Below are 57463 nucleotides of genomic sequence, written 5' to 3' on the forward strand. Positions count from 1 at the left end.
GCACCACGGGCGCCTTGCCGGTCAGCGCGAGGCCGTCCTTGTAGTTCAGCGTCGACCATTCCACGCGGACCGTGACGTCGCCCTCCATCAGTTCGGCTTCGTCGAACTGCGTGAGCTGCGTGGTGGTGCCCTTATCGGCCTTGTCGATCCGGATTGCCTTGAATGTGGCCACGGCCTGAACTCCCTGACTGTTTGACCGGGATGTTTAGCCGATCAGGCAGGCTGCGCAACCGCTCGTGCGACCGGCTTCTCCACGATCGGTAAATTGATCAGCGCGGAGAGCACGCCGAACAGGATCGAGAGCCACCAGATCGGCGTGTAAGAACCAAACTTCTCGAACACGATGCCCCCTAACCAAACACCGAGGAAGCCGCCGACCTGATGGCTGACGAAGGCAAAGCCATAGAGCGTTGCAAGCCAGCGCGTGCCGAACATCAGCGCCACCAGCGACGAGGTCGGCGGCACCGTCGACAGCCAGGTCAGGCCGGAAACTGCGCCGAACGCGATCGCAGAGAACGGGGTGATCGGGAACGAGATGAAGGCGAGCGTCGTGAGCGCACGGGTGAAATAGATCGCCGACAGGATGTAGCGCTTCGGCAAGCTATTCTGGAGATAGCCGACGCTCAGCGATCCCATGATGTTGAACAGGCCGATCGCCGCGATCACCCAGCCGCCGGTTTGCGCCGAGATGCCGCGGTCGACCAGGAAGGCCGGCAGATGCACGGTGATGAAGGCGAGCTGGAATCCGCAGGTGAAGAAGCCGAGCACCAAGAGCACGTAGGAGCGATGGCCGAAAGCTTCGGCGAGCGCCTTGGTGATGGTCTGCTCGTCCGCGGGCGCGGTGCTGGCGCTGCTTGCAACCGGCGGCGTCGAGATCGCCAGCGCCAGCGGGATGATCAGCAGCATGAGGAAGCCGAACACGCTGAGCGCCTGCTGCCAGCCGAAATTGTCGATCAGTGCCACGCCAATGGGCGCGAACAGAAACTGGCCGAGCGAGCCCGCCGCAGTGCCGGCGCCGAGCGCAAGTCCGCGCTTCTCGGCCGGCAGGAGTTTCGTGAACGCCGACAGTACCAGATTGAACGAGCAGCCGGCGAGACCGAAGCCGACCATGACGCCCGCTCCGATATCCAGCGCCAGCGGCGTCGCGGAATAGCGCATCAAGAGGAGCCCGCCGGCATAGAGCAGCGCGCCGACGCACATCACGCGATAAAGGCCGAAGCGATCGGCGACTGCGCCGGCAAGTGGCTGGCCCAATCCCCACAACAGATTCTGCACGGCGATGGCGAGGCCGAACACATCGCGGCCCCAAGCGAATTCATGGCTCATCGGCTGCACGAAGAAGCCCAATGCCGAGCGCGGGCCGAAACCGAGCATGCCGATCGCACAACCGCAGAGGATGATCACGGCCGGCGTGCGCCAGTTGGAGGAACGTGAGGAAGGAGCGAGCTCGCCCGCTTGAATCGACATGGTGTTCCTCATTCGTCGGTTGGCGGCCCGCAGATCGGCGACCGCAAGGCAGCATTTAATGCAGTTGCATGGAAATCCCAAGCCAAAAATGATTGCGTTCCACGAGGGGCTCCCGCGGAAGCATTGCGTTTCATTGCGGCTCGTCCAGCGTGCAAAATACGACTTGACGGAAATGTGTGCGGCCGGACCTAGCGGTGCCATACAAGCCGTGTTATGTCGGATTTACTCAGATTGAGCATATTTAGGACGTCCTGAATTCCACCCGGCCCGTCGGCCGGATTTCTCAGGTCCCATATATACTCAAACTGAGCATATATAACTTTTGGGAGGCTTCGATGCCGATCGCTGCAATTTACGGCCCAGATGATTTTACCAATCGACCACCGGGCCAAGCCACCTCCACCTCGGTCATACCGACGCGAACCGCGCCCGCGCTGCCGAGACCTTCGCTGGAATGGACCAGCGAGGTCGAACGCGCCACGGCCCCGATCCACGCGCGCGTCAAGCATGTCATTCCGCCCATCGAGTGGCCGCTGATGGCGCCGACGATTCACGCGATCAACCAGCTCAAGCGTGCGCACAACGCGGTGATCCTCGCGCACAACTACCAGGCGCCGGAGATCTTTCACGGCGTTGCCGACATTGGCGGCGATTCGCTCCAGCTCGCCGTCGAGGCCACCAAGGTGAAGGCCGATGTGATCGTCCAATGCGGCGTGCACTTCATGGCGGAGACGTCGAAGCTGCTCAATCCCGAGAAGACGGTGCTGATCCCGGATAGCCGCGCCGGGTGCTCGCTCGCCGCCAGCATCACCGGCGCCGACGTGCGGCTCCTCCGCGAAAGATTTCCCGGCGTACCTGTCGTTGCCTACGTCAACACCTCCGCGGAGGTGAAGGCCGAGGTCGACATCTGCTGCACCTCGTCGAACGCGGTGCAGGTGGTGGAGAGCCTCGGCGCGCCGAGCGTGATCTTCCTGCCCGACCGCTATCTAGCGACCTATGTCGCCTCGAAGACCAATGTGAAGATCATCGCCTGGAAGGGCGCCTGCGAGGTCCATGAGCGCTTCACCGGCGACGAGCTGCGCGCCTTCCGCGACGCCGATCCGTCGGTGCAGATCATCGCGCATCCCGAATGCCCCCCGGACGTGTTGGCGGAGGCCGACTTCACAGGTTCGACCGCGCACATGATCAACTGGGTGCGCGAGCGTCGGCCGAAGCGCCTGGTGATGATCACGGAATGCTCGATGGCCGACAACGTCCGCGCCGAGCTGCCCGACGTCGAGATGCTGCGTCCCTGCAATCTGTGCCCGCACATGAAGCGCATCACGCTCAGCAACATCCTGGAGAGCCTGCTGACGCTCGGTGAAGAGGTGACGATCGATCCGGCGCTTGCGCAGCGGGCGCGGCGCTCGGTCGAGCGGATGATCAATCTGAAGAATTGAGGGCAACATGACCGACAACATCCACAACCTCACCCGCTCCACCGACGACGTCGTCATCGTCGGCGGCGGACTTGCCGGGCTGTTCTGCGCCCTGAAGCTCGCCCCGCGGCCGGTGACGCTGATCTCGGCGGCACCGCTCGGACAGGGAGCATCGTCCGCATGGGCCCAGGGCGGCATCGCCGCCGCGGTGGCTGAAGGCGACAGTCCCGAAGCGCACGCGGCGGACACCATCGCGGTCGGCGGCGGCATCGTCGACCAGGCCATCGCGCTCGGAATCGCCCGCGAGGCGAGCCCCCGGATTCACGATCTGCTCGCCTATGGCGTGCCGTTCGATCGCGATCTCGAGGGCCGGCTTGCCGTGGGGCGGGAAGCCGCGCATTCCGCGCGCCGGATCGTCCATGTCCGCGGCGATGGCGCCGGCGCTGCGATCATCGCAGCGCTGAGCGAGGCCGTGCGCCGCACGCCGTCGATCCGTCTGATCGAGGGTTTTGTGGCCGAGGCGCTGCTGACCGAGGACGGTGCAGTCACCGGCGTGCAATTGCGCGAGGCCGGAAACTTCGCGGCGAGGCCAGTGATGATCGCCGCCCGTGCGGTCGTGCTTGCGACCGGCGGCATCGGCCATCTCTACGCCGTCACCACCAATCCGGCTGAGGCGAACGGATCAGGCCTTGCGATCGCCGCACGCGCCGGCGCCGTGATCGCCGATCCTGAATTCGTGCAGTTTCACCCGACCGCCATCATGGTCGGCCGCGATCCGGCGCCACTTGCGACTGAGGCGCTGCGCGGCGAAGGCGCGACGCTGATCAACAGCAGTGACGAACGGTTCATGACGGCGCTCCATCCGCTCGCCGAGCTCGCGCCGCGCGACATCGTGGCTCGCGGCGTGTTCGCCGAGATCGCATCGGGACGCGGCGCGTTCCTCGATGCACGGCAGGCACTGGGCGCGCGCTTCGCCGACAAATTCCCGACGGTGCATGCGAGCTGCGTTGCCGCCGGCATCGATCCGGCGACGCAGGCCATCCCAATCGCCCCCGCCGTGCACTATCACATGGGGGGCATCGCAGTCGACGCGCTCGGCCGCAGCTCGATGGACGGGCTCTGGGCCGCAGGCGAAGTGTCGTCCACCGGCGCGCACGGCGCCAACCGGCTCGCGTCGAACTCGCTGCTTGAGGCCGTGGTCTATGCCGCACGGATCGCCGAGGACATTGCCGGTCAGGCGATCCCCTCGCCTACCCGCCTGCCTGAGGCGCTGATAACGCCGCGTAGCGGCGCGCCAGATGCGGGCGCCGTGAAGCGGCTGCGGACGATAATGAGCGCGAATGTCGGCGTAATCCGCGAGCGCGACGGACTTGCGGACGCCGTCCGCAGTTTTGCTGCGCTCGAGCACACGGCCACCAGCATCGCGGTCCGCAACATGGCGACATCGGCCCTGCTCGTTGCTGTCGCGGCCTGGAGCCGGCGCGAAAGCCGCGGGGCGCATTTCCGCTCCGACCATCCTGCGGAGGTCCCTGCCCTGACGCAGCGAACCATGACGACACTCGCCGAAGCGCACGACATCGCGGACGGCCTCACCGAGCGTCCAACGCCGCGCGTGGCGCAAACCATGATCGCCTGAAGGAAAGACCATGATCACCCCCAGCTCCCTGCTCTATCCCGACGCCTTCCTCTCTCCGCTTGCGATCGACGAGGCCGTGCATCGCGCGCTCGACGAGGACCTCGGCCGCGCCGGCGACATCACCTCGCGCGCGACTATTCCGGAAGCAACCAGCGCGCAAGCCGTCCTCGTCGCGCGCCAGTCCGGCGTCATCGCGGGCCTGCCGCTCGCGCTGGCGACGCTGCAAAAGCTCTCGCCCGACATCGAGGTGCGCGCGCATGTCCGCGACGCCGCGCGCGTAACCCGCGGCCAGCAAGTACTGACGATCTCGGGCCCTGCGCGTGCCATTCTCACCGCGGAGCGGTCCGCGTTGAATTTCGTCGGAAGGTTGTCCGGGGTCGCCACGCTGACGGCCGACCATGTCGCGCGCACCGAAGGCACCAAAATGCGCATCTGCTGCACGCGCAAGACCACGCCGGGATTGCGGGCGCTGGAGAAGTACGCGGTGCGTTGCGGCGGCGGCTTCAACCACCGTTTCGGCCTGGATGATGCGATCCTGATCAAGGACAATCATATCGCGGTCGCCGGCGGGATACGTGCCGTGCTGGAGCGCGCCCGCGCCCATGCCGGCCATCTCGTCAAGATCGAGATCGAGGTGGATACGCTGACGCAGCTGCGCGAGGTGCTCGACACAGGACTTGCCGACGCCGTGCTGCTCGACAATATGGATATCGCGGCCTTGCGCGAGGCCGTCAGGATGACGGAAGGCCGCCTGAAGCTGGAAGCCTCCGGCGGAGTGACGCTGGACTCGATCCCCGCCATCGCGGCCACCGGCGTCGACTACGCCTCCTCAGGCGCGCTGACACACTCGGCGCCGAATTTCGACTGTGCGCTGGATATCGATGTCTAAGCGGCTACCGCCGCTCGGTCACGCCCATCTCGGCGGAGCTCTTCGCCTCCTGGACCAGCTCGGCCGAGAGCGCGGCGGTCTGCGCGGGCGTGCCCCAGCTGGGCTCCTCAGCTCCATCGCCCCAGTTGCGCGGCCGGTAGAAGGTGTGCACGCCGAACTTGTACATCTTCTTCATCTCGGACACCCAGGAGGGGCGCACCCAATAGGCATGATAGTGCGTGGACTTGCCGACCTCGGGCAACCAGATCTGGCCGTCGAGCATCGCCTTCGAGATCTTCTTGGCGCGCTCCCACATCTCGGGCTCGCGGATCACGTCGGGATTGTTGTCGCAGGCGAAGGTGAACTGGCAGGCGAAGTGACGGTATTTGTTCTGATAGACCACGCCGCAGACCGTATCAGGATATTTGCCGGAGAAGACGCGGTTCATCACCACTTGCGCGACAGCGATCTGGCCGCGGACGGCCTCGCCACGGGATTCGAAATAGACGGCTTCGGCGAGGCACTTTTCGGACTTCGCGCGTGACTTGTCGTCGAGCGCGAGACGCTCCGCCGGCGATTTGGCGCGCTGGTTGTCGGCGTTGACCTCGCCCTTCGGCGCGACGCTCTCGCCGCTTTCGGTCGCGTTACCGACGTCCTCGTTCGGCGGCGACAGCGAGGCCAGCTTCATGTCGGGATCTGGCATCACGATCAACGGCTCCGCGCCGGGCTGCCAGCTTTCGATGCTCTCGACGGGACCGCCGAGCGAGGAGCTGCCGAAGAACAGGCTCGAGGTTTTCACGCTGAAAGGATCGCGCGGCGGGGTCGCGACCGTTGCCTGCTTCGGCGCATTGACCGGCTGCGCTGCGAACGGCAGCGCGACGTCGTCGGCCTTCGGATTGGCGTACTGCGTCAGCGGCGGCGCGCGCATGGCCTCCTGGAGCTCGGGATCCAGCGCTGCCGCGGACTCCGGCGACATCGCTTGCGGCTGTGGGACAGGCCGCTCAGCGGTCTTGGCGCCGAACACAGAGCTGTTCGAAGTCGCAGGATTCTCCTGCGCGGGCGCGGCAGCCGGCGCGGCCGTCTCGGGTGCCAGCGCGGGCGTCACGATGGCGAGACGGTCGCCCTTCAGCGCGCGATCGACCTTGGGAAAATCGGAGGCCTGATAGCGCGCCGGCGCCTGGAGCGCCGGGTTGCGCGGGATCGAGCCGGTGACGTCGCGGCCATCGAGGCTCGCGAGGCGAACCATTGCGCTCTGCGGCGCGGACGTCCCGATCGGGCGCGAGAAACTGTAGGTGGCGAGCTGAATGGACGAGGCCGCAGAGAAGACCTGCTTCTGCCAGCGCTCGGCGACGCCGGGCTGACGCGCCAGCAGCGAGCCTATGTCCTGATAGCCGATCTCTCGCGGCATCAGCGCGAAGACCAGGAGACCGATTCCGAAGGACGCGAACCGCGCGCCCTTCGGATGGTTACGCAACACTGACATCGATACGCTCACGCTACGCTTACGCCAGTCTCCGATCGAACTCAGTACATCCGTGCAATTCGATCTTTATCGTCAGTATCCAATTTAGGTTGCCGGGGCGTTAATCAGCGTTGCGCACGGAGCACACTCAAGCGATGTCGGGTGTTTTCACGGAGCGATGAGGCGCGGTGGTAAATGCGGGCTGATCTGAAGCGGTAAACAATCGGTCAATGCGAATGGTGAAGGAACTCTTGCTGATAGATTTTGCGCGCACGTATCATTACGGGACGTCGTAAGCTTCCTCCGTCGTCATTGCGAGCGCAGCGAAGCAATCCAGAGCCTTTCCGCGTAGACAGTCTGGATTGCTTCGTCGCAAGCGCTCCTCGCAACGACGAGCCGATCGAACATCGCCCCAAAATGAAAAGAGGCGGAGCCCAGCCCCGCCTCTCTCGCATCTCGTATGTCGCCCCGCCTTAAGCCTGGCTCGCAATCTCCTTGCCCAGCGCAGCCTGGGCCGCGGCGAGCCGCGCGATCGGCACGCGGTAGGGCGAGCACGACACGTAGTTGAGACCGACGTTGTGGCAGAATGCGACGGAGGCCGGGTCGCCGCCGTGCTCGCCGCAGATGCCGACCTTGAGCGACGCGCGCGTCTTGCGTCCGCGGGCGACACCGATCTTGACGAGCTCGCCGACGCCTTCCTGGTCGAGCGAGATGAAGGGATCGACCGCAAGGATGCCCTTCGCCACGTAGGGACCGAGGAAGCTTGCGGCGTCGTCGCGGCTGATGCCGTAGGTCGTCTGCGTCAGGTCGTTGGTGCCGAACGAGAAGAACTCGGCGCTCTCGGCGATCTCGCCGGCGAGCAGGCAGGCGCGCGGCAGCTCGATCATGGTGCCGACCTGATAGGCGAGCTTGGTATTCGTCTCGCGCATCACGGCCTTTGCGGTGGTGTCGATCCGGGCCTTGACCAGATCGAGCTCGGCCTTGGTCGCGATCAGCGGCACCATCACCTCGAGGCCGACGGCCTTGCCGGTGCGCCTCTCGGCCTCGACCGCAGCTTCGAAGATCGCCCGCGCCTGCATCTCGGCGATTTCGGGATAGGCGATCGCGATGCGGCAGCCGCGGAAGCCGAGCATCGGGTTGAACTCCGACAGCTCGCGCGCACGGTCGGCCAGGCGCCGCGGATCGGTGTTCATGGCGCGCGCCACTTCCTCGACCTCGGCATGGGTGTGCGGCAGGAACTCGTGCAGCGGCGGATCGAGCAGACGGATCGTGACGGGCAGGCCCTTCATGATCTCGAACAACTCGACGAAGTCGGCGCGCTGCATCGGCAGCAGCTTGGCAAGCGCGGCCCGGCGCGACTGCTCGTCCTCGGAGAGGATCATCTCGCGCACCGTGCGGATGCGCGTCTCCTCGAAGAACATGTGCTCGGTGCGGCAGAGGCCGATGCCTTCGGCACCGAACTTGATCGCGGTGCGGGCGTCGTCAGGCGTGTCGCCGTTGACACGGACGCCGATCTTGCGGACCTGGTCGGCCCAGTTCATCAGCGTGCCGAATTCGCCTGACAGTTCCGGCTCGATCATCGGCATGCGGCCGGCCAGCACCTGGCCGAGCGAGCCGTCGATGGTGATGACGTCGCCGGCCTTGAAGGTGCGCGAGCCGATGCTCATGGTACCGCGGCCGTAATCGACGCGGATGGTGCCGCAGCCCGAGACGCAGGGCTTGCCCATGCCGCGGGCAACCACGGCGGCGTGCGACGTCATGCCGCCACGGGTCGTCAGGATGCCTTCGGCGGCGTGCATGCCGTGGATGTCTTCGGGGCTGGTCTCGATGCGGACCAGGATGACCTTGCGGCCGTCGCCCTGGAGCTTGGCCGCTTCGTCCGACGAGAACACGATCTCGCCCGAGGCAGCACCCGGGGACGCCGGCAGGCCGGTCGCGATCACGTCGCGCTTGGCGTTGGGATCGATGGTCGGATGCAGCAGCTGGTCGAGCGAAGCCGGATCGATGCGAGTAACCGCTTCCTTCTTCGAGATCAGGCCTTCATTGGCGAGCTCGACAGCGATGCGCAGCGCCGCCTTGGCGGTGCGCTTGCCGCCACGGGTCTGCAGCATCCAGAGCTTGCCGCGCTCGACGGTGAACTCCATGTCCTGCATGTCGCGGTAATGCTTTTCGAGCTGCGTGTAGATTCGCGTCAGCTCCTTGAAGGCTTCCGGCATCGCCGATTCCATCGACGCCTTGTCGGAGCCAGATTCCTTCCGCGCATCCTCGGTGATGTCCTGCGGCGTACGGATGCCCGCCACCACGTCCTCGCCCTGCGCGTTGATCAGGAACTCGCCGTAGAGCTTGCTCTCGCCGGTCGAGGGATTGCGGGTGAAGGCAACGCCGGTCGCCGAGGTCTCGCCCATGTTGCCGAACACCATGGCCTGCACATTGACCGCGGTGCCCCAGGATTCCGGAATGTCGTGCAGCTTGCGGTAGGTCACCGCGCGCGCGTTCATCCAGGACGAAAACACCGCGCCGACCGCACCCCAGAGCTGGTCGTGCGGATCCTGCGGAAACTCCTTGCCGGTCTCGCGCGCGACCGCGTCCTTGTACTTGCCGACCAGCTCGATCCAGTCTTCGGCGGTGAGGTCGGTGTCGAGCGTGTAGCCCTGGCTGTCCTTGAAGGTGTCGAGGATTTCCTCGAAATGATGGTGCTCGAAACCGAGCACCACGTCGGAATACATGGTGATGAAGCGGCGATAGCTGTCATAGGCGAAGCGGCGGTCGCCCGACAGCTCCGACAGCGCTTCCACGGTCAGGTCGTTGAGACCGAGATTCAGCACCGTGTCCATCATGCCCGGCATCGAGGCGCGCGCGCCCGAGCGCACCGAGACCAGCAGCGGGTTCTTGGTGTCGCCGAACACCTTGCCGGTCAACTTGCCGACATAGTCCAGCGCCTTTTCAACCTGCGGCTTCAGCTCCTTCGGATACGTCTTGTCGTGCTCGTAGAAGTAAGTGCAGACCGAGGTTGGGATGGTGAAGCCGGGAGGCACCGGCAGACCGAGATTGGCCATCTCGGCGAGGTTGGCGCCCTTGCCCCCGAGCAGGTCGCGCATCTGCGAACGGCCCTCGGCCTTGCCGTCACCGAACGTGAAGACCCACTTGCCGGCCGGAACCTTGGCCGCAACGCTCTTGGCGGCAACCTTCGGCGCCGTCGGCTTGGCTGCGGCTTTTGCCGCCGGCTTGGCAGCAGCCTTCGCAGCGGTCTTCACGGCAGTCTTGACTGCAGTCTTGGCGACCGGCTTCGGGACGCTCTTCACGGCGCTCTTGGGGAGCGCCTTGCGGGCCGCCGGCGCGGCTTTCGCCTTGGCGGAGAGCTTTGATTTCGCTGCAGTTTTATTAGGCTTCGAGGCGGCTTTGGCCATAGCTTGCACACAACCTGCGAGAGGGACGGGAAATTGCGGGCCTTACACCATTTTGGGCGGGCCCGCGCAAGTCAGAGTTCCGGAAAATCAAGGCCTAGAGATGGAGCCACTTCAATAAGCCGAGCCCGATCGCGCCGTTGATGATGAGGAAAATCGCCACGATCAGGTTCAGCAGGCGCGGCATGATCAAAATGAGCACGCCCGCAAGCAACGACAGAAGCGGCGAGATGTGGGCGACAGTGATGTGCATGAATTTTCTTTCCGAGCGTTGGGACGAATCGCGGCCGGATCATACCGGACCCGGTTCCGCGGGTAGAGACGCGCTGCGGCGCCCTGAGTTCCGGGTTTCGCGAAAACTGCCCGAAATTGCCGCGTATGCGGCAGGGCTTTTTCCGGAACATCGCGCGCGGCGCAGCATTGGCAACCGGTCGCGCCATTGGCGCTTCCGTCAGACGACGCCGCAAAAATACGTCGAAGGAGTTGCCCATGCGGAACAGGATTCTTGCCCTTGCAGCGCTCGCGGCCGCGATCGGCTCGCCCGTCGCAGCGCAGGCGCAAACCGGGATCACGGTGGGACGCGCGCCGGCCGTGGTCGATAGCGGCCCCACAATCACCGTCGAACAGCGGCCGGCCTTCCGGGAGTATGTCGTCGAGCAACGTGTGCCGGCCTTCAGCATTCCAGATCGCGTCGTGGTCGGTGCCACCTTACCTGAGACCGGCATCACCTATTATGACGTGCCGCAACGTTTCGGCGCGACGACCTACCGCTACACCGTCGTGAACGGCGAGACCGTGCTGGTCGAGCCGCGCTCGCGGCGCATCGTCGAGGTGATGGATTAGTTCGACTCGATGTCCGGCGCGCCGATCGAGACGTGGCGCGAGCAGTGTAATCGGACATCAGGCCCCGCCCGGTCTTCCCCCCGCCGGGCGGGGCATTTTTATTGTCATTCCGGGGCGCGCCACTTGGCGCGAGCCCCGGAATAACACTGTGTTTGCCGCGTGACCCCGCCCTCAATCCTGGATCTTCGAGAAATCCGCCACCGCGCGCGTGGCGCTGCGGATCTCATTGAGCAGCTTCAGCCGGTTCTCGCGCACCTTCGCATCGTCGTCGTTGACGCGAACCTTGTCGAAGAACGCATCGACCGGCGGACGCAGCTTCGCCATCGCGCTCATCGCGGCGGCAAAGTCTTCCCTGGCGACGGCAGCGCCGGCTTCCGCCTTCACCTCGCCGATCGCCTTCGCGAGCGCCTTCTCCTCGTCGAGGCTGTAGAGAGACGAATCCGGCGCACCGTCGAATGTGCGCTTGTCCTTCTTCTCCTCGATCGAGAGGATGTTGCTGGCGCGCTTGGTGCCGGCGAGCAGATTCTTGCCGTCGTCAGAGTCGAGGAATTTGCCCAGCGCCTCGACGCGGCGGACGATCATCAGCAGATCGTCCTGGCCGCCGAGCGCGAATACGGCGTCGACCAGATCGTGCCGCGCGCCCTGCTCGCGGAGCTGGACTTTCAGGCGATCCGCGAAGAAGGCGAGCAGATCGCTCGGCAGCTTCTGCGCGTCCGCAGGCTTCACCGACAAGCCGGCAAGAGCGGACGCAGCCACCTTCATCAGTGACAAGCGCAGAGCGTTCTCGGCGATCAGGCGAATCACGCCAAGCGCTGCGCGACGCAACGCATATGGGTCCTTCGATCCCGTCGGCTTCTCGTCGATGGCCCAGAAGCCAACGAGCGTATCGAGCTTGTCCGCGAGCGCGACGGCAACGCTGACCGGATCGGTCGGCACGCGATCGGTCGGGCCTTGCGGCTTATAGTGTTCTTCGCAGGCGGCGGCCACAGAGGCGTCCTCGCCCTGGGCCAGCGCGTAGTACTTGCCCATCAGGCCCTGCACTTCAGGGAATTCGCCGACGACTTCGGTCAGCAAATCCGCCTTGGCGAGATGCGCGGCGCGCGTTGCCTTCGCGACATCAGCGCCCACCAGCGCCGCGATCTCCGCGGCCAAACGCTCTATGCGCTTGATCCGCGCGGCCTGCGTCCCGAGCTTCTCGTGGAACACGATCTGCTCGAACTTCGGCAGACGATCCTCGAGCCTGGTCTTCAGGTCGGTCTCATAGAAGAACTTCGCATCGCTGAGGCGCGCGCGGATCACGCGCTCGTTGCCGCCGATGATGGTCTTGCCGCCGTCGGTCGCCTCGATGTTGGCGACCAGGATGAACTTGCTCGCGAGCTTGCCCGTCTTGGGGTCACGCACCACGAAGCATTTCTGGTTGTTGCGGATGGTGGCGCGGATCACCTCGTCGGGCGTCTTCAGGAACTCAGGCTCGAACGATCCCATCAGGACGACCGGCCATTCGACGAGGCCCGAGACCTCGTCGAGCAGGTTCTGGTCCTCGACGAGGTCAAAGCCCTGCGCAAACGCAAGTTGCCTGGCGTCGGTGAGGATCGCGTCTTTGCGGCGCTCGGGGTCGAGCACGACCTTGGCGTCGAGCAGTTTTGCCTCATAGTCCTCGAAGCGGCGCACCTGAATCGCGGCCGGCGCGAGGAAGCGATGGCCGTACGTGGTCTGGCCGCTCTCGATGCCGTCGACGGAAAACTTTACGACATCGGGCTCTTCCGTTTCGAGGCCGAAGGTCGCGGTGATCGCGTGCAGCGGACGCACCCAGCTCAGCGACCCGGGTTTTCCCGAGCGCGCGCCCCAACGCATCGATTTCGGCCAGGGGAAGGTTCTGACGATAACGGGCAGGATTTCCGCGAGCACGTCGATTGCGTCGCGGCCGGGCTTCTCGATCAAGCCGATGTAGAAATCACCCTTGGGGTCGCGCTGAATCTTGGCTTCATCGAGCGACTTCAGACCCGTTGCCTTCAGAAAGCCCTGCACGGCCGCATCGGGCGCGCCGACTTTCGGGCCGCGACGTTCGGTCTTGAGGTCGGACTGGCGCGCCGGGATGCCGTGCACGGTGAGCGCGAGGCGGCGCGGCGTCGCGAACGCTTTCGCGCCTTCATACACCAGGCCTTCGGCGACGAGCTTGTCGGTGACCAGACGACGAAGATCGTCGGCCGCCTTTCCTTGCATGCGCGCGGGGATTTCTTCCGAAAACAGTTCAAGCAAAAGATCGGGCATCAGGCCGCTCCGCCCGCTTCAGTGTGGATCCAGGCTTCGCCGCAGGCTTTGGCCAGTTCGCGCACCCGAAGAATGTAGCTCTGCCGCTCGGTGACCGAGATCACGCCGCGCGCGTCGAGCAGGTTGAAGACATGGCTTGCCTTGATGCACTGGTCATAGGCCGGCAGCGCCATCAGATGCGCCTCGCGCTTGCCATCCTTCCAACCGGCGTCGAGGTATTTCTTGCAGGCCGCTTCGGCCATCTTGAATTGCTCGAACAGCATCGCCGTGTCGGCGACTTCGAAATTGTGCTTCGAATATTCCCGCTCGGCCTGCAGGAAGACGTCGCCATAGGTAACCTTGGCATCGCCCTCGCGGCCGTTGAAATTGAGGTCATAGACCCGGTCGACACCCTGCACATACATCGCGAGGCGCTCGAGCCCGTAGGTGAGCTCGCCCGCAACAGGCGCGCATTCGAAGCCGGCGACCTGCTGAAAGTAAGTAAACTGGCTGACTTCCATGCCGTCGCACCAGCACTCCCAGCCGAGGCCCCAGGCGCCCAGCGTCGGGCTCTCCCAGTCGTCCTCGACGAAACGGATGTCGTGCACGGCGGAATCGATGCCGATCGCGGCGAGCGACTTCAGGTACAGCTCCTGAAGTTTCGGCGGCGACGGCTTCATGATCACCTGGAACTGGTAGTAGTGCTGCATCCGGTTCGGGTTCTCGCCGTAGCGGCCATCCTTGGGCCGGCGCGAGGGCTGCACATAGGCGGCGTTCCAGGGCTTCGGCCCGAGCGCGCGCAGCGTGGTCGCCGGATGGAAGGTGCCCGCGCCCATCTCCATGTCGTAGGGCTGCAGGATCACGCAGCCCTGCTCGGCCCAGAATCGCTGGAGCGCGAGGATAAAGCCCTGGAACGAGCGTTCCGGGCGCATATGGGCGGGCAATGAGGCGTCCATCGTCAGATCAGGCTCTCGCGGGGGGGTTTTGAATCGCGCGGGACCGTATCGACGGCGGGGGTGGGAATCAAGGCAAAGGGGGGCGAAAATGGCCGTCATTCCGGGGCGCCCGCAGGGCGAGCCCGGAATCCATTGTGCCTTTCGCTCCGTGGTTCGATGGATTCCGGGTTCTCGCTTCGCGAGCCCCGGAATGACACTTGAGCGGACGGACCCTACCCCGGCCTATAGGCTCCGGTCACGGGGTCCCGCTTCAGCGTCTGGACGGTCCCCGTAGAGGCGGCTTCAGCGACGCGCGACAGGCGCATCTCCTCCAGCTCCTCGTTGATCCTGATGGCGGTCTTGTAGGCCCAGCGGACCACGGCAAGCCCACCCAGGACGCCCGCGAATGCGACGAACGGCGGCATCGGTCGATCCTTGTTCAATGCTCAACCCCCACACGCATATTCGCGCACTCCGGGCCGCGCCGCAATTGGCCCGGCTCCCGGCATCCTTGGGACCAAATGGCGCGGGTGGCCCCCGCCTAGAACCCGAATTTCGCCCAAATCGCCCGCGTCTCGACGGCCGAGATCACCTCATCCGGCAGCCCAGCCATTGATTCCATGGCCGAAAGCTGGCCCGCGCCGGGCGATTTCCGCCCAAGCAGGCTGGAGAGCAGCCCGGTCGGCTGCGCGATCACAGGGGTGAGAACCTTGTCGCCAAAGCGGGCACGAAGAGTTGAGCGGAGATCGCCGATGCCGTCGGCGAGCCCCAGCGCGACCGAGGTTTCGCCGGCCCAGTACTCGCCGGTGAACAGCGTGTCGTCGGCCCCCTTCAACCTGGCGCCGCGGCTCTCCTTCACCAGCGCGATGAAGATCTGGTGGATCTCGCGCTGAAGCGCCTTCAGCTTGGCGACGTCGTCGGGGTTCTCAGGCAGGAACGGATCGAGCATCGCCTTGTGTGCGCCGGCCGTGTAGAGACGCCGCTCGATGCCGAGCCGCTTGATCGCCTCCTGAAAGCCGAAGCTGCCGCCGACCACGCCGATGGAGCCCAGGATCGAAGACGGATCGCAGAAGATCTCGTCGCCGGCGCAGGCGATCATGTAACCGCCCGAGGCCGCGACGTCCTCGACGAACACCAGCACGGGCAGCTTCTTCTCCGCCGCAAGCTGCCTGATGCGCAAGAAAATCTGGCGCGACTGCACCGGCGAGCCGCCGGGCGAATTGATCACCAGCGCCACCGCCTTGGCATTGCGCATGGAGAACGCCCGCTCCAGCACCCGCGCGACGGCTGCGAGCGTCATGCCCGGACGCAGCGGCGTCACCGCACCGATAACGCCTGACAGCCGCACCACCGGCACCACCGCCGCGCCTGGCCGTAAGCGCGCCGGCAGATATTGCAGGAGCTTGTCGGCAAGGCCGGAATTTTCGCGATCGTTCAATTGTTCGGCCATGGCCTTACCTCTGGTTAACCATTCTTTATCACGCGACTGTCATTGAAGGTGCCTGGAACGTGTTTTGCAGAATGCCCGTTGGCAAGCTGCAATAAGGCAGCGGAGGAAGCGACATGAAGGTCTATCTGCTGTTGATGCTGATCGGCGCGCTTTTCACGGCGATTCGCTTCACGTCCCCGCAAGAACAGCAGTCGGAATCGCTGCCCCAGTAAGCCGTCACGGCTCTGCCAGCGGCAAGACCGCTCTCCCCTCCAGAATATTCCTCACCTCATTTTTAGGCGCACGTGACTCATCATTGAGCATGAGGCCCGGCAGCAACCGCGTCGGCGCCCGGCCACCCTTGGCGGCGCGCACCAGCACACGGATCGCCGGCCTTCCCGCTTCGCCATGAACCGGCAGGATCGAGACGCTGCCGAAGCCGCGTGACAGCGCTGCCAAAACGTCAGCAACCCCATCCGCGCGCCAGATCAAGGTCAGCACACCATTCGATCGAAGGAGCCGCCGCGCTGCATGCACCCACGCATTCAGCGTCTCCTCCGTCGCGACATGCGCGGCATGACGCGACTCGTCTGGCGAGCCGCGATGCCTGAGGGCATCGTTGAAGGGCGGATTCATCAACACGCAGTCCGCACTGTCGGGCATGAGCCCATGTGCGGCAAAAGCCTGCGCATCCGCGGTGACATCGAGCACAATCACGTCCGCGGCAATCGCATTCGCAGCCGCATTGCCACGCGCGAGGTCCGCCAGTTCCGGATCGATCTCGACGAGGCAGAGGTCGATCCCGGCGACACGCCGGGCCAGCGCCAGGCCGGCCGTGCCGACGCCGGCACCCAGATCGACCACCCGATCGCCTTCGCGGGCCTCCGTCGCAGCGGCAAGCAGGATCGCGTCGTGGCCAGCGCGGTGGCCGGATCGCTTCTGCCTCAGGAGCAACTGGCCGCCGAGAAAGGCGTCCTCGGTGATATCGGTGACGACGTCAATCATCGCCGCGCAGTTCGTGGCTGAGCCCGGCCTCGGTCAGGAGCGCCCTCGCCTCGACGGCGTCGTCCTCATGGACCAGGATCCGGCGCGGCAGGACACCGAGCGAGCCTTCGATGATGCTCATGTTCTGGTCCAGCACCAGATGGTGGATGTTGGCGCCGTCGAGCAGCGCGCCGATCGCCGACACCAGCACGATATCATTGGTCCGAACCAGTTCACGCAAACGAGCCTCCTGCCTGAAAGGGGTTAAGCGGCAAATGTCAATGGTTCCGCAGCACTTGCCGCGTCCGCCTCCAGTTTCTATTGTCTTTCCATCAGAATAGCCCCTTCGGGGCAAATATTGGAGACCGGCGTGGCCGTCATCGTACCTTTCGAAACCCCCGGCGCGTCGATCGAAGAGCTGGTTGGCCTTGTCGCCCCTGACATGGAGCGCGTCAACGCCACGATCCTGTCGCGGACCGGTTCGGACGTGACCATGATCCCGGAGGTCGCCAACCACCTGATCTCCTCGGGCGGCAAGCGGCTGCGGCCGATGCTGACGCTGGCCATGGCCAACCTCGCCGGCTACACCGGCGACGGCCATATCAAGCTCGCCGCCTCCGTCGAGTTCATGCATACCGCCACGCTGCTTCACGACGACGTCGTCGACGAGAGCGAGATGCGCCGCGGCAAGCTGTCGGCGCGCATGCTCTGGGGCAACGAGGCGAGCGTGCTGGTTGGCGATTTCCTGCTGGGGCAGGCCTTCCGCATGATGGTCGAGGTCGGCTCGCTGCGCGCGCTCGACATCCTCTCGGCGGCCGCCGCCACCATCGCCGAGGGCGAGGTGATGCAGCTGGCCGCCGCCAAGAACACCGCGACAACCGAGGACGAATATCTCGCCGTGATCCGCGGCAAGACCGCCGAGCTATTCGCCGCCGCCTGCGAGGTCGGCCCTGTGATCGCCAACCGTCCGAAGGCGGAACAGACCGCCTGCCGCTCGGTCGGCATGAATCTCGGCATCGCGTTCCAGCTCGTCGACGACGTGCTCGACTATGGCGGCAAGAGCGCCAAGCTCGGCAAGAACACCGGTGACGATTTCCGCGAGGGCAAGATCACCCTCCCCGTCGTGCTCGCCTTCCGCCGCGGCAACGACACCGAGCGTGCCTTCTGGATCAAGGCGCTCGAACGCGGCGAGATCGGCGACACCGATCTCGATCACGCCATCGGCCTGATGAACAAGCACCGCGCGCTGGAAGACACGCTGAGCCGCGCCCAGCACTACGGTGCCATGGCGGTCGATGCACTGGCGCTGTTCCCGTCCTCGCCGATGAAGAGCGCGCTGGAGCAGGTGGTGGCGTTCTGTCTGGCACGGTCGCACTAGGCGCCAGCCCACCTCGCTTCCGCACAGCGATTGACCCAGCAAACTTGTACATACCGCTCCCTCCGCGTCATTGCGAGCGCAGCGAAGCAATCCAGATTCCCTCGGCGGAAATAGTCTGGACTGCTTCGCTGCGCTCGCAATGACGGAGCAACAGGCGCGAACAGCGCTCTCCAACTTTCATCTCCAATCTCACCACATTTTCTGCAACGTCGCGCTCCTTCGATTTACAACTCGTCGTAACTTGCATTTTGCAAGTCACTGCCCTACCTTCCCTGCCATGCAGCCAAAGTCCCCGTCCATCCAGGAATGCCCGGTCGGGCGCGCCGTCGAAACGGTCGGCGAGTGGTGGAGCATCCTGATCCTGCGGGATGCGTTTCAGGGTTCGACCCGCTTCGACGAATTCGAGCGCAATCTCGGCATCGCGCCGAATATCCTGTCGAGGCGCCTCGCACATCTGACCAAGACCGGCATGTTCGTCCGCCGCCGCTATCAGGAGCGGCCGCCGCGCTACGAATATGTGCTGACGGACAAGGCGCGGGATTTCTTCCCCGTGATCGTGGCGCTGCTCGCCTGGGGCAACAAGCATCTCGCCCCGAAGGGCGAATCCATCTTGCTGGCGAGCCGGAACGATGCTCGTCCGTTGGATCCGGTGGTAGTCGATGCCGCCGACAGACAGCCGATCACGCTCGCCAATACGATCGCCATTCCCGGGCCGCGCGCGAGCCGCGGGATGCGGGCTCGGCTCGCTTCGCTCAAGGCCATGAACCCGGCGGTCGCGCCGACTGGAGACTGAGATGCGTCGTATCGTCGTGACGGGTATGGGCGCGGTGTCGCCGCTCGGCTGCGGTGTCGAGATATCCTGGCGGCGGCTGCTCGCCGGTCAAAGCGGGCTGCGACCGCTGCCGGAATGGGCGCAGGTCCTGCCGGCGCGCATTGCCGGCCTGGTGCCCGACAAGGCGGACGACGCCGAGGGGGGCTTCGATCCCGCGCAAGCCGCCGCGCCAAAAGACCAGCGCAAGATGGACCGCTTCATTCTGTTCGCCCTGCTCGCCACCGCGGAGGCTGTCGCGCAGGCCAAATGGACGCCGCAGGAGGCTCACGCGCAGGAACGGACGGCGACGATCATCGCCTCCGGCGTCGGCGGCTTCCCCGCAATGGCGGAGGCGGTGCGCATCACGGAGCAGCGCGGCGCGCGCCGGCTGTCGCCGTTCACCATCCCCTCGTTCCTCGCCAACCTCACCGCCGGCCACGTCTCGATCAAATACGGCTACAAGGGCGCGCTGGGCACGCCAGTCACTGCGTGTGCCGCCGGCGTGCAGGCCATCGGCGATGCCGCGCGCATGATCCGCGCGGGCGAGGCCGATGTCGCCATCTGTGGCGGCGCCGAGGCCTGCATCGACATCGTCAGCCTCGGCGGCTTCGCGGCGGCGCGTGCGCTGTCGAGCTCTTTCAACGACGCGCCTGCCCGTGCTTCACGCCCGTTCGATCGCGACCGCGACGGTTTTGTCATGGGTGAAGGCGCCGGCATTCTGGTCGTCGAAGAGCTGGAGCACGCGCTGGCGCGCGGCGCCACGCCGATCGCCGAGGTTGTCGGCTACGGCACCACGGCGGACGCCTATCACATGACATCGGGTCCGCCGGATGGCGAGGGCGCACGCCGCGCCATGGAGATCGCGCTCCGCCAGGCGAGACTTGCCCCCGCCGAAATACAGCATCTGAATGCGCATGCGACCTCGACCCCGGCCGGCGACGAGAGCGAACTCGGCGCGATTCGTGCGCTGTTCGGCCGCAACCGCGGCATTGCTGTCAGCGCAACCAAGTCGGCCACCGGCCATCTGCTCGGTGCCGCTGGCGGGCTGGAGGCGATCTTCACCGTGCTCGCCCTACGCGACCAGATCGCGCCGCCGACGCTCAATCTCGAGAACCCCGACGCGAACGCCGACGGCATCGACATCGTCGCAGGCGGTGCGCGGTCGATGCCGATGCGCTACGCCATCTCCAACGGCTTCGGTTTCGGCGGGGTCAACGCCAGCGTGATCTTCCGCCGCATGGGCTGAACGAGATGGCTTTGCAATCGTGGCGCGCTGCGCTACGAAAACAGCATGCTTGAAACCAATCTCTGGCTGTTCCTGGCTGCCGCCGTTGTCATCGCCGCCGTTCCCGGCCCCGGCATTTTCTATGTCGCGGCACGAACGCTTTCGGCGGGCCGCGCCAGTGGTTTTGCGTCGACCGCAGGTACGGCGCTCGGCGGCCTGGTTCATGTCGTGGCAGGCAGCCTCGGCATCTCCGCGATCATCCTCGCCAGCGCCGAGCTGTTTGCTGCCGTGAAATTCATTGGTGCGCTGTATCTGCTCTGGCTCGGCGTCAAGACCTTTCGCGGCGCCGGCCGCGCGCTGACGCTGGAGAGCGAGGGCGTCGGCGACAAGCGGGCGTTCCGTGACGGCGTGCTGGTCGAGGCACTGAATCCGAAGACCGCGGCGTTCTTCCTCGCCTTCATCCCGCAATTCCTTGATCCCTCGGCGTCTCATCCCGCGCTGCAATTCATCGTGCTCGGCACGATCTCGGTGACGATGAACACGCTTGCCGATGTCGTCGTCGTGCTGATGGCGTCCGCAACGCGCAGGCATTTGACCGGACGGCCGCACCTGATGCGGCGCCTCACCCAGGGCTCCGGCGTGTTCATCGCCGGTCTTGGCCTGTCGCTCGCACTGGCGCGGCGGCCGGTAAATGGATAGCCACGATGCTCGTTCCGCAAAGTCGCTATTACGAGTCTCACGGACTACGGCTGCATTATGCCGATTGGGGCAACGAAGGTGCGCCGCCTCTCATGCTGGTCCATGGCGGCCGCGATCATTGCCGGAGCTGGGACGCCATTGCCCGCCCGCTGCGTCAGCATTTTCATGTGATCGCGCCCGACCTGCGCGGCCACGGCGATTCCGACTGGACCCGCGGCGGCAGCTACGCGCTGACGGAGTATGTCTACGACCTCATCCAGCTCGTCCGCGCCATCGCAGCGCCTCAAGTGACGCTCATCGGCCATTCGATGGGCGGCATGGTAAGCCTGATCTTTTCGGGGGCATTCCCCGAGCTGGTCTCGAAGCTCGTCGTGCTCGACGGTGTGACGATGTTGCCCGATGCGCCCAAGCCGCCGACGCACGAGCGCATCAGCAAATGGGTGAGCCAGCTCGACAGGCTGCACGATCGCACGCCGCGCCGCTATTCGACCCTGGAAGATGCGGCCGCGCAGATGGTGCTTCACAACAAGCGGCTGTCACGCGAGCTCGCGCAGCATCTTGCGACCCATGGCGCGCGCCGGAACGAGGACGGCACCTATAGCTGGAAATTCGATCCCTACCAGCGCGCCTCGGCGCCGCACCGGCTCTGGCCGGACGATCACGTCGCGCTGTGGTCGCGGATCGCCTGCCCGACGCTACTGAACGCCGGCGAAAGTTTTCTCGCCGGCGCGCGCTCGGCGGGACTGGAGCGCTATTTCCAGCAGGCGCGCGTCGAGACCATCGCCGGGGCCGGACACTGGCTGCAACACGACAAGCCGGATGAGGTGCTGGGCGAGATCCGACGGTTTCTGGGGCTGGAGAGCATCGACTAGCTCCGCTGCCGTAGGGTGGGCAAAGCGTAGCGTGCCCACCGGCTGTCACGATCGGCGAAAGATCGCGGGCACGGCGCTTGCGCGCCTTTGCCCACCCTACAGGACCGTCGGCGAAAAAATACCTAGCTCAACGTTCCCGCATGCACCCACCAGCCGGGGTGATCCCTGTGGATCTTCTCGGCGGCGGCGTGCGCGTCGCTCGGCGCGCCATAAATCGCGAAGCAGGTCGCACCCGAGCCGGACATGCGTGCGAGCTTGACACCGGCGGAAGAGCGCAAGGCTTCCAGCACATCACCGATCACCGGCTCGATGCGCAGCGCGGGGGCTTCGAGGTCATTGGCGACGGTTTCGAGAACCTCGACCCAATCGGCAATCGATCCGCCCTCGCCCGGCCAGGCCGGAGCTCCGAGGACCGAAGTGGCCCCGACCAGCAATTCGCCATTGCGCAGGCCCAGCGCCTGGAACACGTCCTTGGTCGCGACCGGCACGCGCGGATTGACCATCACGCAGGGCATGCTCGGCAAGGCCAGCGGCAGCAGCTGCTCGCCGACGCCAGTCATGTCGCAGGCGCGCGAAAGCAGGCACACCGGCACGTCGGCGCCGGTCGCGAGCGCGACTTGCTGGAGCCTGGGATCATCGAGCGGAAGATCGTTGAGACGCGCCAGCAGCCGCAGCGCCGCAGCGGCATCGGCCGAGCCGCCGCCGATCCCGGCTGCGACCGGCAAAACCTTGTCGAGCGCGAAAGCGCCGAGCTTCAAGTTCGGCACGGCGTCCGCCAACAGCTTGGCGGTTTTGAACACGAGATTGTCCGAGGCCTCGCCGCAAGCCGCCGCAAGCGGCCCCGTGGTCGCAAGCCTGAGCTCGCTACCCGGCTCCAGGGTGAGCCGGTCGGCACAGTCGGCAAACGCGACCACGCTTTCGAGATCATGATAGCCGTCGGCGCGACGGCCGACCACGCGAAGGCTTAAGTTGACCTTCGCGCGCCCTTCTTCAACCAACGCCGGCATTGGCGATGCCCCCTCAACGCAACCTTAACCGCCCTTGTCGTCGTCTTTCTTCTTGTCCGCCTGCGCGGCCGAAGAGTTCGAGCTATCGTCGGTGAGGCCGTTCGCGATCTTGGCCTCGATCTTCGGAAGCTCCTCCGGCTCGGGCTTGAGATCACGGGCATGCGCCCACTGGAATTTGGCTTCCAGGGTACGGCCGACGCGCCAATAGGCGTCGCCGAGATGGTCGTTGATGGTGGGATCTTCGGGCTTGAGGTCGATGGCGCGCTCGAGATTCTTCACCGCCTCTTCGTAGTTGCCGATGCGGTAATAGGCCCAGCCGAGCGAGTCGACGATGTAGCCGTCGTCGGGACGCTGCTCGACGGCACGCTTGATCATCTTCATGCCTTCGTCGAGATTCACGCCCTGGTCGATCCAGGAATAGCCGAGATAGTTCAGGACGTGCGGCTGGTCGGGCTGGAGCTCGAGCGCCTTCTTCATGTCGGCCTCGGCCTTCGCCCATTGCTTGGAGCGCTCCTCGCAGATGCCGCGATAATAGTACCAGACGCTGTTGGCCTTGTCGTTGCCGGCAAGCAGCACGTCGATGCCCTGCGAATAGGTCGCCCCGCAGTCGCCGAACTTCTTGCGGCCGCGCTCGATATTGCCGAGCGCCATGATGGCTTCGAGATCCTTGGGATCCTCCGATGTCACGCCCTTGAGGATCTTGATCGCCTCGTCGGTGCGATCGGCGGAGTCCAGATCGATGGCGAGCTGGATCTGCGCGTTGCGCTTCAATGGCGAGCTCGACGGCACGCGCTCATAGATCTTGATCGCCATCTGCGGACGCTTCACGGATTCATAGAGGTCGGCGAGCGAGAGCAAGGCCAGGGGATGAGTGGGCTGGAGATAGAGCGCGAGCTGGAGATAGACCAGCGCAAGATCCTCGCCGCCGCGGCGGGTCAGCGTGGCGCCGATGCCGTAAAGCGCCTCGGCCGCGCCGGCCTGCGCGGAATCGACCAGCGGCGGCAGCTTCTTGCCCGCCTTGGTCTCACGCAGACCTTCCACGATCAGCGGATGACGGGCGAGCTTCTTGTCGAATGCTTCGTAGATCGCGGTTGCCGAGGCGGCGTCCTTGTTGCGCGACAGCCAGCGTGCATAGGCCTCGGTGACGCGCAGCATGGAATCGTCGAGCTTGTAGGCGCGCTCGAAGCGGGCGCCCGCGTCCTTCTCCTTGCCGGCGTTCTCGAGGATCATGCCGGCGTGCAGGTCCTTGAACAACGGATACCATTCCGGGCCTGCGAGCTTGTCGATGGTCGCAACCGCACCCTTGGCGTCGCCCGCGCCATAGGCGGCCCAGCCGGACAGCAGCGTCGCGACGAGATCGGTAATCGGTCCGCGGACCGACTGGTTGATGTTGCTCTGCGCGCTCGGATACTTCTTCAGCTTCAGATCATGCACGCCGACCACCAGGCGAGCGACGCGATTGGTCTTGTCGATGGTGAGAATCCGCTCGGCGAGCTTGACCGCTTCGTCGATGTCGCCGTCGTCGACCGACGAAATGAAGGCGCGATCGAGCAGTTCGTTGTTCTTGGGATCGGTCCGCAGCGCGGAGCGGTAGAACGCGGCAGCCGAGGTCGCATCCCGCTCGACGCTGGCGTGACGGGCGGCAAGATAGCTGCCGGCGCTGGTGAGCGACTTCAGATCGTTCCGGGTCGGAAACTGCGCCGCCGTGTCGGCCGGATGATCCGGTGTCTGCGCCAGCACCGCGCTGGGGACCGCCACGATTGCGGAGCCGGCAAGAGCGATGGCAGCAGCAGTCCAGCGGTTGAAACGATTTGAGAACATCAGGGCTCGCCTTGAGTTGGTGGTGCCTGGGTTTGGAGCAAAGGCCGTCTCGCACGCGAACGCGGCCGGCGACATCGGGACCCGGAACCGTCGGTCCGGACAATGCCGCTTTTGGCGCTTCACCGCAAGGATTCGGACCGGGCGATCCCCTCCGCACGCCCCAAATCGGCCAAGTCACCGTTCAAGTGACCGTCGAGAGGCCCCAAGACGCCGCTACTATGGCCTTATCGTGACCGAGGGGCACCCGCAGGACTCCCGTTCTCACGCGAACGTGCGCTACATCACGCTTCGGAGCCATTTGGCGCCCTTGCGCGCCTACATCGCTTCGTAGTTCGGCCCGCCGCCCCCTTCCGGAGGAACCCAGGTGATGTTGCCGTTGGGATCCTTCACGTCGCAGGTTTTGCAATGGACGCAGTTCTGCGCGTTGATCTGGAAGCGCGGGCTGCCGCCCTCCTCAACCCATTCGTAAACGCCGGCCGGGCAATAGCGATTCGAAGGGCCGGCGAAGACGTCGTGCTCCGACGTCTTCTGGAGGTTCATGTCGGTAACCTTCAGGTGGACCGGCTGATCCTCCTCATGGTTGGTGTTGGACAGGAACACCGAGGAGAGCTTGTCGAACGAGATCTTGCCGTCGGGCTTCGGATAGGCCTTTGGTGCGTGGCTCTTGGCCGGATCGAGCGTCGCGCGATCCGGCTTGGCGTGCGACTGAGTGCCGAACAGCGAGGCACCGAACAGCGTGTTGCACCACATGTCGAAGATGCCGAGCCCGGCCCCGATGAAGGTGCCAAACTTCGACAAGAGCGGCTTGGCGTTGCGGACCGGATAGAGGTCCTTGCCCACGACGGAATCGCGCCAGGCGTTCTCGTATTCGACGAGTTCGTCATTGGCGCGATCGGCGGCGAGCGCAGCTGCGACATGCTCTGCGGCCAGCATGCCGGTGCCCATCGCATTGTGCACGCCCTTGATCCGCGGCACGTTGACGAACCCCGCCGCGCAGCCGATCAGCGCGCCGCCGGGGAAGCTCAGCCGCGGCACCGATTGATAGCCGCCTTCGGTGATCGCACGCGCGCCGTAAGCGAGCCGCTTGCCGCCTTCGAGCGTCGCACGCACTGCGGGATGGTTCTTGACGCGCTGGAATTCGTCGAACGGCGAAAGATACGGATCGTTGTAGTTGAGGTGGACGACGAAGCCGATCGAGACCAGGTTTTCGTCATAGTGATAGAAGAACAGGCCACCGCCGGTATCGTTCTTGAGCGGCCAGCCGACCGCGTGCTGGACCAGTCCCTTCTGGTGCTTGGCGGGATCGATCTGCCAGACTTCCTTGAGGCCGATGCCGAACTTCGGCGGTTCGCTCTTGGCGTCGAGCGCGAACTTGTTGATGAGCTGCTTGCTCAGGCTGCCGCGCGCGCCTTCGGCAAACAGCGTGTACTTGCCGAGCAACTCCATGCCGCGGGTGAAGGAGTCCTTCGGCTTGCCGTCGCGGCCGACGCCCATGTCGCCGGTGGCGATGCCCTTGACCTTGCCCTTCTCGTCATAGAGCACTTCGGCGGCGGCAAAGCCCGGATAGATCTCGACGCCGAGCGCCTCGGCCTTGCGCGCGAGCCAGCGGCAGACATTGCCGAGCGAACCGATATAGCAGTGATGGTTGTCCATCAGCGGCGGCATGATGAAGTTCGGCAGCTTGATCGCGCTGGTCTCGGTGAACCAGAAGAAGCGGTCGTCCTTCACCTGCGTCTTCAGCGGGCAATCGGAATCCTCGCGCCAGTCCGGGATCAGCTTGTCGAGCCCGGCCGGGTCGATCACGGCGCCGGAGAGAATATGCGCACCGACCTCGGAGCCCTTCTCCACGACGACGACGTTGAGATCGGCGTTGATCTGCTTCAGCCGGATCGCGGCGGCCAGGCCCGAGGGACCGGCGCCGACGATAACGACGTCGAATTCCATGGATTCGCGCGGGGGAAGTTCTTCGGTGCTCATCTGATCTCAGCCCTTGAGACGGTTCCTCGTCATTTGCGCCCCCTTGTTTCCGATTTTTCCGGGTAGGACAACCACGGAAATGCGTTCCGCTGGGATGCAAGGCGCCTTAAGATGAACTAATAGTCTGACTTTCCGATGATCCCCGAGCCCGCACCCACTGTCCGAGAGCTTCTCGCCTTCTATCTGGAGGCCGGTGTCGACTGCGCGCTCGCCGAGGAACCGATCGACCGCCTGGCGGAATTAGACGCCCCGCCGCCGGCACCTCGCGTAGCGCCGGTCGAGGCACCGCGCCCTGTCGCCGCGCCTGCGGTGATCCGTGGCGAGGCCGCTCCGGCCCCCGACGTCGCGATTGCCTCGGCACGCGAGGCCGCGCGCACCGCGCCTACGCTCGAGGCGCTTCGCGAACTCATGCAGAACTTCGAAGGCTGCGCGCTGAAACACACCGCGACGCGGCTGGTGTTCGCGGACGGCAATCCGCAGGCGCGCATCATGTTCGTCGGCGAGGCGCCCGGCCGCGACGAGGACATCGAGGGGCTGCCTTTCGTCGGGCGCAGCGGAAAGCTGCTCGACCTGATGATTGGTGCGATCGGGCTCAATCGTACCACGGCCTACATCACCAACGTCATCCCTTGGCGGCCGCCGGGCAATCGCACGCCGACGCCGCAGGAGACACAAATCTGCCTGCCGTTCATCCAGCGCCATATCGAATTGGTGAATCCCGACGTGCTGGTAACGCTCGGCAATCCCTCGACGCAGACGCTGCTGTCCACCCGCGAAGGCATCATGCGCACGCGCGGCCGCTGGTTCGACTACGAGACCGGCCAACGCACCATCCGCGCACTGCCGACGTTCCACCCGGCCTATCTCTTGCGTTCGCCGTCCTACAAGCGTCTGGCCTGGCAGGATCTGCGGGCGATCGCGAGGGCATTGGCGGGGGCGTGAGGCGGCGGAAATCTCTCTCCCGGTCATTGCGAGCGCAGCGAAGCAATCCAGAATCCCTCCGCTGAGACAGTGTGGATCGCTTCATCGCAAGGGCTCCTCGCAATGACTGCGGAGACAGTTCGCTAAGTCCCCTTTGGCCGCACGATCGCCCAGCCGATGCGCAATAATCCCTGGCGCCCCGTCACCAGCCATTCGAAGGCGCGCGGCACTTCCGGCACAATGCCGGGAAAGCGCGCGAGGATTTCGGGGGGCGGAGTCCCGGCGGTATCAGAGGCACGCCAGACCACCACGCCGCCGCTCTCGCCGAATTTGGCCTGTGACATCCACGGCGTGCGTCCAGGATCAGCATCGATGAACAGATGCGGCCGGCCGGAATGCAGCGCGATCAGGCTCGCGAGCTGGGTTTCGCCGGCGACCGCGCGCAGGCGATGGTTGGTGCGGCGGGCAAAGCTCTCGTCGAAGAAATCCGAGATCGCGCGCGCCGGCATCGAGGTCGCGATCTCGCCGGCACCCGTCCAGGGCAAGAACAGCACGGCCAGCACGACGCCGATGGCGGGTGCGACGATGGCCGCAAGCCACACGGTCCGCAGCATCCGTGCCCGACGCATCGCGATGAGATCGCCTGATACGACAACCATGGCAAGGCCCGACATGAGCAGCAGGACGCCCGGGCCGCCGATGACGGCGTCGAATCCGAACACGCCTGATATCAGGACCGCCCCGAGCGCAGGCGCCAGCGCAAAGAAATAGACGAAGTTGCGCGCGAGCGGCTCGACCGGCGGCCGGTAGATGATCGGCGCCTCCTCGCCCTTGCCGGCGAACAGGGGCGTGTTGAGGAAACTCAGCACCGGAACCGCCACGGCTCCGAGCGCAAGCCCACCGAACAGCCAGGCGGCGTGGATCGCGCGCGCGCTGAGGTTGGCAAATTGCGGCAGCGCCGGCAGCACGAGGGTCTCGGCGCGCATCAGCCAGACGGCATAAGGCAGCGCCAGCACGGCGACGACGATGAGCGCGAACAGCGGATCGAGCGCGCGCAAGGTCCGGCGGCCGCCCGCGGTCGCGAGCGCGAAGATGACAAGCAGCGCGAGCAGGTAGATCGCGGCCGGCGTGGTCAGGAGCAAGAGGCCTGCTTCGATCGACCAGGCGAACCAGGCATTGCCGCGGCGCTGTCCGATGATCTGCCAGGAATGCAGCAGCAACAGCGTCCAGAGCGGCCGCGCCAGCACCAGGGGACCAAAATCGAGCGCGGACGAGGAGAAGGCCAGCACCGTCATGGTCAAGAGCACGGCGAGCACCGCCTGCTGCGTGCCCACCACCGCGCGCGCCAAGTGGTAGAGCGCGACAAAGGTCGCGATCTCGCAGAGCTCAGCGAGCACGTAGACGCCGAACATGTGGCCGCCCGCGGCGCGATAGGCGATGTCGGCGAGCCAGATCGAGAGCGGCGGGCCGAGATCAGTGCCGACCTGATATTCCCGGCCGAAGGCCAGCAGGGTCGCAAGGCTGCCGGGCGGGCTGCGATAGAACAACAGAGCGACCAGCAGCCACATCGCTGCCTGGAGCAGCACAGCGATCCAGACGATCAGCCGCGGCCGGGCGCGAATGAGCTCGATGACCAGGGAGGTAAACCGCATGCAACGCCCGAAAGATGCAGCCAACCCGTCCAGCCGGCCCTATTCGCTCAAGACTATTTTGATAAAGCGCGCTGCGCGTCGTGGCAACGACCGTCTGCGCTAGAGACCTGCTGAAACATTGATTTCAACGCTCGTCTCCGCCTGCACTTCGAGTTCGGCGGGCTCGAACAGATCGCGCACCGGTTCGACCGTCCAGGGCATATGCTTGGCGCGGGCGGCAGCGACCGGGGCGAAGAAGCTGCGGTGATGGATTGTGGGGCCGAGGCGGTTGAGCGCGTCGAGATGCTCCGGGACGCCATAGCCCTTGTGCTGCTCGAAGCCGTAGCCCGGGCAGTCCTGCGCCAGCGCGCACATCAGCCGGTCGCGCGTCACCTTGGCGACGATGGACGCGGCGGCGATCGACAGGACGATGCCGTCACCGCCGATCACGGCCTCGCAGTCGCAAGGCGTGTCGAGCCGATCGCGGCCGTCGACGAAGACATGGCGGGGCGCTTCGGGCAGCGCGAGCACCGCGCGCTTCAACGCCCACAGCGAGGCGCGCAGGATGTTGTCGCGGTCGATGCGCGCGGGCGAAGCGATGGCGACCGAGACCTGGGCGGTGGCGCAGATCTTGTCGAACAGCTTTTCGCGTTCTTCCGCCGTCAGCCGTTTCGAATCATCGATGCCGCGCGGGATGCGGTCGGGATCGAGAATCACCGCGGCCGCCACCACCGGGCCGGCCAGCGGCCCGCGGCCGGCCTCGTCGCAGCCCGCGATCGGCCAGACGCCGCGCTTGATCAGCGCGCGCTCGCGGCGGAAGCTCGCCTTGGCCGGCGCGGCCTTCCTGGCAACGTCCTTCTCCAGCGCGTCCTTGGCCGGCTTCTTGGCGGATTTGTCCCGAATCATGGCCGGGATCGTGCGCAAGCCGCCCGGCCAGCGCAACCGGGAACCCCACGCAATTCCCGTTATTCATCAGCGTCAGTCCGCCAGATGCACCCGCCTGTCGTCGCCGACTTCGATGCCGGGCGCGACCACGACCTCCCAGGGATGGCCGTCGGGATCGGCGAAATAGCCGGAATAGCCGCCGTAATCGGTCTCATGCGCGGACTTGAGCAGGATGGCGCCTTTGCTGAGCGCAAACATCAGCACCGCATCGACCTCCTCGCGCGAGGCGCAGTTCCACGCCAGCGTGACGCCGCGGAAGGTCGTGGGCCTCGGCTTGTGAGGCAGCCTGGCATCGGCAGCGAGCTGGTCCCAGTGAAACAGGGCAAGCAGCGGACCGCCGGTGTCGTAGAACGCGACGGCCTCGCCTGTCGCCTTCAGCCGGCGTGAAAAGCCGAGCGCGTCGTAAAAGGCGATGCTGGTGCGGATGTCGCTGACGCCGAGCGTGATCACCGTCAGTCGCGGCACCGGGGCCGGTAGTTCCTTACTCATCGCACGCCTCGCGGGACCTCGTCTGTCAGAACAGGCTGAGCTGCTCGCCGTTCTGCTTCGGTCGCACAAAGTGATCCGTTGTCAGCTTCGAGCGGCGCTTGTTGAGACCGAGCCTGTCGCAGGCGATCTCGAAGCGGCGGCCGATGGTCCAGGCCATCGGTCCGGTGCCCTTCATCCGCTCACCCCATTTCGAATCGTAATCGCGACCGCCGCGCATGTCGCGGATCAGCGTGAAAACGTGGCGGTAGCGGTCCGGATAGTTCGCCATCAGCCATTCGCGGAAGAGATCGCGCACCTCGAGCGGCAGCCGCAGCAGCACGTAGGACGCTTCCTTGACGCCGGCATGCGCGGCCGCATCGAGAATGCGCTCGATCTCGGAATCGTTCAGCGCGGGGATCACGGGCGCGACCATCACGGTGGTCGGAATGCCGGCCTCCGAGAGCTGCTTCAGCGCCTCCAGTCGCTTCGGCGGCGTCGAGGCCCTCGGCTCCATGGTCCGCGCCAGCTTCGGATCGAGCGAGGTCACCGAAATCGCGACCTTGGCAAGGTTGCGCCTGGCCATCGCTGCGAGAATGTCGATGTCTCGTGTGACCAGCGCGGATTTGGTGACGATGCCGACGGGATGGCCGGTGCGCTCCAGCACCTCCAGAATGCCGCGCATGATTTTACGCTCGCGCTCGATCGGCTGATAGGGATCGGTGTTGGTGCCGATCGCGATCATCCGCGGCTCATAGCCTGATGCCGCGAGCTCCTTCTCGAGCAGAACAGGCGCCTCGGGCTTCACGAACAGCTTTGCCTCGAAGTCGAGCCCCGGCGACAGGCCGAGATAGGCGTGCGTCGGCCGCGCGAAGCAATAGACGCAGCCGTGCTCGCAGCCGCGATAGGGATTGATCGAGCGATCGAAGCCGATGTCGGGGGAATCGTTGCGGGTAATCACCTTGCGCGACGTATCGACACCGACACTGGTCTTGAACGGCGGCAGTTCCTCAAGGCTCTGCCAACCGTCATCGAAGGCGACGCGCGCCTCGGCCTCATAACGGCCACTGGCATTGGACTGGGCGCCCCGCCCTCGCCGGCGTGCGCGGTCGATGGCGACACCAAGTTCTGTAAAATCGGCGGGGAAATCAGAAGGCGCACCCGCCGGCTCGGAGGGCGCCGTGACCGGCGGGTGCTTGAGAGCAGAAGAAGATGCTGGACTCATGCAAGCAAGATAACACGCAAAAGGAACAAATCAAGAACAAGAATCGAAAACGCGAAAACAACCCCATGCACAGTAGCGCTGCCCAAACTTCACGCGCCGAGGTTTGACCTCACGCAACACCGCGTGACCCCGATGCCGTTTGATGCCGGCAAAGGATCGATCTCGCCGGAACTCGGTTGGTGACGATCTCCGGTGAAGGTCGGCAGGAATATGACATCTCAACAACAATCGGCCGCTGCAAGCAGCGACCTCGATCTCCTTGATCGCTATTGGCGGGCGGCGAACTACCTCTCCGTTGGACAGATCTATCTTCTGGACAATCCGCTCCTGCGCGAGCCGTTGGTCCCTGCGCACATCAAGCCGCGGCTGCTCGGTCATTGGGGCACGACGCCGGGGCTGAACTTCATCTATGCCCACCTCAACCGCGCCATCCGCGCCCAGGATCTCGACGTCATCTATGTCTGCGGTCCCGGCCATGGCGGACCCGGCATGGTCGCCAACACTTATCTCGAAGGCAGCTACAGCGAGATCTACCCCGATATCGGGCGCGATACGGACGGATTGCGCAAGCTGTTCAGGCAGTTCTCCTTCCCTGGAGGCATTCCGAGCCACGCGGCGCCGGAGACGCCGGGCTCGATCCACGAAGGCGGCGAGCTCGGCTACGCGCTGGTGCACGCCTACGGCGCGGCGCTCGACAATCCCGACCTCATCGTCGCCTGCGTCGTCGGCGACGGCGAGGCCGAGACCGGCCCGCTCGCGGCGTCCTGGCACTCCAACAAGTTCCTGAACCCGGCGCATGACGGCGCGGTGCTGCCGATCCTGCACCTCAACGGCTACAAGATCGCCAACCCGACCGTGCTCGGCCGGATGCCCGACAGCGAGATCCGCGAGCTCTTCCGCGGCTTCGGCCACGAGCCGCTGTTCGTCGAAGGCGACGATCCCAAGGTAATGCACCGGGCCATGGCCGATGCGCTCGACGTCGCGCTCGCCAGCATCCGCTCGATCCAGCAGCACGCCCGCGACGGGCGCAAGACGATCGAGCGGCCGCGCTGGCCGATGATCGTTCTGCGCAGCCCGAAGGGCTGGACCGGCCCGAAGGAAGTCGACAGCAAGAAAGTCGAAGGCTTTTGGCGCGCGCATCAGGTGCCGGTCGCAAGTTGTCGCGAGGAGCCGGCGCATTTGAAGATCCTTGAGGACTGGATGCGCAGCTACGAGCCTGAAAAACTGTTCGACAAGAACGGCGCGCTCGTTCCCGAGCTGCAGGCGCTCGCTCCCCAGGGCAACAGGCGCATGGGCGCCAATCCCCACGCCAATGGCGGCCTGCTGAAGAAGGACCTGAAGCTGCCGGACTTCCGCAAATTTGCCCTCGAGGTGCCGCAGCCAGGCTCTGTGACGGGAGAAGCGACGCGCGAGCTCGGCAAATTCCTGCGCGACGTCATCCGGCTCAACGCCGGGGAACGAAATTTCCGCATCATGGGACCGGACGAGACCGCGTCAAACCGGCTGGATGCGGTGTTCGACGCCACAGAACGCGTCTGGATGGAGCCGATCGAACCCTACGACGTCCACCTCGCGCAGGACGGCCGCGTGATGGAGGTCTTAAGCGAGCATCTCTGCCAGGGCTGGCTCGAGGGCTATCTGCTCACCGGCCGGCACGGCTTCTTCTCCTGCTACGAGGCCTTCATCCACATCGTGGATTCCATGTTCAACCAGCATGCCAAATGGCTGAAGGTGGCGCGGCATCTGCCATGGCGGCGACCGATCGCCTCGCTCAACTATCTCCTGACCTCGCATGTGGGGCGCCAGGACCATAACGGCTTCAGCCATCAGGACCCCGGCTTCGTCGATCTCGTCGCCAACAAGAAGGCCGACATCGTCCGCATCTACTTCCCGCCGGATGCCAACACGCTGCTGTGGATCGCCGATCACTGTCTGCGCACCTACAACCGCATCAACGTCATCGTCGCCGGCAAGCAGCCGGCGCCGCAATGGCTGTCGATGCCGGAGGCCGCGACGCATTGCGATGCGGGCATCGGCATCTGGAATTGGGCCGGCACAGCGGACACGAGCGGCGAGCCCGACGTGGTGATGGCCTGCGCCGGCGACGTGCCGACGCTGGAGACGCTCGCCGCCGTCGACCTCTTGCGCAAGGCGCTGCCGGACCTGAAGATCCGCGTCGTCAACGTCGTCGACCTCATGACGCTGCAACCGAAGGAGCAGCATCCGCACGGGCTGAGCGATCGCGACTTCGACTCGCTGTTCACGCACGACAAGCCAGTGATCTTCGCCTATCATGGCTATCCCCACCTCATCCATCGTCTGACCTATAATCGCACCAACCATGCCGGCATGCATGTGCGCGGCTTTGCCGAGGAAGGCACCACGACGACGCCGTTCGACATGGTCGTGCTCAACGAGCTCGACCGCTATCACCTCGCGATCGAGGCGATCGAACGCGTGCCCGATCTGGCGACCAGGGCTGCGCATGTGAAGCAGCAATTTCGTGACAAGCTGATCGAGCATACGCGCTACGTGCGCGAGCACGGCGAGGACATGCCGGAAATCCAGCAATGGGTCTGGCAGAACAGCGCCGGCGGCACCACGCCGGCCGAAGCCGGCGATTGACGGCGCCATGACGGACACGGTCCTCGTTCTCAACTCGGGCTCGTCGAGCATCAAGTTCGGCCTGTTCGACATCTCGACGGCCGAGCCCGCCCTGCTTTGCAACGGAGCGCTGGACGAGCACGAGGCGAAGCCGCGGCTTGCGGCCAAGAGCCCCTCGGGCGACATGCTGTTCGAGGCGCAGCGGGAGGCCTCGGATGGCGACGGCGGTCATCTGTTCGCCGACGTGCTCGGCTTCATCGAAGACCGTTTCGGCGAAGGCCGCTTGCGCGCGGTGGGGCACCGCATCGTCCACGGCGGTGCCGAATATTCCGGCCCCGTCGTGCTGACCGATGACATCGCCGCCAGGCTTGAGGCACTGACGCCGCTGGCGCCGCTGCACCAGCCGCGCTGCCTGGCACCGGTCCGCGCCCTTGGCGCACTCCGTCCCGCACTGACGCAGATCGCCTGTTTCGATACCGCCTTCCATCACGGCCTCGCGCCGCCCGCGAGCCGCTTCGCCATTCCGCGGCGCTATGAGGCGCGCGGTCTGCGCCGTTACGGCTTTCACGGCCTCTCGTTCGAATATGTCGCGGGCCGGCTTAGCCACATCGCGCCGGAGCTTGCGGCCCGGCGCACCGTCATCGCCCATCTCGGCAATGGCGCGAGCCTGTGCGCCTTGCACGAAGGCCGCAGCGTCGACACCACGATGGGACTGACGCCGCTCGACGGCCTCGTGATGGGCACGCGCTGCGGCACCGTCGATCCCGGCGTGCTGCTCTATTTGCTCCAGCACGAGCGCATGTCGGCCGGGGACTTGCAGCACATGCTCTATCACGAGTCAGGCCTGCTCGGCGTCTCTGGCCTCTCCGCCGACATGCGCACACTCCTGGCGAGCCGCGAGGCTGCCGCACGCGAGGCGGTCGATCTCTTCACGTTTCGTGCGGCGCAGGAGATCGCGGTGATGGCGAACACGCTGGGCGGCCTCGACTGCCTCGTCTTCACCGGTGGCATCGGCGAGCATGCCAAAGACATCCGCAGCGAGATCGGCGAACGTCTCGGCTGGCTCGGCGTGCGCATCGATCAGACTGCGAACGAGGCGGCGTGTGAGCGCATCTACGCAGCGGACAGCGCAGTCGCAGTGTTCGTCATCCCTACCAACGAAGAGATCACAATCGCTCGCCACTGCGCCAGCATGCTGCACGACCGCGAGCGTTTGTGACGGAAACATGAATGATCTGGCGCAACGCCAGCGCCGCCGCCCGGCGGCATGATGCACGCACTGAACGTTGTGCGGACACATCATGAAGACCCAGATCATCGAAGAACTCGGACAGGGCGGCATTCTGCTGCCAACCCTGGTGGCAGAAGGGCTCGCCGCCAACGACCGCATCAAGGTGCGCATGAGCGCCCTCCAGGCCGCGGCCCACCATGCACGGGAGCCCGACCGGCCCGCGAGCGATCTCAGCGTCGAGAGTCAGATCGCGGGCATCGCGCCTGCCGCGATCGCGACGCTGATCAGCGGCGCGCATATGGTTGGCCAGGATCGGGTTGCGGCGCCGAACCTCGCGAAGCTGATGAAGGAGATTCAGGACGACGCCGGGGCCATGATCCGCGCGGTCGTCGCTGGCGCTCCCGATGAAGGCAGAAAGGTGACGACACGGCTGGATACGATCCGCGGAGCCGGCCTGCTCGACGCCACCAGCGAGATCGAGCTCGCCCGCATCGCGCGTCTGACCGGCGTGACGGACTCGACCGGCGACAGCCTGCATCGGATGGTCATGGATCTGCACAAGAAGCTCAATGTGCTGGCCGCGAGCTGCTCCGAGGAAGTGCTCGACGGAGCCCATGTGTTCGGTCTGCATGGAGAAGATCGCAGCGCGGTGGAGGCCTTCATGAAAGGGCTCAATCAAACCCGCGGACTGAAGTTCAACCATCCCGGCCTCGATACGATGGCCACGCGCTCCGGCGGTCGGCTGCTGATTCAGAACGACATCGGCACCACCGACGCACATGTCGTGGTGATCGCCGTCAAGAAGCACGCGGTCACCGTCACCTACACCGACGTGCACCTGGCGCGGGCGGAGTTCTTCATCTCTCTGTTCGACGGGTTCGAAGCGACCTGGAGCGGGCTCGACCGTCATACCGCGGCCGGTCTCGGCGAAGACAATTCGTTCTATCTCGTCACCGGCCAGTTTCAGGCCAAGCATGCTGCGGATCGCAACGAATTCCTTGCGGCAGTCGGTGCTGCGCTGGTTTTCCTGATCGACTGGAACAAGGCGCGCAAGCTGCTGCGGACCTGGGTCGCCAAGGACGACGCGGCGCGCATCCTGGAATGGGCGGCGCGGCACCGGATCGGCCATCGCGGCTTCCTCGAACTCGGCGGCAATGAACTCCTGGGATCCGCAGTCCGCAACGCCGCGCCCTCGCGGATCGGCTTCGGCGAGCGGCTCGACCAGGCGCTCGGCCGATCCGCCGCGATCGACTTCCTCAAGGCGGCGCTGCGCGCCTCCACCGAGGCGTTGCTTGCAGGCCGCTCCGTGAGAACCGTGCGTGACCAGATCGAAGCCGATCTCGTGCGGCACCTCGATCGCGTCGACGGGGCGCTGCTTGCGGCCGTGCTGCGCCAGGTCGGATTGGCTCACGATCTCGTCACCGCCATTGCACGCCATATCGCAGCTCTCAGGACCGGCCAGCCCGCCGACGGCACGCTGCTGGCAGGACGTTGCGCCGCGATCGAGCAGAAGGCCGACCGCATCGCATTGGAGAGCCGCAACGAGGTCGACCGTCTCGATGCCCGGCCCGTGATCGGCCAATTGATCGGCCGGGCCGAGGAGGCCATCGACGAACTCGAACAGGCGGCTTTCGTCGCCTCACTGCTCCCCGCGCGGACCGATCCGGCGCTGCTGGCGTCGCTGGCCGAGCTTTGCGCGGTGGCCGCGACCGCGGCCGAAACCGCGGCGAACGGTGTCGCTGCTGCCATCGACGTGCCGGAGGGACGGCGGATCGATTCCGAAGACGCACTGGCCGCGGTGACGCGCCTGATCGACGCCGAACATGCGGCGGACACCAAGGAGCGGGCCACGACCACGCTGGTCTTCCGCGGCGGCTACGATGTGGCAACCTCGCTTTCGGTGCTCGAGCTGGCACGGGCGATGGAACGCGCCACCGACCGCTTCGCCGCCTTCGGCCATCTGTTGCGCCGTCACATCATGATCGATCTCGCAGCCTGAGGACATCACCATGCACATCGTGCGTATCGGCGCTGGGGCGACCGAATTGCGGCCTGCCGAGGAGATCGGCGCCAAGGCCGCAAACCTTGCCCGAATGGCGGCGCTCGGCCTGCCGGTGCCACCGGCGTTCGTGCTGCCGATCAAGCTCTGCGCCGACATCGTTTCCGGCCGTGCCCACGCCGCGCAACATCTGCGCGAGGGCCTGAAGGAGGGCCTCGCCTTCCTGGAAGGCGCGACCGGCAAGCGCTTCGGCGATCGCAGGCGGCCGCTTCTGGTGTCGGTTCGGTCAGGCGCGGCGCGATCGATGCCGGGCATGCTCGAAACCGTTCTCGACGTCGGCTGCACGTTGGATGCCGCGCACGGCCTGATCCGGGCGACGGGCCGGCCACGGCTCGCTTGGGATTGCCGGAGGCGTTTCCTGGAGAGTTTTGGCGAGACCGTGCTCGGGCTCGATCCTGCTGCCTTCGCCGCGCGCATCGCCGAGCTGGTCGATGCCGAAGGCGTCGCCAACGACCGGGAGCTGGATGGCGAAGCACTGGAACGGCTCGCCGCCGCGGAGCAAGCGCTGGTCGAGGATCGTGCCGACGGTTGGCTCGAGGACGCGGTCGCCCAGCTCGAGGCTGCCGCGCGGGCCGTCTATCAGTCCTGGACGAGCGAGCGGGCGCAGACCTATCGCAAGCTGCAGCAGCTCGACGACCTTCTCGGCACCGCCGTCACGGTGCAGGCGATGGTGTTCGGCAATGGCGGACTTGCCTCCGGCGCGGGCGTGGCGTTCTCGCGCGATCCATCGACCGGCGCGCCCCGCGCGATGATCGATCTCGTGCTGGACGCGCAGGGCGAGGACGTGGTGTCCGGCCGCCGCACGCCCGATAGCGAGGACGCGGTCGCCCGCGTGCTGCCGACGATCCGGAACGAGCTCGGCGTGGTTCTGGATCGGCTCGAACGCGAATTCGGCGACGTGCAGGACGTCGAGTTCACGGTCGAGGATGGCAAGCTGTGGATGCTGCAGACCCGTGCGGCCAAGCGGACACCGCGCGCCGCGGCCAGGATCGCCATCGGCCTTGTGCGCGAGGGATTGATCGCAAAGGACGAAGCGCTGGCGCGTCTCTCCGGCATCGATCTCGCTTCGCTCGTCGATATCTCCCTGGTTTCCGCAGGTACGCCGGCAGCGTCCGGCATCGGCGCCTCCGGCGGCATCGGGATCGGCCGTGCGGCATTCGATTCCGAAGGCGCCAAGCGGCTTGCGGCAGCAGGCGAGCCGGTCATCCTGCTGCGCCCCGACACCAGCACCGCCGACGTCGCGGGCTTTGCGGTGGCGGCCGGTATCGTCACGGCGGTCGGCGCCCGCACCTCGCATGCCGCGCTGGTGGCGCGGCAGATGGGCAAGCCCTGCGTGGTCGGCTGCGGCGAACTGAAGATCGACACCGGGACGCGGAGCGCCCGGCTCGGCGAGATAACGCTGTGTGAAGGCGACTGGGTTACGATCGAGGGCGACGCCGGGCAGATCTATCTCGGCCGCTGCCAGACGACAGAGACGCGGCCGGAAGCCGAGCTCGCCGAAATCGCGGAATGGCGGTCGCAGTCCTGCGGCCGCCGGTCGGAATGCGCCGGCGCGTCTCAGTGAATCCCGGCGAAAATCTGGAAGCACCCGATCGCGACTTCGATCACGATCAGCACCACCACCGCGATCTCGAGCCGCAGCGAGCGCTGGGTGTCGATGATGTCGGTCAGTGCATCGGCCGTCTCGGAAATGACCTTGAGCTTGCGCTCGAGCGTGTCCAGGCGCTCGGTCAGCTCATACTCGTCTTCCAGTCGCGCATAGAGCCGGTCGAGCTGAGGCTTCTCCCAGAGCGCATCGGGCTTCTCGGCGACGGCGACGCGGCCCGCGACGCGCTGCTGCACGAGCAGCGCATTGCCGATGAGCTGCAGGATGCCCTTGCGCCGCCGCGACGTACGGCCTTTTTCGGCAAGCTCCCGCGCAAAGGGCTCGATGACGTCGAAGACCGCGGCAACGCGCCGCTCGTCGCGCGCCAACGACGTGCTCTTGGCGAGCGCATCGGCGATCAGCAGCAGCCGTTCGTCGGAAAATTTCGACACGCAGATCGGCCCGCCGGGCTGGATCGTCTCCGCGTTTTCGTCGAGGCAAAGCTGCGCCTGCGCGGTCTCCTCCTCATAGGGGCTGAACTCGCCGGTGACGCGTGATTTCAGGCTGTCGAGCACCACCTTCTCCTCCGAGGGAAGGAGGCCGATCAGCACCACGACTCCGTAGCGGAAAACCACGGCGAGACCGGCATGGACGCGAAAGGCAGCGGGCGTCGAGGACACCAGCGTGCCGAGTTCGAGGTTCGACGCGTTGATGCGCTCGCCCAGCATCACGGCGCGGATCCGCAAGGTCGGCGCGGCCTCCGGCTTGGGCGATGTGGACGTCATGGCAACGGGAAGTTGATCGGCGTTCATCAGGAGACATCTCGCTCGGCGCACTCGCAATCACGCGTATTTCCTCGCCGCAAGGTCCATGTCAGATTGCTGACATAGCCTTGCGGAAGGTGCCGTCCTCTCATATCGGCAGAGAAAGGCCCGGTTTGAAGCCCACGACAGCGAGATTCGCTGAAACATTCGGCAACAGTCCCGCCACGAAGCGACATTTTCGGCCGAATGTGCTCGCAACGATTCACCATCGCACGCCGGCACGCGGGCCGAAAAGTTGCGCTCGGCAGCGTCGCGTGTTTATGACAACGTCATGACGAGTTGCGTTTCTCTCGAAGTGCGGACATCGAAGTCTCCATCATGCTGAGTGTCATCATACCGACCGAAGGCGTCGAGCAGACCGCGGTCGCAACTCTGGCCGCACTGGTACCCGGCGCCGCAGCGGGCATCATCAAGGAAGTTCTGCTGGTCGACGGCACCCGCAACGGCGTCATCGAGCGCGTCGCGGATGTCGCCGGATGCCGTTTCATCGGCTACGAGGGATCTTCGCAAGGCGCGGCGCTCGCCGCAGGCGCACTCCAGGCCCGCTCCCCCTGGCTGATGTTCCTCCCGGCCGGCGCGGTGCTGGAAACCGGCTGGATCGAAGAGACCACCCAGTTCATCCAGGCTGTCGCAGCCAGCGGCAAGGATCGTGCGGCCGTATTCCGTTACGCCCGCTCGCCTTATGCCGACACCAGCTTCCAGGATGTCCTGTGGTCCGTGGTGCGCAAACTGGTCGGTCCTCTCGGCGATCAGGGACTTTTGATCGCACGTGATCATTACGACCGGATCGGCGGCTACCCGCCCGAGGCCCGACGTTCCGAGGCGCGGCTGCTCAGGCGGCTCGGTCGCTCCTCCCGGACGCTGCTGCGCAGCCGGATCGTCATGGTGGGCTGAAGCGCACGATATACTTGCCAAAGTCAATTAATTGTTTGACAATGGCAAGTATTGAGGTGACACGCCATGTCCGACAACGGTGCCGACGACCAGATCGCCGCGATCCGCGCCTTCAACCGCTTCTATACCCGCAAGCTCGGTGTGCTCGACCAGCACCTCGGCAAGAGCCCGTTCTCGCTCAGCGAGGCCCGCGTGCTCTACGAGCTCGCCCATCGCGACGACGTTTCGGCAAAAGAGATCGGAAACGAGCTTGGCCTCGACCCCGGATATCTCAGCCGCATCGTCCAGAGCTTCGACGAAAAGGGGCTGATCACGCGCAAGCCCCTGCCCGCTGACCGCAGACAACACCAGCTCAGCCTCACCGCCAAAGGCCGCCAGGCCTTCGCCAAGCTGAACCTGGGCTCGCAAACCGAGGTCGCCGCCATGCTGGCGCAGCTTCCGGCCGGCGAGGCAGCGCGGCTCACGCAGGCCATGGCGACCATCGAGGACGTGCTCGAGCAGCGACCGAGCCGGCGCGCTGCCGTGGTGCTGCGCAGCCATCGCGTCGGTGACATGGGCTGGGTCATCTCCAAGCAAGCCGCCGCCTATGCCGCGGACTACGGCTGGGACATCAGCTACGAGGCGCTGGTCGCCGAGATCTGCGCACAGTTCATCAAGAGCTATGACGCCGCCCGCGAGCACTGCTGGATCGCGGAAGTCGGCGGCGAGCCGGTCGGCTCGATCTTCCTGGTCAAGGCCACGGACGAGATCGCCAAGCTCCGCCTGTTGCAGGTGGAGAAGAAAGCACGCGGCCTGGGTGTCGGCCGCGCGCTGGTGCAGCAATGCATCGAGGGCGCGCGCCAGAGGGGCTACAGGCGGATGACGCTATGGACGCAGAGCATCCTGGTGGCCGCCCGCGGCATCTACAAAGCCGCCGGCTTCGAGCTGGTCGCGGCGAAGCCGCATCACAGCTTCGGGCAGGATCTGATCGGCGAGACCTGGGAGCGGGATCTGTGACTATGGCGCCGCACGTCAGGAATCGTAGGGTGGGCAAAGGCGCATGAGCGCCGTGCCCACGATCTCACGCAATCGACAAAAATCGTGGGCACGCTTCGCTTTGCCCACCCTACGATACTGCGCACGCGGATCGATACCCCTCATCCGGCGCCATAGCCGAAGCTTCGCTTCGGCGTTTGTTAAGTACGGCGGCCGAAGGCCGCCTATGCCACCTTCCACAAGGGGAAGGGAAAAAGAAGCTACGCCGTCGCGCCCTGCGCTTTCGGCCGTCGCAGATGCTCGTCCAGGCGCGGCATGATCTCGACGAAATTGCAGGGGCGCGTGCGGTAGTCGAGCTGGGCCTTGAGGATGCCGTCCCAGCCGTCGCGGCAGGCGCCGGGTGAGCCGGGCAGACAGAAGATGTAGGTCGCCCCCGCAACGCCCGCGGTGGCGCGGCTCTGGATCGTCGATGTTCCGATCTTGGCGTGGCTCAGCATGTGAAAGGCGATCGAGAAACCGTCCATGCGCTTTTCGAACAAGGGCTCGATCGCCTCCGGCGTAACGTCGCGCCCCGTGAAGCCGGTGCCGCCGGTGGTGATGACGACGTCGACGCCGGCATCCGCAATCCAGCGGCGGACGACGGCGCGGATCGCCTCGACGTCGTCGGTGACGATCTCGCGCGCGGCGAGATGATGGCCCGCAGCTAGGAGACGATCGGCGAGGGTCTGGCCGGACTTGTCATCGGCAAGCGCGCGCGTGTCGGAGACGGTGAGCACCGCGATGTTGAGCGGGATGAACTGTTTGGATTCGTCGATGGACATTACGACTTAACTCCTGCTCCCACACTCACCACCGTCATCCCCGGACGAACGCATTTGCGTTCGCCGGAGAGGTGCGCGCCGTGCGGTGCAACCGCACTGCACGGCAAGCCTCGAAGGATGGGCCGCGGGCTCCGCCATCCTTCGAGGCTCGCCGAAGAGGCGAGCACCTCAGGATGACGCCACTGCATCCGAGGCACAAGACCGCTACGGCCCGCCGCCGCCGAACGTGTTGCAGGCCTGCAGCGTGCCCTGCTGATAGCCCGTCATGAACCATTGCTTGCGCTGCGCGGCCGAGCCGTGGGTGAAGGAGTCGGGCACGACGCGCCCGGTCGCCTGACGCTGCAGCGTATCGTCGCCGATGGCGCTGGCCGTGCTCAGGGCCGCGTCGATGTCGCCGGCCTCGAGGAAGTTCGGCCGCTTCTTCGCCTCGCGATTGACCCAGATGCCGGATAGGCAGTCGGCCTGCAATTCGACCTTGACCTGGAGCGCATTGGCCTCGGCCTTGCTGCCGGCCTGCTGCTGCTTCTGCGTCACCTTCGGGATGATGCCGAGCAGGTTCTGGATATGATGGCCGGCCTCATGCGCGATGATATAGGCGGTGGTGAAGTTGCACGCCGACTTGCCGGCGCAGCCGTGGAAGCGCGTCTCGACCTCGCGGAAGAACGAGGTGTCGAGGAAGATGGTACGGTCCGGCGGGCAGTAGAACGGCCCCATCGCCGACTCGGCCCGGCCGCAGCGGCCGCCATTGGTGACATTGCGGAACAGCACGACCTTCGGGCCGGTGTAGGACTGGCCCGAGGCCTGGAAGATCTCGCTCCAGCGATCGTCGATCTCGCCAAGGATGCCCGATATCATGCTGCCCATTTCGTCGCTGGGCGCACCGCGCTTGGCCTGGGACGACGGACGGTCGCTCTGGTAGCTCGGCGCCTGGCCGCCGCCGGAGAGAATCTCGGCGCCGCCGATCAGGAGGCGTGGATCGATGCCGAAGGCATAGCCGATCAGGCCGAGCACGATGATGGTGCCGATGCCGAGCCCGCCGCCGCCCATCGGCAAGCCGAACCCGCCGCCTCCGCCGCCGCCAAATCCTCCGCCGCCCTCGTCGCGACGATCCTCGATATCGTCGCTGCGGCGGAAATCATCGTAGCGCATGGTCGGCTTCCCTCAAGTCTTCATGGCGTCAATTGGGCGGTGCAGGAGCGCCGGAGCTCAACGCGCCACATACGTAAAATTTCCGTTGCCTTTATCAATATCGTGGCCGGCAAAAATTGCCTAGTGCGACAGCGCGCCCGCATCAGCAATTTTTTCCGGGGGCCATGCATTTTTTTCCGAGAGAAATTCGACCGCCGCGAGGCCGCCGCAGCGCGATGACGCGCGAAATACGCTGCAAAACACGGCAGATGCAAGCGACCACCGGCTCGCGCAATGCGATGCAGGTCTCGCTCGCGCAAGCAGCGGGTTAAGTCGATTTTTACTTTGCCGCTTCATTGTAACGGTCAGTCGGTTGTTTGGTCCCGCGTCGCCGACAGCGTCGCCTGAGTCAGAGTTCTTGAGTCATGGTAGTGTCGCGTCGCGGGGCGTCTGCAAAGGCGCCCCGCACAAATTTCGAGTCTGCTTCGCACAGCATCATCGTCGGCGATTGCGTCGCCGAGATGTCGAGGCTTCAGCCCGGTAGCGTCGATCTGGTGTTCGCAGATCCGCCCTACAATCTTCAGCTCAAGGGCGACCTCAAGCGCCCCGACGAGTCCCACGTCGATGCCGTCAACGACGACTGGGACAAGTTCGATTCATTTTCCGCCTATGACGATTTCACCCGCGCCTGGCTGCTGGCCGCGCGCCGTGCCATGAAGCCGTCGGCGACGATCTGGGTGATCGGCTCGTATCACAACATCTTCCGCGTCGGCGCGATCATGCAGGACCTCGGCTTCTGGCTCCTGAACGACATCGTCTGGCGCAAGACCAACCCGATGCCGAACTTCCGCGGCCGCCGCTTCACCAACGCGCACGAGACCATGATCTGGGCCGCGCGGGACGAGAAGGCGAAGGGCTACACCTTCAACTACGAGGCGCTGAAGGCCGCCAACGAGGACGTGCAGGCACGGTCCGACTGGCTGATCCCGCTGTGCACCGGCGAGGAGCGCCTCAAGGGCGCCGACGGCAAGAAAGTGCATCCGACGCAGAAGCCCGAAGGGCTGCTCGCGCGCGTGCTGCTGTCGTCGTCGAAGCCCGGCGATCTCGTGATCGATCCCTTCAACGGCACCGGCACCACCGGCGCCGTCGCCAAGCGTCTCGGCCGCTCCTATATCGGCTTCGAACGCGACAAGACCTACGCCAAGGCGGCCGAGGCGCGCATCGCCGCGGTCGAGCCGCTGCCGGAAGAGAGCCTCGCCCCGTTCATGACCGCGCGCGAAGCGCCGCGCGTGGCGTTCTCCGAGCTGATCGAGCGCGGCATGATCATGCCCGGCAGCAAACTGTTCGACGCCAAGAAGAAGCTTGGCGCGCTGGTCCGTGCCGACGGCGCCATCATGTTCGGCGACAAGGTCGGCTCGATCCACCGCATCGGCGCGGTGGCGCAAGGCGCGCAGGCCTGCAACGGCTGGACGTTCTGGCACGTCGAGACCAAGAAGGGCCTCAAGCTGATCGACGAGCTCCGCGCCGAGATCCGCGCCGGCATGGCGGCGGAATAGCGACGGCCTTACGGCGGCGACCGGCCTTTGTTACGCTGGCCGGTCTGCGTAGCGCGCAGATACCGCACGGCAATCTCGCCGGTTGCATCCCCTGACTGGGTTCGGGCATGAGAAGGCGCCCGTGACCACAAGAACTGGGGAAATGCCAGATGCTCAAATTCTATTTCAACGGATCGCCGAACCCGACCAAGGTCGCGCTGTTCCTCGAGGAAGCCGGCCTGCCTTACGAGCCGGTGAAGGTCGACACCCGCAAGGGCGAGCAGTTCGCACCGGACTATCTGAAGATCAATCCGAACGCCAAGGTGCCGGCGATCGACGATGGCGGCACCATCGTGTTCGACAGCAACGCCATCCTGCTCTACCTCGCCGAGAAGACCGGCAAGTTCCTTCCCGCCAACCGCGCCGAGCTGCTGTCCTGGCTGATGTTCGTCGCGTCGGGCGTCGGGCCGTATTCGGGTCAGGCCGTGCACTTCAAGCATTTTGCGCCGAAGGACCAGAACCACGATTACGCTCATAATCGCTATCAGTACGAGACCGATCGCCACTACAAGATTCTCGACGGTCACCTCAAAGATCGCCGTTACATGGTCGGCGATGCCTATTCGATCGTCGACATGGCGCTGTGGGGCTGGGCGCGGATGGTGCCGTTCAAGCTCGGCGACGACGCCTTCGCCCGCTATCCGAACGTCAAGCGTCTGGTGGACGAGATCTCGGCGCGGCCGGCCGCCGCCCGCGCGATCGCATTGAAGGACAAGTTCACCTTCAAGGCCGAGATGGACGACGAGGCGCGCGCCAACATGTTCAGGCACATGACGACGAAAGTGGCCTGATCTCACTTCGCCGTAAACGAAAGGCCACGCGCATGCGCGTGGTCTTTTGCTTTCAGGCGGCGTGGACCGAGTCGAGGAATTTCGCCACCTCGAGTTTTAGCCGGCTGCTGTCCGAAGACAGCGAGCGCGCCGCCGACAGTACCTGCGAAGACGCCGAGCCGGTTTCCGAGGCGCCGCGCTGCACGTCTTCGATGTTGGTCGAGACGCGGCGGGTGCCGTGCGCGGCCTGCTGGACGTTGCGCGAGATTTCCTGCGTGGCGGCGCCCTGCTGTTCCACGGCGGCGGCGACCGTGGAGGAAATCTCCGACAGCCGCTCGATGGTGCCGCTGATCTCCCTGATGGAGCCGACCGACTCTTCCGTCGCGGCCTGGATGCCCGAGACCTGCTGGGCGATCTCGCCGGTGGCTTTTGCGGTCTGCTCGGCCAGTGCCTTGACCTCGGTGGCGACCACGGCAAAGCCGCGGCCTGCTTCGCCCGCACGCGCCGCCTCGATCGTTGCGTTCAGCGCCAACAGGTTGGTCTGGCCGGCAATCGTGCTGATCAGCTCGACCACGTCGCCGATGCGCGCGGCCGCCTTGGAGAGCTCGCCGACGCGTGCATTGGTCTTGCTCACCTGCCCGACGGCTTCGCTGGCGATGCGGGCGGATTCCTGAACCTGACGCGCGATCTCGCTCACCGAGGAGGATAGCTGTTCGGTAGCAGACGCCACGGCCTGGACGTTGGTGGTCGCTTCCTGCGAGGCGGAGGCGACTTCCGTCGACAGATCCTGGGCCCGTGTCGCGGTGGCGGTCAGCGTGCCGGCGGAGGCCTCGAGTTCGCTCGAGGCCGACGACACGGTGTCGACGATCTCGCCGACCGTCTGCTCGAACTGATCGGCGAGCCGGACCATGTCCTTCTTGCGGTCCTCGGCTTGCCGCGCCTCGGTCTCGGTCTGCTCCCGGCGCAGGCGCTCGGTGTCGATCATGTTGGTCTTGAACACCTCGATGGCCTTGGCCATGTCGCCGATCTCGTCGGCCTTGCCGCGCCCGGGGATCTCGATTGCGAGATCGCCGCCGGCGAGCCGCCCCATCGCGCGCGTCATCGCGGTCAGCGGCCCGACGATGCTGCGCGCGATCAGGAAGGCAACGATCAATCCGAACAGGGTGGCCAGCCCGCCCGCGATCTCCTGCACCGAGGTCGTGCCGTCAATCACGGCTTCGGCCCGGCTGCGCGAGCTCTTGTAGTCGCTTTTCAGCGTGGTCTCGGCAACCTTGAGCTTGGCAATGCTGTCGACGATCAGCGGCGCGAGACTCTTGTGGTAGATCTCGTCGGCCTGGAGCATCGCGGCCGACGTGGTCTCGAACGCCGATTTGTAGATGCCGAGCGAGCTCTTCACCGGCGCGAGCGTCGCACGCAACTCGGTCGCCTGCGGGCTCTTTTCGAGCGCCGAAAGCCGCTGCATCGCCCTGTCCACATTCGTTCTGAAATTGGCCGGACCCTTGGTGTCGCGCAGGGCCAGGAAGCGCCAATTGGCGATCTGGACGAAAAGCAGCCTGGATTCGAGGTCCGCCACGAGGGACGCGGTGTCCTCGTCGACAGCCGCGCGCGCGACATCGACCAGTTTGGCCACCTTGGCGGTCAATTCGTCGCCGCTCGGCAACAACGTCGCCTTGCCGGTTCGCGCTTCATTGACCGCATCGCCGAGATTGTCGCGCAGGCTTCGCATTCTTGCGATGTCGGCGATCAGACCGTTGTAGAGCCTGCGCCGTTCCTCGGAGATCGTGCCCTTGGCGCCGACCTGCAGCAGCTCGGTCGCCGCGGCCTCGCGCTCCGACGCCTCCTTCATCGCGGCTTCGTCGGCGTCATAGATGTAACGCAGATTGGCGCGCTGGATGGCCTGGAGATCGGTCGAAATCTCCAGCACCCGCGCCGTGCTGTCCGAGAGCGTGGATTGCTGTGCGACCTGGTCCTGCACGGACCGCAAATTCCAGACGGCGACCACCGCCATCACCAGTCCAACCGCCACCAAGGTCATGAAGCCGGCATAGAGACGGCCCCTGATCCGCAAACGAAAGCTCGGCATTCCACTGTCCACCCGGATGCATGTGAATTCGGACGGACGCACAATTCCGGTGTCGTAGCCGCCGCCCCCGGCAGCCGCGCTTCGCACTTTGTACGACTCACGCTGCACCGCGACACAATGCGGGACACTCGTTAATTGAACCTTCAAATTCTTCGCGCGAGCTCTACGAAGTATCCGCAGGCTCTGCTGATATTATCGGCAGTTGCGCAGACCATTGGCGCAAGGCACGCAGCCGTTTGCAGCTCTCTGCAATGAAGGTGCCGGCGATCACACTCAAGCTATCGCCTGCTGTAGCTTGCCGAGGGCGTTCTCGACCACTTCCAGGGTGTAAGGTTTTTGCACCACCGGTGCCGAGGCCAGATCGAGTGGAATCGGCGCGCGCTCACCATAGCCGGTCGCAAAGATGAAGGGGACACCGAGCTCCTTCAACTTCTGCGCCACCCTGATGCTGCTCTCATTGCCAAGGTTGAGGTCGAGCAACGCAAAGCTCGGACGCGTGCGCGCGAGCGCGCGCAAGGCCTGGTCGACGCTCGCCGCTGTCTCGACATGTCGCGCCCCAAGATCGAGCAGGATGACCTCCGCCGCCATGGCGATGATGAGATTGTCCTCGACGATCAGGGCCGTGTCCGAGATGCGCGGACGGACGGGCTGCTGTTCCTCGACGCGCATGGCGGCTCCCGCCATTGACGGCACCAGGTCGACGAAATTAGGCGGGATTACGAACCTCGCCTGGACGCCGAGCAGGTCGAAGCGGATTTCCGCTTCGCCCTTCAGGTCGAACGGGACGGAGCGCTCGATGATCGTAGTGCCGAAGCCGCGGCGCGACGGCGGCTGCACCGGCGGGCCTCCGCTCTCCTTCCACTCAATTTCGAGGCTCGAACTTCGGTCGACCTGCCACACCACCTCGACTTGGCCAGTGGAATCGGCGAGCGCGCCGTATTTGGCCGAATTGGTCATCATCTCGTGGATGACGAGCGCCAGCGTCGCGAATGCCTTGGGATCGAGAGCGACATCCGGGCCAGCGATCTTCACCCGATCCGCGCGTGAGCCGAGATAGGCGCCGGCCTCGGATTCGAGCAGCGTACGTAACGCCACCGGCGCCCAGTTCAGATTGGTGATCTGGTCGTGGGCGCGTGCCAGCGCCTGGATCCGGCCGCCGAGAACGTTGGCGAATTCGTCGATGCTTCGGGCGGTGTCCTTGCTCTGCGCCACCAGCGCGCGAACGAGGCTCAGAATGTTACGGACGCGATGATTGAGCTCGGCAATCATCAGTTCCTGCCGCTCCTGCGCGCCGCGGCGCTCGCGCGCCGCAAGATCGGACAATTGCAGGATCACCTCCAGCAGCGTGACGCGCAGACTTTCAGCGATGCGGATGTCGGCCGCCGACCATGGTTTCGACTGCCCCGCGACCGTCTGCTGCCAGACCTCGAAGCTCTTGCGCGGGGTCAAACGCGAGCCGTTCGGTCCTTCCTCGTAAACTTTTTCGGGGGCGCCAGCCCAGTTGACGGACCGCGTCACCTCGCGACGGAAGAAGATCAGGCAGTCGCGCGGGGTCCTCGAGATCGGAATGGCGAGGAAGCCGGCGGCGCGGTCGCGGAACACCTCGCCGGCCGCATAAAGCTTGGCGATCTCCGCGCTGGCGCAAATGCGTCCCGGCGAGGTTCTGTTGATGAAGGCGACGAGATCCTTCACCTCCTCCTGCGTGGGTGTCTCGCCGTGGAGTGTGACCGCGTTGTCGGACCAGACCGCCACACCATCGCAGGCGATCATCTTCCGGTAATCACCGACAAAATCGACGATCGCCCGCCGACTGTGCTCGTGCGTCGCCGCGATCTCGATCAACCGTTCCTGTATCTTATGGGCATTGGCCTCGTAAGCCGCATCGTCCTCGCGCTCGCGTCCCTCGACGATCCAGGAGAACATCTGCCCGAACAGTTCGGAGGCGGTACGTTTGTCGAACGAAATGTAGCGTGGTGAATAGTGATGGCAGGCGAACAGCCCCCATAGCTTGCCGTCGCGCAGGATCGACACCGACATCGAGGCGGCGACGCCCATATTGCGCAAATACTCGATATGGATCGGCGACACAGAGCGCAGCACGCTCATGGAAAGATCGAGCAGACCGGCATTATGTGCGGCCGTCGAAAGCAGCGCAGCGGGCTTTGCGTTGATGTCGGCAATGATACGTAGCCAATTGCGCTGATAGAGGACACGGGCCTGTTTCGGGATGTCGGACGCTGGGTAGTGCAGGCCCAGAAATTGTTCGAGCCCCGCTTCTGCCGCTTCCGCTATCACCTCGCCCGAACCATCGGGATGAAACTGATAGACCATGACGCGATCGAAGCCGGTCAGCACCTTCAGCTGACGCGCAGCCTCGCGGGCAAGCTCCGTCGTGCCGCGGGCTTTGCGGATGCGTTCCAACATCCGCCGCACCAGTTCGCCGGAATTGACGCCGGGCTCGATGACGCTGGGCTCGGCCTCCACGACGAGATAGGCGCCCGAGAAATGGATCGCGAGATCGTAGAGCGGCCTGCCGAGCTGGATCTCGACGCCAAAAACACGCTCGGTCGAGTCGGGCCCGCCTAGCTGGTCGACGCGGCGGCGGACAGTGTCGATCGCGGCAGCGCAGAAGACCTCGGCAAGCGGCCGTTGCAAGAAGTCGGTAACGTCGCCGCCCAGAAACTCGCCGGCATTGTCCGAGATCATGCAGATCGTGAAATCCGACAGCAGCGCCAGCAGGAATCCGAACGGCTGCACACTCCCTGGAATGTGGATCGGCTCGCGATCGCAATTGGTGAGATTGACCGTCTCGTTCATGAGCGATCTACCGCCCGCTCGAAAGCCGCAAAGGCGCTGCGCGCGGCCTCGATCGCCTCGCCCTCGTCGCAGGACTCCTCGCAGGCAAGCTTCGACAGGAAGCTCTGCCACAGTCGCTTACCGTTCCCGTGGCTGAGATACGCCGTGGCCTCGCGGATGCGCGGATCCGCCGCAGCTGCGACCGCCTTCAACAAAAATTTGGCACCGAGGCGAGAGCCTTCCAGCACGTACATTGTGCCGATGATCCCGCTGGCCGTCAGTGGCCGCACCGAGACAGTGGCGTGCGCAGTCCCGCCAAGCTGATCGAGATCGGCCGCGATCGCGGCACTACGCGTACGCTCCGGCCAGTCCGAAAACATTTTGGCGACGCCCGCATCCACAAGCGCCGCTTCGAGCGGCAACAGCGCGCCCGCGCTGGCCTGAAGGAAACGACGGTAGCCAGACGAGAGGGTGAGATCGAAGGCGGACATCCGAGCATCGAGCTCCCGATGTGCGGTCGCAGTGGCATCTCTCAATCGTTCGCGGAATCCGGGAAAGTTGCGGCACACCTGTATTGAAACGTCCGAAGCCCCAGCCAGCATAGAATTCCCACGCGCGCGCAAAGCCGGCGCGCAATTGCCCCGGAAGCGAAGGAAATGCCGGCGGAACTCAAAGGTTCCCGCCGAGATTGAAGAAATCAGAGGGCGTGGCTTGGCCGCGCCCTCTGACCTGTCTCCATCGTGAAAGCTTGCCGATCTGGTATTCGCTCTCCGCTCTGGTCACCCCAATGTCCTGAAGCTCCCTCTCGGTCATGGTCGCGAGCTGAGACCGGTCGCGCGACGCTCTTGTTCAAAGGCAGCGTCTCGTGAGCGACCGCTAGGCTCGCGGGACCGTGCCTCGCGGCCGTCGACCCAGCCGGCCGAACACAGCGACGCGGCTCAGCGCGCTCAGCCTTCAGCCCTCACAGCCGCCTGCGGAAACGGGCCGAGCGCCTTCTCGGTCAGCACCGAGTCGCAATACTCGCGGATCTCCTTGATCTTGCCGTTCTCGAACTGGAATACGAGACAGTAATCGTTGTCGTAGCGCACGCCCTTAGGGGTGACGTTGTCGCCCTTGGCCTCCACCACGACTATATCGTCATCGGCGATGAAGCGGTGAGCGATCGTGCGGGTTCGGTCGCGGAGACGAGTGCGCACATAGCCGTGCAGATCGTTCAGGATCGCCTCCTTGCCTGCGAAGGTGCGCGACCAGGAATACTGACCGGTCACGACCCATCTGGCATCGTCGGCAAGGCTTGCGGTGAACAGGGAGCGGTCGCGCACGGCCGGATCGGGGCTGGCGGCGGCGGCAAAGATTTCCTGCATCAGTTTCTTGTTGGCGCTCGTGCTCATGGCGGCATCTCCTGCTAGTGGCAACACGGAGAACATCGCCGCCCGATCGGAATTCTTCAAATCGATAGAGAATATGATATCTATTCATTCTATGAATTTGAATTCGCTCGACCTCAATCTATTGACCGCGCTCGACGCGCTGCTGCGCGAGGCCAATGTCAGCCGGGCCGCCATGCGCATCGGGCTGTCGCAACCGGCCACGAGCCACGCGCTGCAACGCCTGCGCGACATCTTCGGCGATCCGCTGCTGGTCCGCACCGGCGCACGGATGGAGCTGACGCCGCGGGCCCAGGCCCTGCGCGCGCCGCTGGCGCAGGCACTCGACCAGGTGCGCGGACTGCTCGTGCCGGAGGCGTTCGACGCCGCGCGCAGCGAGCGAGCATTCCGGCTGATGATGCCTGACCTCGCCGTCGAGCTGTTGATGCCACCTTTGATGGAGAGGGTGACGCGCTTTGCTCCCAACGTCCGCATCGACGTGGTGCCTTGGCGGGGGCCGGCGATCTTCCACGCCGAGTTCGCCCGCACCATCGATCTCGTGATCTCGATCGGCAACGCCTTCAAGGGCTTTCACCGCCAGCTGCTCTACACCGACAGCGACGCACTGGCGGTCCGGCGCGGCCATCCGCATGCACCGAAGCTGAAGCGGCGGGAGACGTTCCTCGCCGCACGCCATCTCGGCGTGATCATCCGCGGCAATGCTGAGGATCTGATCGACACCTGGCTGCGATCCAAGGGTATCGAGCGGCATATCTCACTCGTGGTGCCTGGCTATCTCGAGGCCCTGCACGTCGCCGCCCGCACCGACCTCGTCGCCTTCGTGCCACGCCGGTTGATCGCGGCACTGTCGAAACAGCTCGGGCTTGTGACGGTGACGCCGCCGCTCGATCCCGGGATCGACGAGCAGTTCATGTTCTACCCGACGCGGGCGCAGATGGACCCGGGCTCGATCTGGTTGCGGCGACTGATGCTGGAGACGGGGCGGGAGTTGGAGAGGAAGGGCCGTAGGGTGGATTAGCCGAAGGCGTAATCCACCGCTGTTTGTCTCCGCGGAAACGGAAGTTGGCGGGTTACGTCCTGCAGATGCGCGAAACGCATCTGCAGGACCAACCCACCCTACGAAGCCGACGTCCTCAGGCCTTCTGCGCGGCCATCACCTTTGCTACGGCGGGCCGGTCGGACATGCGCTTGAAATGATCGGCGATCTTCGGCGTGGCGTTGATGTCGACGCTGTCGCCTTCGAGCCAGGTCGAGAGCGTGTAGAGATAGGGATCGCAGACCGTGAACTGGTCGCCCATCACCCACGGTCCCCTGAACATCCTCTGTTCGATCAGCTTGAAGCAGGCGGCCATGGTCTTCGGCACCATCGCCTTCATGTCGGCGAACGAGCTTTCTTGCGTCGCCCAGCGCGCGCCGCGCATCTTGTGGGCATGGTTGATGTGCACGGTCGAGCAGAGATAGGAGTTGAACGACTGCACTTGCGCGAAGTCGAAGGCATCGTCGAGCGGCGCGAGCTTCGCCTTGGGGAAGACTTGCGCGAGGTAGGCCAGCATCGCCGGCGTCTCTGTCAGGACACCGCGATCGGTGACCAGCGCCGGGACGCGGCCCTTCGGGTTGATGGCGAGATAATCCGGGCTGTTCTGCTGGTTGTCCTTGAAGCTCAGCCGTTCGGCCGTGTAGTCGGCGCCGGCCTCCTCGAGGGTGATGTAGGTGGCGAGAGCGCAGGTGCCGGTGGCGTAGTAGAGCTTGAGCATGTCGGACCTCATGGGAAACCCGGAAATTAACGACTGCCGGTCCCGGCGTCCATAGCACGGCATTCTCCGGTGTTGTTACTCTTCGCAGTTGCCCACGGCCGGCCCGCTGTGCCAAGACGCCTGCAATTGGAGGGGCTTTCTCATGACGGTACTCATCGCCGGCGGCGGCATCGGCGGGTTGACGCTTGCGCTCAGCCTGCATCAGATCGGCGTTCCCGTAAAAGTGTTCGAGAGCGTTGCGGAACTGAAGCCGCTCGGCGTCGGCATCAACGTGCTGCCACATGCGGTGCGCGAGCTGATCGAGCTCGGGCTGCTGGACAAGCTGGACGCCAGCGGCGTGCGCACCCGCGAGCTCGCCTATTTCTCCAAGCACGGCAAACCGATCTGGAGCGAGCCGCGCGGGCTCGAGGCCGGCTACAAATGGCCGCAATTCTCGATTCATCGCGGCACGCTGCAGCAGATCCTGCTCGACGCCGCGATCGAGCGGCTGGGCCGCGACAACATCCTCACCAGCCATCATCTGACCGGCTGGAGCGAGACGGCGGCCGGCGTTAGGGCCGACTTCGTCGACAGGGCGACCGGCAAGGCCGCGGGGACTTACGAAGGCGCGATCATGATCGCCGCCGACGGAATCCATTCCGCCGCGCGAGAAAAGCTCTATCCCAACGAGGGCCCCCCGATCTGGAACGGCCGCATCCTCTGGCGCGGCGTGACACCGGCAAAGGCCTTCCTCACCGGCCGCACCATGATCATGGCGGGCCACGAGATCCTGAAATTCGTCTGCTATCCGATCTCGAAGGAGCCGGACGCGAACGGCAACCACCTGATCAACTGGGTCGCCGAGCGCCATATGCCGCCGACCTATCAATGGCGACGCGAGGACTATAACCGCACCGCCCGGCTGGAAGAGTTCTTGCCGTGGTTCGAGAGCTGGACATTCGACTGGCTCGACGTGCCCGGCCTGATCAGGAACTGCCCGCACGCCTACGAATATCCGCTGGTGGACCGCGATCCGGTGTCGCAATGGACTTTTGGCAAGGTCACGCTGATGGGGGACGCCGCGCACCCGATGTACCCGATCGGCTCGAACGGCGCTTCGCAGGCGATCCTCGATGCTCGAACCATCACGCGCGAGATCCTGAGGCATGGCCCGACGACGGAGGCGCTGCTCGCCTATGAAGCCGAGCGGCGGCCGGCGACCACCGACCTCGTGCTGCTCAACCGCAAGAACGGCCCCGAGCAGGTCATGCAACTCGTCGAGGAGCGCGCGCCTGACGGGTACAAGGTCGTCACAGACGTGCTGTCGCAGCAGGAGCTGGAAGACATCGCCGCGAATTACAAGCGCGTGGCGGGGTTCCAGGTCGAGGCGCTGAATGCGAAGCCGCCGATCGTGAGCAAGGACGCGCGCGCGAGTTAGCCAACAATGGAGCCGCAGGCTCCCTCCTTCACCTAGCCCGCCTGCGGGGAGAGGTCCGATTGCATCGAAGATGCAATCCGGGTGAGGGGGTACAGGTCTCACGGTCACCTCGCGCGTTGAGAGAGGCCCCTCACCCCACCCTCTCCTCGTAAGAACGGGGCGAGGGAGTGATAGAGCGGCGCCCGCCTCACTTCACCACCCTCGCCGCCTCCAGCAGGCGCTCGCTCGCGCTCGCCGTCGCCAGCACGGTGCCATCCTCGGCAATCAGCTTCGCCTCGACGAACGCAATGGTCTTGCCGAGCTGTCTCACCTTCGCTTCGCCGATGATCGGTCCCGGCTTCGCGGGCGCCAGGAAATTCACGGTCATGCTGATCGTCGTGGTGTAGAGCCGACCTTCGCTCATCACCAGCACGGCCGGCCCCATGCTGTCGTCGAGCATCGCGGAGAGCATGCCGCCCTGGATGAATCCTGCGGGATTGCAGAACTCAGGCTTGCCTTCGAAGCCGAGCTTGATCCAGCCCTCTTCTGGGCGGGCATCGAGCAGCCGCCATCCGAGCAGCTCGGCACAGGGCGGTCTCTTGAAGTTGTCGAGCGCGGTCTTGATCATTGGCAGCCTCCATATCGCACCCGATAGCGCGACCCAGCTGCCAGCGTGCTGTCAGGAGGATGGGCCCGACGGCAGATTCAGCGCATGCGCGATCACCTTGCGCATGACGTTGGGCAGCGCCTCGTCGGCCAGGGTTGCGATCGGCACCCAGCGCATGCCCGCGGGCGCGCGCGTGCGGGGTTGGGCCTTCGCGGTGTAGACCACAAGCTCCAGCGGGAAATGCGTGAAGACGTGATTGACGACGCCGACCTTGCGCTGCCAGCGCGACAACCCCTTTAAGTCAGGCGCCTGCTGTCTTGCGGTCGCATCCTCCTGGCCGGCGAGCCAGTTCGAGCCCGGCACCTCGGTCATGCCGCCGAGCAGTCCCTTTTCCGGTCTTGAGCGGACCAGCAGCTCGTCGCCGCGCGTGACGACGAAGGCGGCGCCGCGCCGCAACGCTCCGCCCTTCTTCGGCGCCTTGCGCGGAAACGTCTCCTGCGTGCCGAGCGTGCGGGCCTTGCAATCCTCGTTCAATGGGCACAGCGAGCAGGCCGGCTTCTTCGGCGTGCAGATCGAGGCGCCCAGATCCATCAACGCCTGTGCGCTGTCGCCGGCGCGAGAGTTAGCCAGCAGCGTCGCCGCCAGCTGCTGGATCAGCGGCTTCGCCTGCGGCAGCTCCTCCTCCACCGCAAACAGGCGCGACACCACGCGCTCGATATTGCCGTCGACGGGCATGGTGTGGCGATCGAACGCGATCGCCGCGATCGCAGCCGCCGTGTAGGGCCCGATGCCCGGCAGCGCCCGCAGGCCCTCCTCCGTGTCGGGGAAGACGCCGCCATGCTGGCGCGTCACCGCAACGGCGCAGGCATGGAGATTGCGTGCGCGCGAGTAATAGCCGAGCCCGGCCCACATCCGCAGCACGTCATCCTGCGAGGCGTTCCCCAACGCCGTGACCTCGGGCCAGCGCGCGACGAACTTTTCGAAATACGGCCCCACCGCCTTCACCGTGGTCTGCTGCAGCATGATCTCCGACAGCCAGACGCGATACGGATCGGATGTCTCTCCGGGCGCAGCCCGCCAGGGCAGCCTGCGGCGATGGCGGTCGTACCAGGCGAGCAGAGCGATCGGACGCGACACGGTCTCCGACTGACCGGGTTCCGATTTCGCCTTCAGGGCAGATTTGGGGCTCATGCTCTTACTGTAGCGGCAACGTGCCGGCCTCTCCACGTCAGGCGCGCGCCCGTCGCGGGCATCCACGTCTTTCTTCGCCGCGAGAAGTC

Annotated in this window: 49 protein-coding genes (1 of these 49 running past the window's edge); 20 read left to right on the forward strand and 29 right to left on the reverse strand. The window is 65.3% G+C overall.

Annotation, left to right across the window (positions count from 1 at the left end; translation table 11 throughout):
* Together acuI and X265_RS28225 are read right to left on the reverse strand one after the other, a co-directional pair.
* A protein-coding gene (gene acuI, locus X265_RS28220) for an acrylyl-CoA reductase (NADPH) (protein ID WP_128967796.1) crosses the window boundary here: on the reverse strand, positions 1-172 show its start. It extends 815 nt beyond the left edge of the window; only the first 172 of its 987 coding nucleotides appear in the window; its start codon is at positions 170-172; the stop codon falls past the left edge of the window.
* A gap of 41 nt (positions 173-213) precedes the next feature.
* The gene (locus X265_RS28225) at positions 214-1467 is read right to left on the reverse strand and encodes an MFS transporter (RefSeq protein ID WP_128967797.1); all 1254 of its coding nucleotides are present in this window, start codon (positions 1465-1467) and stop codon (positions 214-216) included.
* A gap of 335 nt (positions 1468-1802) precedes the next feature.
* On the opposite strand from X265_RS28225, the gene nadA reads away from it, so the two are divergent.
* From nadA to nadC, 3 genes are read left to right on the forward strand one after another with little or no spacing between them, the layout of a single operon-like run.
* Positions 1803-2906, forward strand: coding sequence for a quinolinate synthase NadA (gene nadA / locus X265_RS28230; RefSeq protein ID WP_128967798.1), 1104 nt, complete (start codon positions 1803-1805; stop codon positions 2904-2906).
* Between the two features lie 7 nt (positions 2907-2913).
* Positions 2914-4521 carry an L-aspartate oxidase gene (locus tag X265_RS28235; RefSeq protein WP_128967799.1) on the forward strand — a complete coding sequence of 536 codons (1608 nt, stop codon included), beginning with the start codon at positions 2914-2916 and terminating at the stop codon, positions 4519-4521.
* Positions 4522-4531: 10 nt separating this feature from the next.
* Positions 4532-5410 carry a carboxylating nicotinate-nucleotide diphosphorylase gene (gene nadC / locus X265_RS28240; RefSeq protein ID WP_128967800.1) on the forward strand — a complete coding sequence of 293 codons (879 nt, stop codon included), beginning with the start codon at positions 4532-4534 and terminating at the stop codon, positions 5408-5410.
* Positions 5411-5414: 4 nt separating this feature from the next.
* On the opposite strand, the gene X265_RS28245 is transcribed toward nadC, so the two are convergent.
* From X265_RS28245 to X265_RS28260, 3 genes are all read right to left on the reverse strand, one after another.
* Positions 5415-6872 (reverse strand): cell wall hydrolase, encoded by a 1458-nt coding sequence (locus X265_RS28245; RefSeq protein WP_164938832.1) that lies wholly within the window; start codon positions 6870-6872, stop codon positions 5415-5417.
* A gap of 452 nt (positions 6873-7324) precedes the next feature.
* Complete coding sequence (ppdK, locus tag X265_RS28255; protein WP_164938833.1) at positions 7325-10258, reverse strand: pyruvate, phosphate dikinase; 2934 nt, start codon at positions 10256-10258, stop codon at positions 7325-7327.
* Positions 10259-10352: 94 nt separating this feature from the next.
* Positions 10353-10508 carry a DUF3096 domain-containing protein gene (locus X265_RS28260; protein WP_014497329.1) on the reverse strand — a complete coding sequence of 52 codons (156 nt, stop codon included), beginning with the start codon at positions 10506-10508 and terminating at the stop codon, positions 10353-10355.
* A gap of 236 nt (positions 10509-10744) precedes the next feature.
* Here X265_RS28260 and X265_RS28265 point away from each other — a divergent pair, with 236 nt between their 5' ends.
* Positions 10745-11098, forward strand: a complete 354-nt coding sequence (locus X265_RS28265; protein WP_128967804.1) for a DUF1236 domain-containing protein — start codon at positions 10745-10747, stop codon at positions 11096-11098.
* A 171-nt stretch (positions 11099-11269) separates the two neighbouring features.
* Here X265_RS28265 and glyS read toward each other — a convergent pair whose 3' ends face one another.
* The 6 genes from glyS to X265_RS28295 form a co-directional block, all read right to left on the reverse strand.
* On the reverse strand, positions 11270-13369 hold the full coding sequence (gene glyS / locus X265_RS28270) for a glycine--tRNA ligase subunit beta (protein ID WP_128967805.1): 2100 nt from the start codon (positions 13367-13369) through the stop codon (positions 11270-11272).
* Positions 13369-14304, reverse strand: coding sequence for a glycine--tRNA ligase subunit alpha (locus tag X265_RS28275; protein WP_128967806.1), 936 nt, complete (start codon positions 14302-14304; stop codon positions 13369-13371). The genes glyS and X265_RS28275 overlap by 1 nt, the downstream gene beginning before the upstream one ends.
* Before the next feature lie 212 nt (positions 14305-14516).
* On the reverse strand, positions 14517-14708 hold the full coding sequence (locus X265_RS28280) for a hypothetical protein (protein ID WP_128967807.1): 192 nt from the start codon (positions 14706-14708) through the stop codon (positions 14517-14519).
* A 116-nt stretch (positions 14709-14824) separates the two neighbouring features.
* Positions 14825-15733, reverse strand: coding sequence for a S49 family peptidase (locus tag X265_RS28285; protein WP_128967808.1), 909 nt, complete (start codon positions 15731-15733; stop codon positions 14825-14827).
* A 216-nt stretch (positions 15734-15949) separates the two neighbouring features.
* A complete protein-coding gene (locus X265_RS28290; RefSeq protein ID WP_128967809.1) occupies positions 15950-16717 on the reverse strand; it encodes a tRNA1(Val) (adenine(37)-N6)-methyltransferase in 768 nt (255 codons plus the stop codon).
* Positions 16710-16937 carry a putative signal transducing protein gene (locus tag X265_RS28295; protein ID WP_092298505.1) on the reverse strand — a complete coding sequence of 76 codons (228 nt, stop codon included), beginning with the start codon at positions 16935-16937 and terminating at the stop codon, positions 16710-16712. The genes X265_RS28290 and X265_RS28295 overlap by 8 nt, the downstream gene beginning before the upstream one ends.
* Positions 16938-17066: 129 nt before the next feature.
* On the opposite strand from X265_RS28295, the gene X265_RS28300 reads away from it, so the two are divergent.
* The 5 genes from X265_RS28300 (at position 17067) to X265_RS28320 (ending at position 21681) form a co-directional block, all read left to right on the forward strand.
* Entirely contained in the window at positions 17067-18074 is a 1008-nt protein-coding gene (locus X265_RS28300; RefSeq protein WP_092298991.1) for a polyprenyl synthetase family protein, read from the forward strand.
* A gap of 277 nt (positions 18075-18351) precedes the next feature.
* Complete coding sequence (locus tag X265_RS28305; RefSeq protein WP_128967810.1) at positions 18352-18867, forward strand: winged helix-turn-helix transcriptional regulator; 516 nt, start codon at positions 18352-18354, stop codon at positions 18865-18867.
* Between the two features lies 1 nt (position 18868).
* Complete coding sequence (gene fabF / locus X265_RS28310) at positions 18869-20131, forward strand: beta-ketoacyl-ACP synthase II (protein ID WP_128967811.1); 1263 nt, start codon at positions 18869-18871, stop codon at positions 20129-20131.
* Between the two features lie 45 nt (positions 20132-20176).
* On the forward strand, positions 20177-20809 hold the full coding sequence (locus tag X265_RS28315; protein WP_128967812.1) for a LysE family translocator: 633 nt from the start codon (positions 20177-20179) through the stop codon (positions 20807-20809).
* 5 nt (positions 20810-20814) lie between these two features.
* On the forward strand, positions 20815-21681 hold the full coding sequence (locus tag X265_RS28320; RefSeq protein WP_128967813.1) for an alpha/beta fold hydrolase: 867 nt from the start codon (positions 20815-20817) through the stop codon (positions 21679-21681).
* 122 nt (positions 21682-21803) lie between these two features.
* On the opposite strand, the gene X265_RS28325 is transcribed toward X265_RS28320, so the two are convergent.
* The 3 genes from X265_RS28325 to X265_RS28335 all read right to left on the reverse strand — a co-directional run bounded on the left by X265_RS28325 (position 21804) and on the right by X265_RS28335 (position 26486).
* The gene (locus tag X265_RS28325; RefSeq protein ID WP_128967814.1) at positions 21804-22688 is read right to left on the reverse strand and encodes a 4-(cytidine 5'-diphospho)-2-C-methyl-D-erythritol kinase; all 885 of its coding nucleotides are present in this window, start codon (positions 22686-22688) and stop codon (positions 21804-21806) included.
* Between the two features lie 24 nt (positions 22689-22712).
* Positions 22713-24509 (reverse strand): tetratricopeptide repeat protein, encoded by a 1797-nt coding sequence (locus X265_RS28330; protein WP_128967815.1) that lies wholly within the window; start codon positions 24507-24509, stop codon positions 22713-22715.
* A gap of 315 nt (positions 24510-24824) precedes the next feature.
* Positions 24825-26486: an electron transfer flavoprotein-ubiquinone oxidoreductase gene (locus X265_RS28335; protein ID WP_128967816.1), complete on the reverse strand. Its 1662-nt coding sequence runs from the start codon at positions 26484-26486 to the stop codon at positions 24825-24827.
* Between the two features lie 135 nt (positions 26487-26621).
* Here X265_RS28335 and X265_RS28340 point away from each other — a divergent pair, with 135 nt between their 5' ends.
* The gene (locus X265_RS28340; protein WP_128967817.1) at positions 26622-27428 is read left to right on the forward strand and encodes a uracil-DNA glycosylase; all 807 of its coding nucleotides are present in this window, start codon (positions 26622-26624) and stop codon (positions 27426-27428) included.
* A 122-nt stretch (positions 27429-27550) separates the two neighbouring features.
* Here the strand turns inward: X265_RS28340 and X265_RS28345 are convergent, their stop codons facing one another.
* The 4 genes from X265_RS28345 to X265_RS28360 all read right to left on the reverse strand — a co-directional run bounded on the left by X265_RS28345 (position 27551) and on the right by X265_RS28360 (position 31673).
* Positions 27551-29059, reverse strand: coding sequence for a glycosyltransferase family 39 protein (locus X265_RS28345; RefSeq protein ID WP_128967818.1), 1509 nt, complete (start codon positions 29057-29059; stop codon positions 27551-27553).
* Between the two features lie 99 nt (positions 29060-29158).
* The gene (gene rnhB / locus X265_RS28350) at positions 29159-29944 is read right to left on the reverse strand and encodes a ribonuclease HII (RefSeq protein WP_128967819.1); all 786 of its coding nucleotides are present in this window, start codon (positions 29942-29944) and stop codon (positions 29159-29161) included.
* A gap of 72 nt (positions 29945-30016) precedes the next feature.
* A complete protein-coding gene (locus X265_RS28355) occupies positions 30017-30472 on the reverse strand; it encodes a VOC family protein (protein ID WP_128967820.1) in 456 nt (151 codons plus the stop codon).
* Positions 30473-30497: 25 nt separating this feature from the next.
* The gene (locus tag X265_RS28360) at positions 30498-31673 is read right to left on the reverse strand and encodes a PA0069 family radical SAM protein (protein WP_128967821.1); all 1176 of its coding nucleotides are present in this window, start codon (positions 31671-31673) and stop codon (positions 30498-30500) included.
* Between the two features lie 210 nt (positions 31674-31883).
* Here X265_RS28360 and X265_RS28365 point away from each other — a divergent pair, with 210 nt between their 5' ends.
* The 4 genes from X265_RS28365 to X265_RS28380 all read left to right on the forward strand — a co-directional run bounded on the left by X265_RS28365 (position 31884) and on the right by X265_RS28380 (position 39131).
* Positions 31884-34298: a phosphoketolase family protein gene (locus tag X265_RS28365; protein ID WP_164938834.1), complete on the forward strand. Its 2415-nt coding sequence runs from the start codon at positions 31884-31886 to the stop codon at positions 34296-34298.
* Between the two features lie 7 nt (positions 34299-34305).
* Positions 34306-35496 (forward strand): acetate/propionate family kinase, encoded by a 1191-nt coding sequence (locus X265_RS28370; protein ID WP_128967823.1) that lies wholly within the window; start codon positions 34306-34308, stop codon positions 35494-35496.
* 82 nt (positions 35497-35578) lie between these two features.
* Positions 35579-37507 carry a hypothetical protein gene (locus X265_RS28375; RefSeq protein ID WP_128967824.1) on the forward strand — a complete coding sequence of 643 codons (1929 nt, stop codon included), beginning with the start codon at positions 35579-35581 and terminating at the stop codon, positions 37505-37507.
* Between the two features lie 10 nt (positions 37508-37517).
* A complete protein-coding gene (locus tag X265_RS28380; RefSeq protein WP_128967825.1) occupies positions 37518-39131 on the forward strand; it encodes a PEP/pyruvate-binding domain-containing protein in 1614 nt (537 codons plus the stop codon).
* Here the strand turns inward: X265_RS28380 and X265_RS28385 are convergent.
* Positions 39125-39964 carry an RMD1 family protein gene (locus X265_RS28385; RefSeq protein ID WP_128967826.1) on the reverse strand — a complete coding sequence of 280 codons (840 nt, stop codon included), beginning with the start codon at positions 39962-39964 and terminating at the stop codon, positions 39125-39127. The two genes, X265_RS28380 and X265_RS28385, sit on opposite strands and share 7 nt — an antisense overlap.
* A gap of 330 nt (positions 39965-40294) precedes the next feature.
* On the opposite strand from X265_RS28385, the gene X265_RS28390 reads away from it, so the two are divergent.
* Together X265_RS28390 and X265_RS28395 are read left to right on the forward strand one after the other, a co-directional pair.
* Positions 40295-40870, forward strand: coding sequence for a glycosyltransferase family protein (locus tag X265_RS28390; RefSeq protein WP_128967827.1), 576 nt, complete (start codon positions 40295-40297; stop codon positions 40868-40870).
* A 66-nt stretch (positions 40871-40936) separates the two neighbouring features.
* Positions 40937-41866, forward strand: a complete 930-nt coding sequence (locus X265_RS28395) for a bifunctional helix-turn-helix transcriptional regulator/GNAT family N-acetyltransferase (protein ID WP_128967828.1) — start codon at positions 40937-40939, stop codon at positions 41864-41866.
* Between the two features lie 239 nt (positions 41867-42105).
* Here X265_RS28395 and moaB read toward each other — a convergent pair whose 3' ends face one another.
* Both moaB and ypfJ read right to left on the reverse strand, forming a co-directional pair.
* Complete coding sequence (gene moaB / locus X265_RS28400) at positions 42106-42666, reverse strand: molybdenum cofactor biosynthesis protein B (protein ID WP_128967829.1); 561 nt, start codon at positions 42664-42666, stop codon at positions 42106-42108.
* A 204-nt stretch (positions 42667-42870) separates the two neighbouring features.
* Entirely contained in the window at positions 42871-43815 is a 945-nt protein-coding gene (ypfJ, locus tag X265_RS28405) for a KPN_02809 family neutral zinc metallopeptidase (protein WP_128967830.1), read from the reverse strand.
* 404 nt (positions 43816-44219) lie between these two features.
* Here ypfJ and X265_RS28410 point away from each other — a divergent pair, with 404 nt between their 5' ends.
* Positions 44220-45350, forward strand: a complete 1131-nt coding sequence (locus X265_RS28410) for a site-specific DNA-methyltransferase (protein WP_128967831.1) — start codon at positions 44220-44222, stop codon at positions 45348-45350.
* A 149-nt stretch (positions 45351-45499) separates the two neighbouring features.
* Positions 45500-46180, forward strand: a complete 681-nt coding sequence (locus X265_RS28415; protein ID WP_128967832.1) for a glutathione S-transferase family protein — start codon at positions 45500-45502, stop codon at positions 46178-46180.
* Positions 46181-46232: 52 nt separating this feature from the next.
* Here X265_RS28415 and X265_RS28420 read toward each other — a convergent pair whose 3' ends face one another.
* The 5 genes from X265_RS28420 to X265_RS28440 form a co-directional block, all read right to left on the reverse strand.
* Positions 46233-48242, reverse strand: a complete 2010-nt coding sequence (locus tag X265_RS28420) for a HAMP domain-containing methyl-accepting chemotaxis protein (protein ID WP_128967833.1) — start codon at positions 48240-48242, stop codon at positions 46233-46235.
* A gap of 273 nt (positions 48243-48515) precedes the next feature.
* A complete protein-coding gene (locus X265_RS28425) occupies positions 48516-51059 on the reverse strand; it encodes an HWE histidine kinase domain-containing protein (RefSeq protein WP_128967834.1) in 2544 nt (847 codons plus the stop codon).
* Positions 51056-51529 (reverse strand): biliverdin-producing heme oxygenase, encoded by a 474-nt coding sequence (locus X265_RS28430; RefSeq protein WP_347339906.1) that lies wholly within the window; start codon positions 51527-51529, stop codon positions 51056-51058. The genes X265_RS28425 and X265_RS28430 overlap by 4 nt, the downstream gene beginning before the upstream one ends.
* Before the next feature lie 178 nt (positions 51530-51707).
* Complete coding sequence (locus X265_RS42340) at positions 51708-51851, reverse strand: hypothetical protein (RefSeq protein WP_430648577.1); 144 nt, start codon at positions 51849-51851, stop codon at positions 51708-51710.
* Between the two features lie 134 nt (positions 51852-51985).
* The gene (locus tag X265_RS28440; RefSeq protein WP_128967835.1) at positions 51986-52429 is read right to left on the reverse strand and encodes a nuclear transport factor 2 family protein; all 444 of its coding nucleotides are present in this window, start codon (positions 52427-52429) and stop codon (positions 51986-51988) included.
* A gap of 91 nt (positions 52430-52520) precedes the next feature.
* On the opposite strand from X265_RS28440, the gene X265_RS28445 reads away from it, so the two are divergent.
* The gene (locus X265_RS28445; protein ID WP_128967836.1) at positions 52521-53444 is read left to right on the forward strand and encodes a LysR family transcriptional regulator; all 924 of its coding nucleotides are present in this window, start codon (positions 52521-52523) and stop codon (positions 53442-53444) included.
* 115 nt (positions 53445-53559) lie between these two features.
* Here X265_RS28445 and X265_RS28450 read toward each other — a convergent pair whose 3' ends face one another.
* Positions 53560-54180 carry a glutathione S-transferase family protein gene (locus X265_RS28450; protein WP_128967837.1) on the reverse strand — a complete coding sequence of 207 codons (621 nt, stop codon included), beginning with the start codon at positions 54178-54180 and terminating at the stop codon, positions 53560-53562.
* A 142-nt stretch (positions 54181-54322) separates the two neighbouring features.
* Between X265_RS28450 and X265_RS28455 the strand changes: the two genes are divergently transcribed.
* A complete protein-coding gene (locus X265_RS28455) occupies positions 54323-55597 on the forward strand; it encodes a flavin-dependent oxidoreductase (RefSeq protein WP_128967838.1) in 1275 nt (424 codons plus the stop codon).
* Between the two features lie 187 nt (positions 55598-55784).
* Here the strand turns inward: X265_RS28455 and X265_RS28460 are convergent, their stop codons facing one another.
* Complete coding sequence (locus tag X265_RS28460) at positions 55785-56204, reverse strand: PaaI family thioesterase (RefSeq protein WP_128967839.1); 420 nt, start codon at positions 56202-56204, stop codon at positions 55785-55787.
* 51 nt (positions 56205-56255) lie between these two features.
* Positions 56256-57374: an A/G-specific adenine glycosylase gene (gene mutY, locus X265_RS28465; protein ID WP_164938835.1), complete on the reverse strand. Its 1119-nt coding sequence runs from the start codon at positions 57372-57374 to the stop codon at positions 56256-56258.
* Between the last annotated feature and the right edge of the window lie 89 nt (positions 57375-57463).

The organism is Bradyrhizobium guangdongense (assembly GCF_004114975.1).
GTDB lineage: Bacteria > Pseudomonadota > Alphaproteobacteria > Rhizobiales > Xanthobacteraceae > Bradyrhizobium > Bradyrhizobium guangdongense.

Coding starts and splice junctions, on each gene's coding strand:
- X265_RS28225 (WP_128967797.1), bottom strand. CDS start 1,467: ATGTCGATTCAAGCGGGCGAGCTCGCTCCTTCCTCACGTTCCTCCAAC.
- nadA (WP_128967798.1), top strand. CDS start 1,803: ATGCCGATCGCTGCAATTTACGGCCCAGATGATTTTACCAATCGACCA.
- X265_RS28235 (WP_128967799.1), top strand. CDS start 2,914: ATGACCGACAACATCCACAACCTCACCCGCTCCACCGACGACGTCGTC.
- nadC (WP_128967800.1), top strand. CDS start 4,532: ATGATCACCCCCAGCTCCCTGCTCTATCCCGACGCCTTCCTCTCTCCG.
- X265_RS28245 (WP_164938832.1), bottom strand. CDS start 6,872: ATGTCAGTGTTGCGTAACCATCCGAAGGGCGCGCGGTTCGCGTCCTTC.
- ppdK (WP_164938833.1), bottom strand. CDS start 10,258: ATGGCCAAAGCCGCCTCGAAGCCTAATAAAACTGCAGCGAAATCAAAG.
- X265_RS28260 (WP_014497329.1), bottom strand. CDS start 10,508: ATGCACATCACTGTCGCCCACATCTCGCCGCTTCTGTCGTTGCTTGCG.
- X265_RS28265 (WP_128967804.1), top strand. CDS start 10,745: ATGCGGAACAGGATTCTTGCCCTTGCAGCGCTCGCGGCCGCGATCGGC.
- glyS (WP_128967805.1), bottom strand. CDS start 13,369: ATGCCCGATCTTTTGCTTGAACTGTTTTCGGAAGAAATCCCCGCGCGC.
- X265_RS28275 (WP_128967806.1), bottom strand. CDS start 14,304: ATGGACGCCTCATTGCCCGCCCATATGCGCCCGGAACGCTCGTTCCAG.
- X265_RS28280 (WP_128967807.1), bottom strand. CDS start 14,708: ATGCCGCCGTTCGTCGCATTCGCGGGCGTCCTGGGTGGGCTTGCCGTG.
- X265_RS28285 (WP_128967808.1), bottom strand. CDS start 15,733: ATGGCCGAACAATTGAACGATCGCGAAAATTCCGGCCTTGCCGACAAG.
- X265_RS28290 (WP_128967809.1), bottom strand. CDS start 16,717: ATGATTGACGTCGTCACCGATATCACCGAGGACGCCTTTCTCGGCGGC.
- X265_RS28305 (WP_128967810.1), top strand. CDS start 18,352: ATGCAGCCAAAGTCCCCGTCCATCCAGGAATGCCCGGTCGGGCGCGCC.
- fabF (WP_128967811.1), top strand. CDS start 18,869: ATGCGTCGTATCGTCGTGACGGGTATGGGCGCGGTGTCGCCGCTCGGC.
- X265_RS28315 (WP_128967812.1), top strand. CDS start 20,177: ATGCTTGAAACCAATCTCTGGCTGTTCCTGGCTGCCGCCGTTGTCATC.
- X265_RS28320 (WP_128967813.1), top strand. CDS start 20,815: ATGCTCGTTCCGCAAAGTCGCTATTACGAGTCTCACGGACTACGGCTG.
- X265_RS28325 (WP_128967814.1), bottom strand. CDS start 22,688: ATGCCGGCGTTGGTTGAAGAAGGGCGCGCGAAGGTCAACTTAAGCCTT.
- X265_RS28330 (WP_128967815.1), bottom strand. CDS start 24,509: ATGTTCTCAAATCGTTTCAACCGCTGGACTGCTGCTGCCATCGCTCTT.
- X265_RS28335 (WP_128967816.1), bottom strand. CDS start 26,486: ATGAGCACCGAAGAACTTCCCCCGCGCGAATCCATGGAATTCGACGTC.
- X265_RS28340 (WP_128967817.1), top strand. CDS start 26,622: ATGATCCCCGAGCCCGCACCCACTGTCCGAGAGCTTCTCGCCTTCTAT.
- X265_RS28345 (WP_128967818.1), bottom strand. CDS start 29,059: ATGCGGTTTACCTCCCTGGTCATCGAGCTCATTCGCGCCCGGCCGCGG.
- rnhB (WP_128967819.1), bottom strand. CDS start 29,944: ATGATTCGGGACAAATCCGCCAAGAAGCCGGCCAAGGACGCGCTGGAG.
- X265_RS28355 (WP_128967820.1), bottom strand. CDS start 30,472: ATGAGTAAGGAACTACCGGCCCCGGTGCCGCGACTGACGGTGATCACG.
- X265_RS28360 (WP_128967821.1), bottom strand. CDS start 31,673: ATGAGTCCAGCATCTTCTTCTGCTCTCAAGCACCCGCCGGTCACGGCG.
- X265_RS28365 (WP_164938834.1), top strand. CDS start 31,884: ATGACATCTCAACAACAATCGGCCGCTGCAAGCAGCGACCTCGATCTC.
- X265_RS28370 (WP_128967823.1), top strand. CDS start 34,306: ATGACGGACACGGTCCTCGTTCTCAACTCGGGCTCGTCGAGCATCAAG.
- X265_RS28375 (WP_128967824.1), top strand. CDS start 35,579: ATGAAGACCCAGATCATCGAAGAACTCGGACAGGGCGGCATTCTGCTG.
- X265_RS28380 (WP_128967825.1), top strand. CDS start 37,518: ATGCACATCGTGCGTATCGGCGCTGGGGCGACCGAATTGCGGCCTGCC.
- X265_RS28385 (WP_128967826.1), bottom strand. CDS start 39,964: ATGAACGCCGATCAACTTCCCGTTGCCATGACGTCCACATCGCCCAAG.
- X265_RS28390 (WP_128967827.1), top strand. CDS start 40,295: ATGCTGAGTGTCATCATACCGACCGAAGGCGTCGAGCAGACCGCGGTC.
- X265_RS28395 (WP_128967828.1), top strand. CDS start 40,937: ATGTCCGACAACGGTGCCGACGACCAGATCGCCGCGATCCGCGCCTTC.
- moaB (WP_128967829.1), bottom strand. CDS start 42,666: ATGTCCATCGACGAATCCAAACAGTTCATCCCGCTCAACATCGCGGTG.
- ypfJ (WP_128967830.1), bottom strand. CDS start 43,815: ATGCGCTACGATGATTTCCGCCGCAGCGACGATATCGAGGATCGTCGC.
- X265_RS28410 (WP_128967831.1), top strand. CDS start 44,220: ATGGTAGTGTCGCGTCGCGGGGCGTCTGCAAAGGCGCCCCGCACAAAT.
- X265_RS28415 (WP_128967832.1), top strand. CDS start 45,500: ATGCTCAAATTCTATTTCAACGGATCGCCGAACCCGACCAAGGTCGCG.
- X265_RS28420 (WP_128967833.1), bottom strand. CDS start 48,242: ATGCCGAGCTTTCGTTTGCGGATCAGGGGCCGTCTCTATGCCGGCTTC.
- X265_RS28425 (WP_128967834.1), bottom strand. CDS start 51,059: ATGAACGAGACGGTCAATCTCACCAATTGCGATCGCGAGCCGATCCAC.
- X265_RS28430 (WP_347339906.1), bottom strand. CDS start 51,529: ATGTCCGCCTTCGATCTCACCCTCTCGTCTGGCTACCGTCGTTTCCTT.
- X265_RS42340 (WP_430648577.1), bottom strand. CDS start 51,851: ATGACCGAGAGGGAGCTTCAGGACATTGGGGTGACCAGAGCGGAGAGC.
- X265_RS28440 (WP_128967835.1), bottom strand. CDS start 52,429: ATGAGCACGAGCGCCAACAAGAAACTGATGCAGGAAATCTTTGCCGCC.
- X265_RS28445 (WP_128967836.1), top strand. CDS start 52,521: ATGAATTTGAATTCGCTCGACCTCAATCTATTGACCGCGCTCGACGCG.
- X265_RS28450 (WP_128967837.1), bottom strand. CDS start 54,180: ATGCTCAAGCTCTACTACGCCACCGGCACCTGCGCTCTCGCCACCTAC.
- X265_RS28455 (WP_128967838.1), top strand. CDS start 54,323: ATGACGGTACTCATCGCCGGCGGCGGCATCGGCGGGTTGACGCTTGCG.
- X265_RS28460 (WP_128967839.1), bottom strand. CDS start 56,204: ATGATCAAGACCGCGCTCGACAACTTCAAGAGACCGCCCTGTGCCGAG.
- mutY (WP_164938835.1), bottom strand. CDS start 57,374: ATGAGCCCCAAATCTGCCCTGAAGGCGAAATCGGAACCCGGTCAGTCG.